56 protein-coding genes (1 of these 56 running past the window's edge) are annotated in these 55,682 nt (G+C 62.4%); 21 read left to right on the top strand and 35 right to left on the bottom strand.

Going from position 1 to position 55,682, the window contains the following annotated elements:
* From AC0L3B_RS30905 to AC0L3B_RS30895, 3 genes are all read right to left on the bottom strand, one after another.
* On the bottom strand, window positions 1–886 hold the 5' portion of the coding sequence (locus AC0L3B_RS30905; protein ID WP_247297019.1) for a TRAP transporter large permease. It extends 407 nt beyond the left edge of the window; 886 of the gene's 1,293 nt are visible here — the first part of the coding sequence; it begins with the start codon at window positions 884–886; the stop codon falls past the left edge of the window.
* A complete protein-coding gene (locus AC0L3B_RS30900) occupies window positions 877–1,425 on the bottom strand; it encodes a TRAP transporter small permease (RefSeq protein WP_026232817.1) in 549 nt (182 codons plus the stop codon). The genes AC0L3B_RS30905 and AC0L3B_RS30900 overlap by 10 nt, the downstream gene beginning before the upstream one ends.
* Before the next feature lie 86 nt (window positions 1,426–1,511).
* The gene (locus tag AC0L3B_RS30895) at window positions 1,512–2,483 is read right to left on the bottom strand and encodes a TRAP transporter substrate-binding protein (protein ID WP_473381592.1); all 972 of its coding nucleotides are present in this window, start codon (window positions 2,481–2,483) and stop codon (window positions 1,512–1,514) included.
* Window positions 2,484–2,806: 323 nt separating this feature from the next.
* Between AC0L3B_RS30895 and AC0L3B_RS30890 the strand changes: the two genes are divergently transcribed.
* Window positions 2,807–3,583, top strand: coding sequence for a cyclase family protein (locus tag AC0L3B_RS30890; RefSeq protein WP_473381591.1), 777 nt, complete (start codon window positions 2,807–2,809; stop codon window positions 3,581–3,583).
* Here AC0L3B_RS30890 and AC0L3B_RS30885 read toward each other — a convergent pair.
* Both AC0L3B_RS30885 and AC0L3B_RS30880 read right to left on the bottom strand, forming a co-directional pair.
* Window positions 3,580–4,308 (bottom strand): Crp/Fnr family transcriptional regulator, encoded by a 729-nt coding sequence (locus AC0L3B_RS30885; RefSeq protein ID WP_018454810.1) that lies wholly within the window; start codon window positions 4,306–4,308, stop codon window positions 3,580–3,582. The genes AC0L3B_RS30890 and AC0L3B_RS30885 overlap by 4 nt on opposite strands.
* 497 nt (window positions 4,309–4,805) lie before the next feature.
* Window positions 4,806–5,516 (bottom strand): helix-turn-helix domain-containing protein, encoded by a 711-nt coding sequence (locus AC0L3B_RS30880; RefSeq protein WP_473381590.1) that lies wholly within the window; start codon window positions 5,514–5,516, stop codon window positions 4,806–4,808.
* A 148-nt stretch (window positions 5,517–5,664) separates the two neighbouring features.
* Between AC0L3B_RS30880 and AC0L3B_RS30875 the strand changes: the two genes are divergently transcribed.
* Complete coding sequence (locus AC0L3B_RS30875; RefSeq protein WP_204513975.1) at window positions 5,665–5,982, top strand: c-type cytochrome; 318 nt, start codon at window positions 5,665–5,667, stop codon at window positions 5,980–5,982.
* 6 nt (window positions 5,983–5,988) lie between these two features.
* Here AC0L3B_RS30875 and AC0L3B_RS30870 read toward each other — a convergent pair whose 3' ends face one another.
* The 5 genes from AC0L3B_RS30870 to AC0L3B_RS30850 form a co-directional block, all read right to left on the bottom strand.
* Window positions 5,989–7,092: an ABC-type transport auxiliary lipoprotein family protein gene (locus AC0L3B_RS30870; RefSeq protein WP_085349492.1), complete on the bottom strand. Its 1,104-nt coding sequence runs from the start codon at window positions 7,090–7,092 to the stop codon at window positions 5,989–5,991.
* Between the two features lie 3 nt (window positions 7,093–7,095).
* On the bottom strand, window positions 7,096–7,863 hold the full coding sequence (locus tag AC0L3B_RS30865; RefSeq protein ID WP_473381589.1) for an ABC transporter ATP-binding protein: 768 nt from the start codon (window positions 7,861–7,863) through the stop codon (window positions 7,096–7,098).
* Between the two features lie 2 nt (window positions 7,864–7,865).
* Complete coding sequence (locus AC0L3B_RS30860; protein ID WP_473351748.1) at window positions 7,866–9,002, bottom strand: ABC transporter permease; 1,137 nt, start codon at window positions 9,000–9,002, stop codon at window positions 7,866–7,868.
* 103 nt (window positions 9,003–9,105) lie between these two features.
* Entirely contained in the window at window positions 9,106–11,799 is a 2,694-nt protein-coding gene (locus AC0L3B_RS30855; protein WP_473381588.1) for a bifunctional acetate--CoA ligase family protein/GNAT family N-acetyltransferase, read from the bottom strand.
* Window positions 11,800–11,869: 70 nt separating this feature from the next.
* Window positions 11,870–12,700, bottom strand: a complete 831-nt coding sequence (locus AC0L3B_RS30850; protein ID WP_085349496.1) for a universal stress protein — start codon at window positions 12,698–12,700, stop codon at window positions 11,870–11,872.
* Window positions 12,701–12,891: 191 nt separating this feature from the next.
* On the opposite strand from AC0L3B_RS30850, the gene AC0L3B_RS30845 reads away from it, so the two are divergent.
* On the top strand, window positions 12,892–14,424 hold the full coding sequence (locus AC0L3B_RS30845) for a bifunctional aminoglycoside phosphotransferase/ATP-binding protein (protein WP_473351746.1): 1,533 nt from the start codon (window positions 12,892–12,894) through the stop codon (window positions 14,422–14,424).
* Between the two features lie 12 nt (window positions 14,425–14,436).
* The gene (locus tag AC0L3B_RS30840; RefSeq protein WP_473381587.1) at window positions 14,437–15,408 is read left to right on the top strand and encodes a CHAD domain-containing protein; all 972 of its coding nucleotides are present in this window, start codon (window positions 14,437–14,439) and stop codon (window positions 15,406–15,408) included.
* 51 nt (window positions 15,409–15,459) lie between these two features.
* Here AC0L3B_RS30840 and AC0L3B_RS30835 read toward each other — a convergent pair whose 3' ends face one another.
* From AC0L3B_RS30835 to AC0L3B_RS30825, 3 genes are all read right to left on the bottom strand, one after another.
* On the bottom strand, window positions 15,460–15,918 hold the full coding sequence (locus tag AC0L3B_RS30835; RefSeq protein WP_473381586.1) for a RidA family protein: 459 nt from the start codon (window positions 15,916–15,918) through the stop codon (window positions 15,460–15,462).
* A gap of 21 nt (window positions 15,919–15,939) precedes the next feature.
* Window positions 15,940–17,631, bottom strand: coding sequence for a benzoate-CoA ligase family protein (locus AC0L3B_RS30830; RefSeq protein WP_473381585.1), 1,692 nt, complete (start codon window positions 17,629–17,631; stop codon window positions 15,940–15,942).
* 146 nt (window positions 17,632–17,777) lie between these two features.
* A complete protein-coding gene (locus AC0L3B_RS30825) occupies window positions 17,778–18,296 on the bottom strand; it encodes a MarR family winged helix-turn-helix transcriptional regulator (protein WP_085384657.1) in 519 nt (172 codons plus the stop codon).
* Window positions 18,297–18,546: 250 nt separating this feature from the next.
* Between AC0L3B_RS30825 and AC0L3B_RS30820 the strand changes: the two genes are divergently transcribed.
* Complete coding sequence (locus AC0L3B_RS30820) at window positions 18,547–19,722, top strand: ABC transporter substrate-binding protein (RefSeq protein ID WP_085349501.1); 1,176 nt, start codon at window positions 18,547–18,549, stop codon at window positions 19,720–19,722.
* Window positions 19,723–19,751: 29 nt separating this feature from the next.
* Window positions 19,752–20,207, top strand: coding sequence for a cupin domain-containing protein (locus AC0L3B_RS30815; RefSeq protein WP_007601580.1), 456 nt, complete (start codon window positions 19,752–19,754; stop codon window positions 20,205–20,207).
* 2 nt (window positions 20,208–20,209) lie between these two features.
* On the opposite strand, the gene AC0L3B_RS30810 is transcribed toward AC0L3B_RS30815, so the two are convergent.
* The 4 genes from AC0L3B_RS30810 to AC0L3B_RS30795 form a co-directional block, all read right to left on the bottom strand.
* Window positions 20,210–21,460 (bottom strand): flavin-dependent oxidoreductase, encoded by a 1,251-nt coding sequence (locus AC0L3B_RS30810; protein WP_085349502.1) that lies wholly within the window; start codon window positions 21,458–21,460, stop codon window positions 20,210–20,212.
* 55 nt (window positions 21,461–21,515) lie between these two features.
* On the bottom strand, window positions 21,516–23,867 hold the full coding sequence (locus tag AC0L3B_RS30805; RefSeq protein ID WP_473381584.1) for a bifunctional salicylyl-CoA 5-hydroxylase/oxidoreductase: 2,352 nt from the start codon (window positions 23,865–23,867) through the stop codon (window positions 21,516–21,518).
* A gap of 94 nt (window positions 23,868–23,961) precedes the next feature.
* Entirely contained in the window at window positions 23,962–24,798 is an 837-nt protein-coding gene (locus tag AC0L3B_RS30800) for an enoyl-CoA hydratase family protein (protein ID WP_354264145.1), read from the bottom strand.
* A 43-nt stretch (window positions 24,799–24,841) separates the two neighbouring features.
* Window positions 24,842–25,603 carry an SDR family NAD(P)-dependent oxidoreductase gene (locus AC0L3B_RS30795; RefSeq protein ID WP_473381583.1) on the bottom strand — a complete coding sequence of 254 codons (762 nt, stop codon included), beginning with the start codon at window positions 25,601–25,603 and terminating at the stop codon, window positions 24,842–24,844.
* A gap of 212 nt (window positions 25,604–25,815) precedes the next feature.
* Between AC0L3B_RS30795 and AC0L3B_RS30790 the strand changes: the two genes are divergently transcribed.
* The 5 genes from AC0L3B_RS30790 to AC0L3B_RS30770 are packed head-to-tail and all read left to right on the top strand — an operon-like array spanning window position 25,816 to window position 31,522.
* Window positions 25,816–26,613 (top strand): alpha/beta fold hydrolase, encoded by a 798-nt coding sequence (locus AC0L3B_RS30790; RefSeq protein WP_473351741.1) that lies wholly within the window; start codon window positions 25,816–25,818, stop codon window positions 26,611–26,613.
* Between the two features lie 12 nt (window positions 26,614–26,625).
* Window positions 26,626–27,915, top strand: coding sequence for an acyl-CoA dehydrogenase family protein (locus AC0L3B_RS30785; RefSeq protein WP_473351740.1), 1,290 nt, complete (start codon window positions 26,626–26,628; stop codon window positions 27,913–27,915).
* Window positions 27,916–27,917: 2 nt separating this feature from the next.
* On the top strand, window positions 27,918–29,441 hold the full coding sequence (locus AC0L3B_RS30780; RefSeq protein ID WP_473381582.1) for a class I adenylate-forming enzyme family protein: 1,524 nt from the start codon (window positions 27,918–27,920) through the stop codon (window positions 29,439–29,441).
* Window positions 29,438–30,526, top strand: a complete 1,089-nt coding sequence (locus AC0L3B_RS30775) for an NAD/NADP-dependent octopine/nopaline dehydrogenase family protein (RefSeq protein ID WP_247404963.1) — start codon at window positions 29,438–29,440, stop codon at window positions 30,524–30,526. The genes AC0L3B_RS30780 and AC0L3B_RS30775 overlap by 4 nt, the downstream gene beginning before the upstream one ends.
* 3 nt (window positions 30,527–30,529) lie before the next feature.
* Window positions 30,530–31,522, top strand: coding sequence for a 3-hydroxybutyryl-CoA dehydrogenase (locus AC0L3B_RS30770; protein ID WP_247404966.1), 993 nt, complete (start codon window positions 30,530–30,532; stop codon window positions 31,520–31,522).
* Here the strand turns inward: AC0L3B_RS30770 and AC0L3B_RS30765 are convergent.
* The 6 genes from AC0L3B_RS30765 to AC0L3B_RS30740 all read right to left on the bottom strand — a co-directional run bounded on the left by AC0L3B_RS30765 (window position 31,519) and on the right by AC0L3B_RS30740 (window position 37,871).
* Window positions 31,519–32,565, bottom strand: coding sequence for a 2,5-dihydroxypyridine 5,6-dioxygenase NicX family protein (locus AC0L3B_RS30765; RefSeq protein ID WP_247485365.1), 1,047 nt, complete (start codon window positions 32,563–32,565; stop codon window positions 31,519–31,521). The genes AC0L3B_RS30770 and AC0L3B_RS30765 overlap by 4 nt on opposite strands.
* Before the next feature lie 36 nt (window positions 32,566–32,601).
* Complete coding sequence (locus tag AC0L3B_RS30760; protein ID WP_085360111.1) at window positions 32,602–33,369, bottom strand: ABC transporter permease; 768 nt, start codon at window positions 33,367–33,369, stop codon at window positions 32,602–32,604.
* On the bottom strand, window positions 33,366–34,151 hold the full coding sequence (locus tag AC0L3B_RS30755; RefSeq protein ID WP_317245949.1) for an ABC transporter permease: 786 nt from the start codon (window positions 34,149–34,151) through the stop codon (window positions 33,366–33,368). Before AC0L3B_RS30755 ends, AC0L3B_RS30760 begins: the two co-directional genes overlap by 4 nt.
* Entirely contained in the window at window positions 34,148–34,993 is an 846-nt protein-coding gene (locus AC0L3B_RS30750; protein ID WP_438286306.1) for an ABC transporter ATP-binding protein, read from the bottom strand. Before AC0L3B_RS30750 ends, AC0L3B_RS30755 begins: the two co-directional genes overlap by 4 nt.
* 121 nt (window positions 34,994–35,114) lie before the next feature.
* Window positions 35,115–36,809 carry a dihydroxy-acid dehydratase gene (gene ilvD / locus AC0L3B_RS30745; RefSeq protein ID WP_473381581.1) on the bottom strand — a complete coding sequence of 565 codons (1,695 nt, stop codon included), beginning with the start codon at window positions 36,807–36,809 and terminating at the stop codon, window positions 35,115–35,117.
* A 78-nt stretch (window positions 36,810–36,887) separates the two neighbouring features.
* Window positions 36,888–37,871 (bottom strand): ABC transporter substrate-binding protein, encoded by a 984-nt coding sequence (locus AC0L3B_RS30740; protein WP_473381580.1) that lies wholly within the window; start codon window positions 37,869–37,871, stop codon window positions 36,888–36,890.
* 121 nt (window positions 37,872–37,992) lie between these two features.
* Between AC0L3B_RS30740 and AC0L3B_RS30735 the strand changes: the two genes are divergently transcribed.
* On the top strand, window positions 37,993–38,964 hold the full coding sequence (locus AC0L3B_RS30735) for an NAD(P)-dependent oxidoreductase (protein ID WP_473381579.1): 972 nt from the start codon (window positions 37,993–37,995) through the stop codon (window positions 38,962–38,964).
* Window positions 38,965–38,979: 15 nt separating this feature from the next.
* Here the strand turns inward: AC0L3B_RS30735 and AC0L3B_RS30730 are convergent, their stop codons facing one another.
* The 6 genes from AC0L3B_RS30730 to AC0L3B_RS30705 form a co-directional block, all read right to left on the bottom strand.
* Window positions 38,980–39,531 carry a flavin reductase family protein gene (locus tag AC0L3B_RS30730; protein WP_085360120.1) on the bottom strand — a complete coding sequence of 184 codons (552 nt, stop codon included), beginning with the start codon at window positions 39,529–39,531 and terminating at the stop codon, window positions 38,980–38,982.
* A gap of 9 nt (window positions 39,532–39,540) precedes the next feature.
* Window positions 39,541–40,770: an acyl-CoA dehydrogenase family protein gene (locus AC0L3B_RS30725; protein WP_473381578.1), complete on the bottom strand. Its 1,230-nt coding sequence runs from the start codon at window positions 40,768–40,770 to the stop codon at window positions 39,541–39,543.
* 107 nt (window positions 40,771–40,877) lie between these two features.
* Window positions 40,878–42,146, bottom strand: coding sequence for a CaiB/BaiF CoA transferase family protein (locus AC0L3B_RS30720; RefSeq protein WP_368507502.1), 1,269 nt, complete (start codon window positions 42,144–42,146; stop codon window positions 40,878–40,880).
* Window positions 42,147–42,380: 234 nt separating this feature from the next.
* Window positions 42,381–42,809: a GNAT family N-acetyltransferase gene (locus AC0L3B_RS30715; RefSeq protein ID WP_085349520.1), complete on the bottom strand. Its 429-nt coding sequence runs from the start codon at window positions 42,807–42,809 to the stop codon at window positions 42,381–42,383.
* Between the two features lie 62 nt (window positions 42,810–42,871).
* Window positions 42,872–43,171 (bottom strand): hypothetical protein, encoded by a 300-nt coding sequence (locus AC0L3B_RS30710; RefSeq protein ID WP_085349521.1) that lies wholly within the window; start codon window positions 43,169–43,171, stop codon window positions 42,872–42,874.
* Complete coding sequence (locus tag AC0L3B_RS30705; RefSeq protein WP_473381577.1) at window positions 43,168–43,341, bottom strand: hypothetical protein; 174 nt, start codon at window positions 43,339–43,341, stop codon at window positions 43,168–43,170. Before AC0L3B_RS30705 ends, AC0L3B_RS30710 begins: the two co-directional genes overlap by 4 nt.
* A gap of 408 nt (window positions 43,342–43,749) precedes the next feature.
* Here AC0L3B_RS30705 and AC0L3B_RS30700 point away from each other — a divergent pair, with 408 nt between their 5' ends.
* The 3 genes from AC0L3B_RS30700 (at window position 43,750) to AC0L3B_RS30690 (ending at window position 46,193) form a co-directional block, all read left to right on the top strand.
* Window positions 43,750–43,947 carry a hypothetical protein gene (locus tag AC0L3B_RS30700; protein WP_085349522.1) on the top strand — a complete coding sequence of 66 codons (198 nt, stop codon included), beginning with the start codon at window positions 43,750–43,752 and terminating at the stop codon, window positions 43,945–43,947.
* A gap of 108 nt (window positions 43,948–44,055) precedes the next feature.
* Window positions 44,056–44,400, top strand: a complete 345-nt coding sequence (locus tag AC0L3B_RS30695) for a response regulator (protein ID WP_085349523.1) — start codon at window positions 44,056–44,058, stop codon at window positions 44,398–44,400.
* Between the two features lie 269 nt (window positions 44,401–44,669).
* Window positions 44,670–46,193: an FAD-dependent monooxygenase gene (locus AC0L3B_RS30690; RefSeq protein WP_473381576.1), complete on the top strand. Its 1,524-nt coding sequence runs from the start codon at window positions 44,670–44,672 to the stop codon at window positions 46,191–46,193.
* A 264-nt stretch (window positions 46,194–46,457) separates the two neighbouring features.
* Here AC0L3B_RS30690 and AC0L3B_RS30685 read toward each other — a convergent pair whose 3' ends face one another.
* Window positions 46,458–46,772, bottom strand: a complete 315-nt coding sequence (locus AC0L3B_RS30685) for a hypothetical protein (protein WP_473381575.1) — start codon at window positions 46,770–46,772, stop codon at window positions 46,458–46,460.
* Window positions 46,773–46,784: 12 nt separating this feature from the next.
* Between AC0L3B_RS30685 and AC0L3B_RS30680 the strand changes: the two genes are divergently transcribed.
* On the top strand, window positions 46,785–47,072 hold the full coding sequence (locus AC0L3B_RS30680; protein WP_473381574.1) for a hypothetical protein: 288 nt from the start codon (window positions 46,785–46,787) through the stop codon (window positions 47,070–47,072).
* Between the two features lie 208 nt (window positions 47,073–47,280).
* On the opposite strand, the gene AC0L3B_RS30675 is transcribed toward AC0L3B_RS30680, so the two are convergent.
* The 3 genes from AC0L3B_RS30675 to AC0L3B_RS30665 form a co-directional block, all read right to left on the bottom strand.
* Window positions 47,281–47,754: a hypothetical protein gene (locus tag AC0L3B_RS30675; protein ID WP_368507499.1), complete on the bottom strand. Its 474-nt coding sequence runs from the start codon at window positions 47,752–47,754 to the stop codon at window positions 47,281–47,283.
* Window positions 47,755–48,066: 312 nt separating this feature from the next.
* Window positions 48,067–48,279 carry a hypothetical protein gene (locus tag AC0L3B_RS30670; protein ID WP_368507498.1) on the bottom strand — a complete coding sequence of 71 codons (213 nt, stop codon included), beginning with the start codon at window positions 48,277–48,279 and terminating at the stop codon, window positions 48,067–48,069.
* 216 nt (window positions 48,280–48,495) lie between these two features.
* On the bottom strand, window positions 48,496–48,828 hold the full coding sequence (locus AC0L3B_RS30665) for a hypothetical protein (RefSeq protein WP_368507497.1): 333 nt from the start codon (window positions 48,826–48,828) through the stop codon (window positions 48,496–48,498).
* Window positions 48,829–49,130: 302 nt separating this feature from the next.
* Between AC0L3B_RS30665 and AC0L3B_RS30660 the strand changes: the two genes are divergently transcribed.
* Window positions 49,131–49,709: a tetratricopeptide repeat protein gene (locus AC0L3B_RS30660; protein ID WP_368507496.1), complete on the top strand. Its 579-nt coding sequence runs from the start codon at window positions 49,131–49,133 to the stop codon at window positions 49,707–49,709.
* Between the two features lie 96 nt (window positions 49,710–49,805).
* Complete coding sequence (locus tag AC0L3B_RS30655; RefSeq protein WP_368507495.1) at window positions 49,806–50,024, top strand: hypothetical protein; 219 nt, start codon at window positions 49,806–49,808, stop codon at window positions 50,022–50,024.
* A 316-nt stretch (window positions 50,025–50,340) separates the two neighbouring features.
* On the opposite strand, the gene AC0L3B_RS30650 is transcribed toward AC0L3B_RS30655, so the two are convergent.
* Both AC0L3B_RS30650 and AC0L3B_RS30645 read right to left on the bottom strand, forming a co-directional pair.
* On the bottom strand, window positions 50,341–50,541 hold the full coding sequence (locus tag AC0L3B_RS30650) for a hypothetical protein (protein ID WP_085349525.1): 201 nt from the start codon (window positions 50,539–50,541) through the stop codon (window positions 50,341–50,343).
* A gap of 9 nt (window positions 50,542–50,550) precedes the next feature.
* Entirely contained in the window at window positions 50,551–50,850 is a 300-nt protein-coding gene (locus AC0L3B_RS30645; protein ID WP_473381573.1) for a hypothetical protein, read from the bottom strand.
* Window positions 50,851–52,088: 1,238 nt separating this feature from the next.
* Here AC0L3B_RS30645 and AC0L3B_RS30640 point away from each other — a divergent pair.
* From AC0L3B_RS30640 to AC0L3B_RS30630, 3 genes are read left to right on the top strand one after another with little or no spacing between them, the layout of a single operon-like run.
* The gene (locus AC0L3B_RS30640; protein WP_473381572.1) at window positions 52,089–53,477 is read left to right on the top strand and encodes a hypothetical protein; all 1,389 of its coding nucleotides are present in this window, start codon (window positions 52,089–52,091) and stop codon (window positions 53,475–53,477) included.
* A gap of 28 nt (window positions 53,478–53,505) precedes the next feature.
* Window positions 53,506–53,670, top strand: a complete 165-nt coding sequence (locus AC0L3B_RS30635) for a hypothetical protein (RefSeq protein WP_240544012.1) — start codon at window positions 53,506–53,508, stop codon at window positions 53,668–53,670.
* Window positions 53,671–53,686: 16 nt separating this feature from the next.
* On the top strand, window positions 53,687–54,715 hold the full coding sequence (locus AC0L3B_RS30630; RefSeq protein ID WP_473381571.1) for a hypothetical protein: 1,029 nt from the start codon (window positions 53,687–53,689) through the stop codon (window positions 54,713–54,715).
* The last annotated feature ends 967 nt before the right edge of the window (window positions 54,716–55,682 follow it).

The following is a 55,682-nucleotide window of genomic DNA, read 5'->3' as shown; positions in this document are numbered from 1 at the left end:
AAAGTCCCATCAGATACTGGAACATGGTGGAGACGCCGATCAGCAGCAGCACCACGCCCGTGGTCTTCACCGCCTTGGCCGCGGCGCGCAGGAAGTTCGGCAACGTCATGGTACGGTAGATGAAGAACGTCAGCAGGATCGTATAGGTGACCGCGACGGCCGCGGATTCGGTGGCCGTGAACACGCCGGACAGGATGCCCGCCAGGATGATGCCGACGATCAGAAGGCCGGGCAGAGCGGCTGCGAGCGAGCGAAAAACCGCGGGCCAGCCCGGGAACTTGCCGGCCGGATAGCCTCGCTTCACCGCGACCGCGTAAGCGGCGACCAGCATGCACACCATCAGCACCAGGGCCGGCAGGAGCCCGGCGGCGATCAGCGCGCCGATCGAGACCTTGCCGCCGGCGGCGAGCGCATAGATGATCATGTTGTGGCTGGTCGGCATCAGCGCTCCGACCAGCGAGGCATGGGTGGTGACGTTGACGGCGTAGTCGGTGTCGAAACCTTCCTTCTTCATCATGGGGATCATCACCGCCCCCATCGCCGACACGTCGGCCACGGGCGAGCCGGACACGCCGCCGAACAGCGTGCAGGCGACCACGTTCGACATGCCAAGCCCGCCGCGGATGTGTCCGACGAGATTCTTGGCGAGCTGCACGATCTTGTCGGCGACGCCGCCATGCAGCATCAGCTCACCGCTGAAGACGAAGAACGGGATGGCGAGGAAGGAGAAGATGTTCATCCCCGACATCATCTGCTGGAAGATGACGGCGACCGGCAGGCCTTCGTAGAGAATGGTGCAAATCGCCGAGAGGCCGATCGCGAACGCGACCGGGACGCCGAGGACCAGGAAGCCGAAGAAAGTGGCGCCGAGGATGATCAGTTCCATGAGGGGACGACCTCTTCGCCGCGCAGGAGAGCGATGATGTGCTCGATTGAAAAGGAGACGATCAGGACGCCGGAGGCGATCAGCGGCACGTAGCGGATGACTTCGGGCAGCCCGAGATTGGGGATCTTCACGGTTCCGACCGACGCTCCGAGGATCCAGCCGTTATAGGCCATCGCGACGCCGAAGCCGGCGACCAGGACGTGGATGACAAGCTCGATCTTCTCCCGCGCGCGATCCGGCAGCATCACCAGCAAACTGTCCATGCCGATATGCCCGGCATCGCGCACGCCGACGGCGGCGCCGATCAACGTGACATACAGGATCAGAACCAACGCAAGGTTCTCCGTCCAGGTCGGGCTGGAATTGAGCACGTAACGTCCGAACACCTGGTAGAAGACGATGGTGACGATGACGAGCAGCCCGGTCACCGACAGGTACATCCCTAGCCGAGCGACCGGAGCATTGATCCGGGACAGCAAGCCGGTGGACGGGCGTCCGGCTACGTCCAGTTCGTGGTCTGCGACGTGAGGGTCTGTCATCCAAGTCTCCTTGCAAGTCTCCTTGCGCGCGTCCAATGCGTCGGTCCGGCGTCGCCAGTCGGCAACGCCGGACCGACGCTATGGCCTTACTTCGTGTCCTGGATACGCTTGACGAGGCTCTTCAGCTTCTCGTCACCCGCGAACTTGTCGTACACCGGCTTCATCGCGTCGACGAATTCCGCCTTGTTGGCGATCGTCACGACCTGAACGCCGGCCGCTTCGACCGTCTTGCGGGAGGCCTGCTCGCGTTCGTCCCAGAGCTTGCGCATGACGGGCACCGATTCCTTGGCCGCCTTGCGGACCATCGCCTGGTCCTCCTTGCTCAGCGTGTCCCAGACCGTCTTGGACATCACGAGAACTTCGGGCGCCAGGGAGTGCTCGGTGACGTTGTAGAACTTGGCGGCCTCGAAGTGGCGCGAGGACTCGTAAGAGGGCCAGTTGTTCTCGGCAGCGTCCACCAGACCGGTCTTGAGAGCGGTATAGACCTCGCCATAGGGCATCGGGGTCGGATTGGCCCCGAGGCTCTGGATCATGCCGACCCACAGGTCAGATTGCTGGACGCGAATCTTCAGACCCTTGACGTCCGCGAGCGACTTGATCGGTACCTTGACGGTGTAAATGGACCGGGCGCCGCTGTCGTAATAGGCAAGGCCGATCAGGCCTGCGGGCGCCATAGCCGCCAGGATCTCGTCGCCGATCGGGCCGTCAAGGACAGTGCGCATGTGCTGCGTGTCCCGGAAGATGAAGGGCAGGCACAACGCGATGGTTTCCGGCACGAAGTTGTTCAAGGGCGATGCGTTGATCCGCATCATATCGAGGGCGCCGATCTTGAGCTGCTCGATGGTGTCCTTCTCGGAGCCCAGCGCACCGTTGGGGAACACCTTCACGCCGAGCTTGCCGCCGCTCGCCGCGGCGAGCTGCTTGCCCATGAACTTGACGGCCTCGACGGTTGGATAATCGGCGGGATGGATGTCGGCGGAACGGAAATCGCGTGCGGTCGCCAAGGGGGCTGAGACCGCCAGCAGAGCGGCTGCGATGACGCCGGTGAGTATCTTCATCTGGGCTTCCTCCTGAGGTGATTATATCGTTGGGCAGATGCTGCGGGCCGCCTTGGGTCGCTCCACTTCCGGTGTGAAGTCAAGCGCCATCGTCGTCCCTAGGGCGCGCGGCATTCTCTGTCCAAGCCAAATCCGGCATCGATCAATGCTAGAGTTGCATCGATGGATGAGACCGGCTTTGGGCAGACAGCCGGCTCCTCGTCCAGTTTTTCCGAAATCATCTGTCGTCTGACGCTGCAAGCGTTCATGCGCGTTGCTTGACGCCGCCGGTGCGGCCCCCTCAAGATGCTGCGAAGCAAAACGGACCATCCCGAGGAATGCCTATGCCGCGGAAGCTGATCGACATCTCCGTGCCGCTCAGAAACGACGTGACGGCGGATCCGCCGGGCAATCACCCGACGATCCAGTACATCGATCACCAGCAGGGCCTGCCGCGGATGCTGCAGTTCTTCGACGGCCTCACGGCACAGGACCTGCCGGACGGCCAGGGCTGGGCCGTCGAGCAGGTCTCGCTGTCGACCCACAACGGCACGCATCTCGACGCGCCCTGGCACTTCCATCCAACCATGAATCGCGGCGAGCGGTCATGGACGATCGACGAGGTCCCGCTGGAATGGTGCTTTCAGCCCGGCGTGAAGCTCGACTTCCGGCATCTGCCCGACGGCTATGTGGCGAGCGCCGACGACGTCGAGAAGGAGTTGAGGCGGATCGGGCATGCGCTGTCGCCGCTGGAGATCGTCGTCGTCAACACCGGTGCCGGCGCCAGGTTCGGCCAAGCCGACTATGTCAGCTCAGGCTGCGGCATGGGCTACGAGGCCACCATGTATCTGCTCGAACGCGGCGTGCGGCTGACCGGCACCGACGGCTGGAGCTGGGACGCACCGTTCGTCCACACCGCGAAGAAATATGCCGAAACGAAAGATGCCGGCCTGATCTGGGAGGGCCACAAGGCGGGGCGGCACATCGGCTATTGCCACCTCGAGAAGCTGCACAATCTCGACCAGCTGCCTTCGACCGGGTTCACCGTCTCGTGCTTTCCGGTGAAGATCGAGCGGGCCTCCGCGGGCTGGACCCGCGCCGTCGCGATCATCAACAGCTAGCTGTCGAGCCCGCTCTCGGCGAGTTCGCGCAAGGCATTAATGTCGAGCACGACGATGGCGCCGTGCTCGAGGCGAACCCAGTTGCGGCCCGCCCAGGCGCGCAATTGCTTGTTGATGCTCTCGCGCGTCATGCCCACCATCTCGCTGATCTCCTGCTGCGTGATGGCGAGCGTGCCACTGCCGGAGTCGAACTTGCGCTCTTCGGTGAGGCCGAGCAGCGCGCTCGCAAGCCGGCCCGGCAGATTTTGCAGGATCACCTGCTCGACCTGCTGACTGGTCCAGCGCAGTCGCGCGCAGAGCAGCTCGATGAATTTCATCGCGAGCGCCGGCTGGCTCTTCACGAACGGCAGGAAGTCCCGGCGATCGATGATGTAGAGCTCGCAATTGGTGTTGGCGGTCGCATCGGCCGACCTGGGGGCGCCGTCGAGCACCGCGATCTCGCCGAAGATCTCTCCGGGACCGATCAGATTGAGAATGGCGTTACGGCCGTCGGGCGACGAAGAGGAAATCTTCACCGTCCCTGTGATCACCGCGAACAGATTGTTGCCGGGATCGCCCTTGGCGGCGATCGTCGCGCCGCGCTTCACCGTGGTGTGCTTGGCGTAACGGCAGAGCTGATCCAGCGCCTCCGGCTCCAGATCCGCAAAGATCGGGTGCTTGCGCAGGACCGATAATTTATTCCCCGCCGCTTGTCGGGGGTCGTCGCCGGTCTTGTCCTGAGGCACGCCATTGGGCTCCTAAGACTGCGAGGCACTGGGGTCCCTGCGTAGTCAGTGTAGCCCAGTTTTTCAACCGGAAAGCATGCGCCCTATCTGAGGCAAACGCGGCGAAAATGCCGCGGTCAGGCCTAAAGCCGGCAGCCGAAGGATGAGCCAATGCGTCCCAGTCGATGCAGAGTTGCAAGTGCCGCACGCCACCTTGCGTTGAGGCGCGGCCAACCGTCCCGAACTCGCACGGCATAGCCCGCCCCGCGGGCGCCGCAAGATGGGACGGTGATCTCAGAAGCTTCGACGCTTGACGTCCGACTCGGGCCGGCCTGCACTGGTTTGCCGGTCTGCCCAGGCCAGAGCCCCGGCGAATGTGACAAAGATTGCCACGACAATGGTGCTCATAAGCAACGCGTCAGCCGGCATGATGCCCTCCGCTGTGGTTTCAGGCATTATCCGGGGCAGGCGGCCGAATGCATTGATCCCGATCAAAATCGAGCAGCGCTGCGTCGGAATCAGGCTGCGGCCAAGGCCTCGACCTTCGCCGGATCGAGCAGGCTGATCCCGCCATGAATGATCTCGATCACGCCGTGGCGCTCCAGCTTGGTGAAGGTGCGGCTGACGGTCTCGATGGTCAGACCGAGGTAGTCGGCGATGTCCTGGCGGCTCATTGGAAGCGGAACCGTGTCCAACGCCCGCTTCAGCGAGACCAGCCGCTCGCGCCAGCCGAGCAGAAAGGGCGCAACCTTTTCGTCCGCCGAACGGCGGCCGAGCAGGACCATGTGGTCCCGAGCCTGGCTCAGCTCGCGAATCGCCAGCTCGTTGATCCGCCTGAGGAGATGCGGCCCATCCTCGATGAAACGGCCGAAGGGTGACTTCGCGAACTGGCATACGGTCACCGCGCCGATCGCATCGGCCGAAAAATTGTGCCTGCCCGAAATATTCATCCCCAGGAAATCGCCGGGCAAGGCAAAGCCCACGATCTGCCGGCGGCCATCGGGCAGCAGCTTATACAGCCGCATGACGCCCTCAAGAAGATTGTAGAACGAGGTCGTGATGTCCTCCTCGGAGAACACAGTCTCGCCTGAGGAAAAATGGACGCGCCGACCGAGATGCTCGAATTCCCGAAGCTCGACCGCATCCAGCGACGAGCAAACCGCTGATGCGCGGACGGCGCAATCGCTGCAGAGCTGCCAGTTCGGCTCAATCGTGCCCACGGGCTTCATCGACCCCTCCAAGCGCCGGCTGCCCATCAGGCCCATTCCGCCGCGCAGCTGCATTTTACTGCAGTGCGCCAAAGCCGGTTGACCCAGATCAATTTTGGAGGGAATCCCCGCCCTATTCTTCTCCCAGGCGTAGATGGGGTCGCTTTACATGCTGCAAGGAATGCTGCGTCACGGCTTGATCGGGTCGCTTCTGATCACGCCTGCCCTGGCGGCCCCGACGGCCGAACAACGCGGCAAGGCCTTTGCGCGAGCCAATTGCGCGCGCTGCCACGCGATCGACCGTGCGTCGAACAGTCCGCTCAAGATCGCACCGCCGCTGCGGACCCTGCACCAGCGCTATCCCATCGAGAGCCTTGGGGAGGCGCTGGCCGAGGGCATCAACACCGGCCACGCCGACATGCCGGCCTTCGAGCTCAGTCCGGACCAGATCCACGATCTCCTGTCCTACCTCAAGACCTTGGAATAGCCGCCCTCACACCGCCTGCACCGTCCAGCCGATCAGCTCCTTCGCGATGCGCGTGAAGGCCACACCGAACGCTGCGACCGCTATGGCGGGCTCGACCTTGTCGAGCTTTTCGCTGGTCTCGAGGAGACGCGAGGCGATCACCTTGCCGTTCTTGTCGACGATCCGCGCCGACAGCCCGATTTCGACCCGCGTCTCCCCCTCGGTGGCAATGCGGAAGCGCCTGATGTCGATCAGCAGCTGATAGTCCGCCTGCCCGAGATCGGCCGTGCGCAACGGCGCGTGGGCGATGTCGTAGTTCTCGAAACTGTCGATCAGACGCGCCTGTATCAGCTTGGGAATGCTGTCGGCCCAGAGGAAGTCCGCAAAGCCCGGATTATCGCCGCCCGGCGCGAACAGCATGCGCTGGGTCTGGAGCATGGCGACCGCTGTCGGCTCGGGGATGGCCAGTGACGCCGAGAGCGTCTTGCCGCCCGGACCGAGGTTCTGCGGCGTGCGCAGATCATAGGTGACTTTCTGCGCCGGCGTTCCGCCGCCGGTCATCTTCTCCAGGCCCGCCAAAATGCCGTCGATCTTGCCGGTGTTGCGCGCAAGCCCGTCGGAGAAGGTCTTGAGATTGGCGATGGTGTCCTTCAGCGGGCCCGAATTGTCCTCCAGCACGGTGTCGACCCGCCGCAGTGCATCGCGCGCGGCCTGCGTCATGCTCTGGCCCGCACCGGCCTCGGCAATCAAGGTCTGGGGCTCGCCGGATTTAGTGACGATGACGCCTCCCTCAAGCGTCACCACCGGCACGCCGGTCAGCCCCTGGAAATCGAGCCCGACCCTGCTGTCGGCACGCACCGGCGTGGTTGAAGCAACCGAGATCGTCGCATTGACAAAGCGTGGATTGTCCGGCGCAAGCCCGAGCTGGGTGACCTCGCCGACGCGGATGCCGTTGAACAGCACGCCGGCGCCGACCAGAAGACCGGGCACCGGGCCCTGGAATTGCACGTGATAGCTGGTGCGCGGCCCGATCCCGCCGGTGTTGTTCAGCCAATAGACGAAGCCGAACACCGCGAGGATCGCCGCCAGGACAAAACTGCCGATCAGCACGTAGGGAGCGCGGGTTTCCATGTCTCATCTCATCTCGTGTTGCAGCATCTGCGAGCGCTTGCCGTGGAAATAGGCGCGCACCCAGGGATGCTCGGATTGCAGCAGTTCGCGCATCGGACCGACCGCCATGATCTTGCCGTCGGCGAGAGCGGCGACCCGATCGCAGACCGTGGTCAGGCTCGCCAGATCATGGGTGACCATGAACACGGTGAGGCCGAGGGTCTTTTGCAGGGTCCCGATCAGCGCATCGAAATCACCCGCCGCGATCGGATCGAGGCCTGAGGTCGGCTCGTCCAGGAACAGGATCGGCGGATCGAGCGCGAGCGCGCGCGCCAGCGCCACGCGCTTGGTCATGCCGCCGGATAGCTCCGCCGGAGATTTATCGGCATCCTGGGGCCGCAGCCCGACCATTTCGAGCTTGGCGATCGCGATCTCGTCCATCAGCTCCTGCGACAGGACGAGATTTTCACGGAGCGGAAACTGGATGTTCTGCCGGACCGTCAGCGAGGAGAACAGCGCGCCCTGCTGGAACAGGATGCCCCAGGTCGTGGCCGCACCTTCGGTGCGGCCGCCGATTGGCCGTCCCGTAACCTCGATGGTCCCGCCTTGGCGCGGGATGAGGCCGATGATGGTTCGCATCAGCACCGACTTGCCGCCACCGGACGCCCCCACGAGCCCGAGGATCTCACCCCGGCGCACGTCGAGCGACAGATGATCGAGCACGGTCTGTCGGCCGAAGCCGACCACGAGGTCGCGGACGCGGATCGCGAACTGCTCTTGCGATTCGCCCATGATCACATTCCGATCGAGGCGAAGAAGATCGCGAACAGGCCGTCGAGCACGATCACCAGGAAGATCGACTTGACCACCGACGTCGTGGTCTGTCGTCCCAGCGATTCGGCGCTACCCTTCACGCGCAAGCCCTCGCTGCAGGCGACTACTCCGATCACCAGCGCCATGAACGGCGCCTTCAGGATGCCCACCTCGAAATGGGTGACCGAGATCGCCTCGTGCAGCCGCGCGATGTAGATCGCCGGCGCCATACCGCCGTAGAACTGCGCGACCAGGCCGCCGCCATAGAGTGCGGCAATCGATCCGATGAAAGCAAGGATCGGCAGCGCAATCACCAGGGCCGCAACCCGCGGCAGAATCAGGACGTGGACGGGATCGAGGCCCATGGTCGAGAGCGCATCGATCTCCTCGCGCATCTTCATCGAGCCGAGCTCGGCAGTGTAGGCGCTTCCCGAGCGGCCGGCGACCATGATGGCGACGATCAACACGCCAAGCTCGCGCAGCACCAGGATGCCGACCATGTCGACAGTGTAGGACTCCGCGCCGAACCTGCGGAAATGGAAGAATCCCTGCTGGGCGATGATGGCGCCGATCAGGAAGGTGATCAACACGACGATGGGGATGGCCTGCCAGCCGATGCGGTAGAGCTGATAGATCAGCGATGTCAGCCGCAGCGAGCGCGGCCGGCGCAGCACGCCGATCACGGCCATGAACAACGCGCCCAGCATTTGGAGAAAGATCGTGATGTCTTCGCGCGCGCCGACCGCGGACTTGCCTAGATCGTTCAGCCTGAGCACAATCGGGTTGGGTGCGGGCGCCGGCAGCGGCGTGTGGCGGTTGACCTGACGCACCTCCTCCATCAGGCCACTGAAATGGTCGGCGACACCGACAAATTCGGCCGGTCGACCGGATGATGAGGCCCTGCGCGATAGCTTTTCCAGGACCCAGGCGCCGAGCGTGTCGAGCGCACTGACGCCCGACAAGTCCAGCGTCACGGCTCTGGATCGATCGACGTCCGCCCCGACCGACCGGGACAACGTCTCCAGCATCGACACGTTCGCGGCAATCCACGGCCCTTCCGGGCACAATTTCAGCTCTTCGCCGGAGGGCCTCGCCAGCAACAGCGGTTCGGAGTTCACGATTCCACCTCATCGGGACAACCGGGGCCCGTTCAGCCGGCAGTTCTAGGCTAGCATGGGGCGGCCGGCTTGACCTGTCTCAAGGCCAGCTGTAGCGGCGCGCTCAGAGCTTCAGCCTGACATCGCAGATATCCGGCTCGGTCGGATCCGGCTTCACATCGAAGCCGAGCTGGCGACACATCTCCAGCATGGTGGTGTTCTCCCTGAGAACATCACCCGAGATCGCTTTGAGGCCCTCCGATCTCGCGTAGTCGATGATCAGCTGCATCAGGGCCCATCCCAGACCCTTGCCCTTGAGGTCGGACCGCAGCAGGATCGCATATTCACCGCTCTCGTAGATCGAGTCCGAATGGAGTCGGACCACGCCGACCATCTCACCGGTCGCCTCGTCGAATGCGATAAAGGCCATCGCCCGCGCGTAGTCGAGCTGGGTCAGGCGCGCGATGAACTCGTGGGTGAACTCCTTCATCGGCGCGAAGAAACGCAGACGAAGGTCGTGCGCCGTGACATGACGCAGGAATGCGTGGATGGTCGGCTCGTCCTCCGGACGCAGGGGCCGCGCGAAGATCCGCCAGCCCTCCTTGAGCTTGAGGCGGCGCTCCCATTGCGACGGATAGGCCCGAACGGCGAAGTTGGCGGCGCCCGAGCCGGCAAACTTCCGTTGCGGCGGCCCGACCGCGACGCGAGCGTCGACCGCGGTCACGCCGGTTTCATCCGCCAGCAGCGGATTGATGTCGAATTCGCGGATCTCGGGAATGTCGGCGGCCATCTGCGCCAGCTTGACCAGGACCATGGCGACGGCGTCGGGCCTCACCGCCGGCACGTCCCGGTAAGCGCGAAGCAGCCGGGACACGCGCGTGCGGTCGATCAGGTCGCGGGCCAGTTGCAGATCGAGCGGCGGAAGCGCAAGCGCCTTGTCGTTGATGATCTCGACCGCGGTCCCGCCGCGGCCGAACACAACGACCGTGCCGAAGGTCGGATCGTCGGCGAGGCCCAGAATCAACTCGCGCGCCTTAGCCTTCACCACCATCGCCTGCACGATGACGCCCTCGATGCGGGCTTCGGGACGCAGCTTTCTCGCCCGACCGAGAATATCAGTAGCGGCGGCGCGCACCGCCTCGACCGTCGTCAGATTGAGCACGACGCCGCCGACATCGGATTTGTGGACGATGTCGCGCGACATGATTTTCAGCACGACGGTGGCGCCTTGCGCAAAGATGTCTTTCGCGTAGGCCACCGCCTGCTCGACATCGCCCGCGGCGTATGTGGGCACCATCGCGATATCGTAGGCTTCGAGCAGGTGCTTGATCTCGACGGGTTCGAGCCATTGGCGGCCGTCTGCGATGGCAGCAGCTACGATCTGTCTTGCGGCACGTGCGTCCGGCACGAACGTGTCGGGCATCGCCGGTGGAACTTGGCTCAGCTCCTCCACGACTTCGCGGTGCCTCACGAGGTACATGAAGCCGCGCACGGCATCATCCTCGGTCGGATAGTTCGGGATGCCGGCGCCGGACAGTGTTTCGATGATGTTCTGGTCTGCTCCGATCCACGAGGCGAGCACGGGCTTGGCCCAATTGCGGTGCTTCTCGCGATATGCCTTGACGCGTTCGGTCACCATCGTTGCGATATCGGCAGCCGAGGCGATCGCGGTCTGCACGTTGAGGACGAGGACCGCATCGTTGTCGGGATCGGCAAGCAACACGTCGAGCGCCGCCGCATAGCGCGACGCATCGGCGTCACCTACGATGTCGACGGGATTTGCGCCGGACCAGGTCGGCGGCAGCACCTCGTCGAGTTTCTTGCGCGCGTCGGCCGAGATGCTCGCCGGAATGCCGCCGAGCTCGACCAATCGATCGATGGCGAGGACACCGATGCCGCCGCCATTGGTCAGGATGGCGAGGCGCTTTCCCGCCGGCGACTCGACGCGGCCCAGCGTCTCGGCGCAATCGAACAGCTCGCGCAGATCGGAGACCCGCAGGACGCCCGCGCGGCGGAACGCCGCGTCATAGACGGCGTCGGCCCCCGCGAGCGCACCGGTATGGGTGGCGGCCGCCTTCGCGCCCTGCGCCATTCGGCCGGACTTCACCACGACGACCGGCTTCACGCGCGCCGCGGCACGCGCGGCCGACATGAACTTGCGCGCGTCCTTGATGGATTCGATGTAGAGCAGAATCGCGCGGGTCTTGTGATCCATCGCGAAATAGTCGAGCAGATCGGCAAGATCGACGTCGATTTGATCGCCGATAGAGACGATGCCGGAGAAGCCGACGCCGCGCTGCGCGGCCCAATCGACCATGCCGGCCGCGATCGCGCCCGATTGCGAGATCAGCGCGAGATTCCCGGGCCCCGGCATGTGCGCGGCAAAACTCGCGTTGAGGCTCACGCCGGGCATCATGATGCCCAGGCAGTTCGGCCCGATCAGCCGCATGCCGTATTTGCGGGCCGCAGTGATGGCGGCCTCGTGCAGGGACCCCGGTCCGTGGCCGAGCCCGGCCGAGACGATCAGGGCACCCGCCGAGCCGCGCCGCCCGGCTTGATCGACAATGCCGGGAACCGCGCGCGCCGGCGCGGTGATGATCACAAGCTCGGGCACGAACGGCAATTGATCGAGGCTGTCCACCGCCGCGACGCCGCCGATCTCGGCATGGCGCGGATTGACGAGGCCGAACTGTCCCGTGAATCCAGCCTTACGGATGTTCTCCAGAACGGCGCGTCCAACGGACACCGGGCGGGCGCTCGCACCGACGAGCGCGACCGAACGCGGCGACAGCAGGTTCTTCAGACGATAGGTTGACATGAAAGCAAATGCGCCCGGTCGGTGGTGGTTCCGATGGTTGACGATCAAGCCCAATAAACTGGCGACCCGCCTAGTACGAGAGCATAACCCAGCACGGTGGCTCGCCAATGACGGTCTTTGTCACACCGCCCCAAACGATCTCGTTCAGGCGCGAATGATGGTAGGCGCCCATCACGATCGCATCGATGGCATGGGAATTCGCCCAGCTTCCGAGCACCTTGCCAATCGAGCTGCCGTTGCCCTTCGCGGTTTCGAACGAGGCGTAGACCCCGTGTTCCCTCAAATGATCGACGAGAGCCGTGCCGGATTGCACGATCGCGTCGGACTTGTCGTCCGCCACGGTCACCACGCGGACCAGGGCTGCTGCCTGAAGGATAGGCAGCGCGTCGCCGACCGCACGCGCCGCACGCGCGGAATGATCCCAGGCGATCATGACGTTCTCCAATTCCGGGCGCAGCTCGTCCACATGCTGCTCCGGGCAGAGCAGCACTGGCCGGCCGGATTCGAACAGCAGCGTCTCGATGATGTGCTCGGTTCGGCTGTCGTGTGGCGTCACGGGGAGCAGCGTGAGATCGCTGAAGCGTCCGTGCTCGGCCAGGACTGACGCGATCTGGTCTGCCGGCACCTTGGCCGACCGGCTTTGAGCGCGAATGCCGGTGCGGGAGGTTGCGCGGGTGAACGCATCCAGGAGATGCTGACTGTCGCCCGCGCCAAGCGCCCGGTTTGCCTCGGTCGCATCGGGGAGCATCACCTTCGGCCGCACGAAGACATCCTCCTCAAGTGCCAGCGCGGTGATCCTGGCGCCGAGGTCGGCGGCAACGGCCACGCATGTCTCGATCGCAGCAAGGGCCGGGCCGCGTGGCTGGCCGACGAGCGGCAGAAAGACGTCCTTGATGGGCATCGGGATCTCCTCAGGCGCCAGAATAGGCCGGCTTTGGTTGGGACGCTTGATCCTCGTCAAGCCCGGGAACTCCGACCGGTCGGAAGGAGACAGGCGTTGACCGAAGTCAAGGACTGGCCGCGATCTGCTTCTATGGATTACCCTGATCGCGGGGTGAGCCGCTTCCGACGCATCTGGACGTACCAGCTGGAATGACAGACGATTCTGCGACCCAGGACCGGATCTTTGCGGCGCTCACCAATTCCGCGGGTCATCCGAACGTGAGGCGGATCGATACGCACGCAGCTTCGGTCTTCCTCGAAGGCAGGCGCGCCCTGAAAATCAAGCGTGCCGTGCAGTTTCCATTCCTCGATTACTCAACGCTCGAGAAGCGCAAGGCGGCGTGTGAGGAGGAGATCAGGATCAACCGGCCGCTGGCGCCGCAGATCTATCACCGCGTCGTGGCGATCACGGAAGAGCCCGATGGATCGGTGAAGGTGGACGGAAGCGGCCGGCCGATCGAGTATGCGGTCGACATGTTGCGCTTCGACGAAAGCCGGACGCTGAATCATCTGGCCAAGGCCGGAGCACTGGATGACACTTTTGCCTTGGCTGTCGCCGACGCGATCGCGGCTTCGCATGCGCAGGCTGTTTGCGCCGACGGCAACGCATGGGTTTCCTCCATCCCCGGCCTGATCGATGGCAACAGCAATGGCCTGCGGACCGGCAATCATTTCGAAACCGAAGAGATCGCAGAACTCGGCAGAGACTCGCACGCAATGTTCCTCCGCCTCCGGCCTTTGCTCGAACAGCGCGGCCGTCAAGGCTTCGTGCGCCGCTGCCATGGCGACCTGCATCTTGCGAACATCGTGTCGATCGACGAGCGGCCGGTGCTGTTCGACGCCATCGAGTTCGACGCCCGGATGGCAACCACCGACGTGGTCTACGATCTCGCATTCGGATTGATGGATCTGTTGCACCACGATCAGCCACGCGCGGCCAATATCGTGCTGAACCGCTATCTCGCCGCGACTCCGGTCGAAAATCTCGACGCGCTCTCCGCACTGCCGCTGTTCATGTCCGTCCGGGCGGCGATCCGCGCTCAGGTCGCGCTGGCACGGCTGAAGCCGCCGCATTCCGGTGATCCGGGCCTTCTCGACGGGGCACGGCGCTATTTTGGCCTCGCCCGCGCGCTGATCCAGCCGCCCGCTCCCCGACTGATTGCAATCGGCGGGCTGTCAGGCACCGGAAAGACGATTTTGGCACGCGCGCTCGCGCCCGACGTTACGCCGCAGCCGGGCGCCGTCGTGCTGCGCAGCGACCTCGTCCGCAAGCAGATGTTCGGGGTGGAGGAAACGGACCGGCTGCCGGCATCCGCATACACACCGGAGGTCACGGCCCGCGTTTACGAGATATTGGCTCAGCACGCCGGGCGGGTGCTGGCGCAAGGCCATTCAGCAATCATCGACGGCGTGTTCGCCCGTGAGGACGAACGAGACGCGGTTGCCCCACTGGCGCGCGAGCGCAACGTGCCGCTGAGCGGCCTGTTTCTGGTTGCAGACCTCGCGATCCGGCAGGCGCGGATCGGAGGCCGCCGGGGCGACGCATCCGACGCCACGCAAGAGGTTGCCGCGCTGCAAGAGCACTATAATATCGGCCATGTCGGTTGGGCGACCATCGATGCATCCGGGACGCAAGAGCAGACGCTCCAGAACTGCCGGGACGCGATCGCCGAGAGCAAGTAAGGCAATCTGCAAATGGCGCGACCCAGCACGAGTTCGACGGCCGCGCGCGTCAAGCCTGCGGCGAGGCGCAATGCCCTGCCCGGCCGCCTCAGCCCCGGCATGGTCTGCGACACGGCGTTCCGGATCATCGCCCGCCGTCACCTCGCCGCCGTTCGCGCCCAGCATGACGGCACCTGCCGTGGCGATCCCGAGGCACTGCACCAGATCCGGATTGCACTGACGCATCTGCGCACCGCCATCCGCTTCTTCTCGCCGATGGTCGATGACGCCCTTCGGCCGGAGGTCTGGACCGAACTGAAATGGCTGAACAGCCAGCTCGGCATGGTGCGGGACCTCGACGTGGCGATCGAGCGGGTCATCGCCGAAAGTGGCGGCGAGTTGACCGTGATTGCCGAGCTCCAGCACTGGGACGAGAAGCGCGCCGAGAGCCATCGCCAGTTGGCGCGCGCGCTGCAATCCGCGCCGTATCGCCATCTCGTCGCGCAGACGTCAGCCTGGATCGAGAGCGGCCCCTGGTCGACCCGGCGCAGCAAGGAAGCTATCAGGCTACGCCGCTGCACGCTCGCCGGCCACGCAACAGCGAAACTCACGGAATGGGAAAAGACGCTGCTGAAGAAAGCACGCAAGCTCCGCAAGCTCGATGTCGAGAAACGGCACAAGCTGCGGCTTCTCAACAAACGGCTGACCTATTCGATCGAGTCGCTCGAGGACCTGTTCGCAGACGAGTCGCTGACAAAACAGCAGTCGATCCTCAAGCAATTGCGCAAGGCGCAAAAGTCCCTCGGGCGATTGAATGACGATGCGCGAGGGCAAACCTTGGCGGCGTCATTGAACGAGGCCGTTCCCGAGGCGGGCATTCGCTTCCTCAACCGCAAGCGCGAAAAGAAACTGTTGCGGACCGCCTCGCGCGCCTACCGGAAACTCGACAAGGCCAAGCCGTTCCGCTCCGCCGATCTTGCGCCGGATGCGGAGCCTGAGGACTAGGTGATCTCGCCAAGGCGAACCTAAAAAAGACGAGCTGGGCCAGCCGTCGGTTCAGCGCGGAATGACGGCGGTGGCTTCGATTTCGACGCGCGCCGCCTTCTCGACGAGTCGGACGACCTGAACCAGCGCCATCGCCGGATAGTGCGCGCCGAAGATGGTGCGGTAGGCCTTGCCGAGCTCTTTCAGGTTCGCCAGGTACTCCTCCATGTCGACGACGTACCAGGTCAGGCGCACCAGATGCTCTGGCTGCGCGCCGGCCTCCGCGAGGATCGCGGCGATGTTGCCTAGGGTTTGGCGCACCTGCGCGACAAAACCCTCCGCGAGACGCTCCTCGGCATCCCAGCCAATGACGCCGCCAGTGACGACTATGCGTCCCTCGGCGGCAATGCCGTTGGCATAGCCTTTCGGCACCGGCCAACCGGACGGCTGGAGCACCTGCGCCCTGGAGCGGGTTTCGTCCTCGGCTGCTGTCGGCAGCGCCGCAAGCTGCGGACCTTTCGGCGTCATCACGGACAATTCTTTATCCTTCTCTCATCCCGCCACGACGCCGGAGGACGTCACCGCAGTCTGCGCCAGTTGCCGCAGGGCAAAGCGCTTTAGTTTGCCGGTCTCGGTCTTCGGTAGCTGCGTCACGAACTCGATCGCGCGCGGATATTTGTATGGCGCGATCTCGCGTTTGACATGCTCCTGCAACGCAGCCACGAGCTCGGCATCCGGCGTTACGCCCGGCGCGGCAACGACATAGGCCTTCACGATCATGCCGCGCGCCTCGTCTGGCGCGCCGACGACCCCGCATTCGACGACGGAGGGATGCGTGAGCAGCGCCGCCTCGACGTCCGTGCCTGCGATGTTGTAGCCGGCCGATACGATCATGTCGTCCGAGCGCGACTGATACCAGAAATAGCCGTCGCTATCCATCAGATAGGTGTCGCCCGTGATGTTCCAGCCGTTCTGGACGTATTTGCGCTGCCGCTCGTCGGCGAGATAGCGGCATCCGGTCGGCCCGCGGACCGCGAGCCGTCCCATCGTGCCCGGCGGCAAATCATTGCCGGAATCGTCGACGATCTTCGCTTCATACCCCGGCACCGGCTTGCCCGTCGCACCGGGGCGGATCTCGTCCTCGGTCGCGCTGATGAAGATGTGCAGCAGCTCGGTCGAGCCGATGCCGTCCATCAGCTTGATGCCGGTCGCCTTCAGCCAGGCATCGAATGTCGGCTTGGGCAGCGTCTCGCCGGCGGACACGCATTTGCGAAGCGAGGAAATATCGCGGCCCGGAAGCTTGCCGATCATCGCCCGGTACGCAGTCGGCGCGGTGAAACAGACCGTGGTCTTGTACTGCTCGATCGCATTCAGAATGTCGTCGGGCGCCGTCTTCTCCAGAACGACAAAGGAGGCGCCGATGTGCATCGGAAACAGCACGCCGCCGAAGCCGAACGTGAAGGCGAGCGGTGCCGAGCCGACGAAGCGATCCGTCTGCTCCGCCCGCAGGATGTTGCGCGCATAACCATCGCAGACCGCCAGCATGTCACGGTGGAAATGCATGGTGCCCTTGGGATCGCCGGTCGTGCCCGACGTGAAAGCGATCAGACAGACGTCGTCGGATGCAGTATCGACAGCTTTGAACTCCGGACTTGCATCCCCCATCAGCGCCTCGAGCGAGTCGCCACTGCCGGTGCCCCAATAGACCACGCGCTTGAGGCTGGGGGCTGCGGCTTTCGCTTTCTCCATTTCCTCGGCGAGCTTGCCATCGCAGAGCGCGAGTGTGATCTCCGCCTTCTGGATCGGATAGGACAGCTCCTTGGCGCGCAACAGCGGCATCGTCGCCACCACAATGCCTCCGGCCTTGATCACCGCCAGATAGGTCGCGACCATCATCGGATTGTTGGCCGAGCGAAGCAGCACGCGCCCGCCGGTGACGAGACCAAGCTTGCCGACCAGCACATTGGCGATGCGGTTCACGAGCGTCTGCAGCTCACGATAGGTGTAGCTGACGGCGGGGCTGATCACGCAGGCAGCGTCGCCATGTCCCTGCTCGACCCAGCGGTCTAGGAAATAGCTGACGCAGTTCAGGCGGGGCGGATATTGCAGTTCCGGTCGTGTGAAGATGAATTCCGGCCAGAGCTCGCGTGGCGGAAGATGCTGCCGCGCGAACGCATCGACATGGGCTGTCGCGGCATTGTCGTCATGCGAGCCCGAGATTTGAACCTTGGCGGCGTTGGCCATCGCACGCTCCTTTCAGCATGGAAAGCACCCGGCAGCACTCACTCGGAAACATTTTAGGCTTAAAGCAATTTCGCGCAATAGCGGATTTTGGGCATCCCGTGCTTTTTCCGGCGGCAACGGTATTGGCGGGTGCCTCAGCCGCGGACCTAAGCCCGGCGGCGAGCGGCTGATTTCTGCGCCGATGCCTTGGTCTTGGCGAGCAGCCGCATCAATTCGCGCACATCCTTCGGCGTCAGATCGGCGAAGAGATCGGCGATCCAAGTTTCGTGTTCCGCGGCCATTCTGCGAAACTCGCCGCGACCGAGTTTAGTCAGCCGGATCACCTGGACGCGGCGGTCGGTCTCCGACGTGCGGCGGTCGAGATGACCGGATTCCACGAGGCGCTCGACCAGACCGGTGACGTTGCCGTTCGAGACCATCATGCGCTTGGAGACGTCGGACAGCGTCATGCCGTCGGGTGCCTTGTCGAGCTGCGCCATCAGGTCGAAACGGGGCAATGTGACGTCGAAGCGCTGTCGCAACCGGCCACGAACCTCGCCCTCGATCAGGGTCGTGCAGGTCAAGAGGCGCAGCCACAGCCGAAGCTCTTCGGCGTGATCCTCCGGAGTTTCGACGGCCTTGGTCTCGGAATCGAGCATGTTGATGCAGTCACTCACGGCCGGCATTGGCGCCCGGCACGGATCCCCCACGTTTTGAGCTTCAAATAAATCGACGCCGGCTGCAAGCGTAAAGCCGCAACAATCAACCGCATGCCGATTTCTTTAGGCTTCAAATAATTGGCGCGCCACTTGCATGCACCGCTGCCCGCCGGATGACGACGCTTTGAGCTCGCTTGCCGCGGCAGCAATCATCGGCATAAACTTGGATTGGAGTAGCGGCTTGCAGCGCAAGTCCTGTTGTCACGGGGGACAGATCATGAAGACGCAAATGACGTTGGCCGCAGCCGCCTTGCTGCTTGGCACCGCGGTGAGTCCTTCCCTCGCCCAGGAGAAGATCAAGCTGGGGGTGATCGTGACCCTGTCGGGACCCGCCGCTGCACTCGGCCAACAGGTTCGCGACGGCTTTGCGCTCGGGGTCAAGGATCTCGGCGGCAAGATGGGGGGCCGCGAAGTCGAGGTCGTAGTGGTCGACGACGAATTGAAGCCGGACGCAGCGGTCACCAAGGTCAAGGGGCTTCTGGAGCGCGACAAGGTCGACTTCGTGGTCGGCCCGATCTTCTCCAACATCCTTCAGGCGATCCACCGGCCGGTGACGGAATCGAAAACCTTCCTGATCAGCCCCAATGCCGGCCCATCCACTTTTGCCGGCAAGGACTGCAACCCGTTCTTCTATGTGACCTCGTATCAGAACGATCAGGTGCACGAAATCCTCGGCAAGGTCGCGCAGGATCGTGGCTACAAGCGCATGTATCTGATGGTGCCGAATTATCAGGCTGGCAAGGACTCGGTCGCCGGCTTCAAGCTCGACTACAAGGGTGAGATCGTCGAGGAATCCTACATGCCGCTCAACACGCTGGACTTCCAGCCGGAGCTTTCCAAGATTTCATCGCAGAAACCGGATGCGCTCTTCACGTTCATGCCCGGCGGCCTCGGGGTCAATCTCGTCAAGCAATACAAGCAGGCCGGCCTCGCCGACAGCATTCCGGTGCTCTCCGCTTTCACGGTGGATGAATCGACCTTGCCGGCGCAACAGGACGCGGCGGTCGGCATGTTCGGCGGCGCGAACTGGGCGCCCAATCTCGACAATCCCCAGAACAAGAAGTTCGTCGCCGCCTACGAGGCCGCCTTTAACGGCGTGCCCGGCACCTACGCCTTCCAGGCGTATGATGCCGCGATGCTGATCGACAGCGCCGTCAAGGCCGTGAAGGGCGATCTCTCGAACAAAGATGCGGTCGCGGCCGCTCTGAAAAAGGCCGACTTCACCTCGCTGCGCGGCGCCTTCAAGTTCAACACCAATGGTTATCCGATCCAGGATTTCTATCTGACCAAGGTCGCCAAGCGCGCGGACGGCAAGTTCCAGACCGAGATCGTTCAGAAAGTCTTTGAGAATTACGGCGACCGCTACGCCAAGGACTGCAAGGCGGCGAACTAAGCCGCACGTCGCGTTGAGGGAGGATCACAATGAAGAGCGAAATCACCGGCATCACACGGGCCAATGAGGGGATTCAGGGCATCTCCTGGAACATTCTTGGCCAGACCTATGTGCCGAAGAGCAACACGGAGCACAGCTTCTCCTGGCATGCGACGCTGCCACCGGGCACGTTCGTGCCGCCGCACATCCATCCCGACCAGGATGAATATCTCTACATGCTGGAGGGCAAGCTCGATTTCATGCTCGGCAACTCCGAGTCGCAGGCGACCGCGGGCGACCTGATCCGGCTCGGCATGGGTGTGCCGCACGGCATCTTCAACAAGTCGGAGCAGACCGCGAAGGTGCTGTTCTGGGTGTCACCGACCCGCAAGCTGTTCGACCTGTTCTGGGGCCTCCACAACATGAAGGAACAGAAGCCGGAGGACGTGGTGGCGATGGCCGCCGAGTTCAACATCCACTTCCTGCCGCCGCCTCCCGGCGGCTAGATTCAAGCCCGCACCGCCGCAAGTCCCGGCACTGCGGCGAAGCCGGCCTTGGTCGCATAGCCGCGCACGATCGCCTCGCGCTGGGAATAGCTCAGCACGTTGTCGACATTGTCGAAACCATCAGGCGCGAGCTGCTCGACTGCGTCGATGACGCCCTCGGGACCGCCACGCCTGTTGGAGCGGACGATGTCCGCGGTCATGGGCAGGCGCTTCTTCTCGTATTCAAGCAATGCCTGGCGCGGATGTTCGGCGCGCACCAGCGCGTCAGCGAGACAGCGCGCATCGAGGATCGCCTGCGAGGCGCCATTGGAGCCGACCGGATACATCGGATGCGCGGCATCGCCGAGCAGCGTGACTCTGCCCGATGACCAATAGGGCAACGGATCGCGGTCGCAGGTCGGGTATTCGTAGAACTCGGGCGTGGCCGAAATCAGGCTCTTCACGTCAACGTAGGGCACCGAAAAGCGCGCCACATGCGGCATCAGTTCCTCGCGCCGGCCCGGCCGCGACCAGTCCTCCTTTCGTGGCGGCGGGACATTGCCCTCGCCGACCTTCACCAGCACCGCCCAGTTGGTGAGACGGCTCGCCGGGCTCGATCCCTCCGCGATTGGATAGATCACAACCTTAGCGCTGAGCCCGCCGGCCACAATCATCGATTTGCCGGTGAGGAACAGCGGCCAATCCCGCGCACCGCGCCACAGCATCAGGCCGTTCCAGCATGGCGGCCCCTCGCTCGGGAACAGCGTGTCACGGACCCGCGAATGGATGCCGTCGGCACCAATCAGGATGTCGCCGCGCGCGGTATGGATGTGCGCGCCTGAGCGGTCGAAGAAGTAAGCGGTGACGCCGCTCTCGTCCTGCGTGAAGGCACCGAGGCGGCAGCCAGTGTGGATGGCCTCCGGCCCGAGCCGCTCCTCGACAGCACGATGGATGACGCCCTGAAGTCGACCGCGGTGGATCGAGAATTGCGGCACGTCATGGCCGGCGTCGATGCCGCGAGCCTCGCGCCAGACTTCCTGGCCGTGACGGTTGAGGTAATAGAGCTGGTCGGTGCGGATCGCGACATCGTCAAGCTGCTGGAGCAAACCGAGGCCTGCCAGCTCGCGCATGGCATGCGGCAGCGTGTTGATGCCGACGCCAAGCTCGCGGATGGTGTCAGACTGCTCGAAAATCTCGGAAGCGAGGCCCCGCGAGCGCAGCATCAATGCGGTGGTGAGACCACCGATACCGCCACCGACGATAATCGCCTTCATCGCCCTCACTCCACTCGGTACACACCAGGCAACGCGGCCAAATTCGCACGGGCGGTCACTCCGCCGCAAGCGGCTTTGTCGCCTCCGCCTTGAGCTCGGCCCGGGTCTTGGGCTTAGCCTTAATTCTCAGCTCCTCGAGATCCTGCCGGTCGCGCACGCTGTTGCGGAAAATCTGATCTTTTCCGGGAAGATATTGCGGCGGGCAGAACGCGTCGTCCGCCCCGTACCAAGCCGCCGCCCGCATGGTGAAGAAGGGATCGACTAGATGCGGCCGCCCGAGCGCAACGAGGTCCGCCCGGCCCGCAGCCAGGATGGTGTTGGCCTGGTCCGCCGTCGTGATATTGCCGACGCACATCGTGGCCACGCGCGCCTCATTGCGGACCTGGTCGGAGAACGGGGTCTGGAACATGCGGCCATAGATCGGCTGCGCATCGCGCACGGTCTGCCCGGTCGAGACGTCGACGAGATCGACGCCGGCCTCGGCAAAGGCGCGCGCGATCGCCACCGCATCGTCGCCGCCGATGCCACCCTCGGCCCAGTCGGTCGCGGAAATGCGCACCGACATTGGCTTGTGCGACGGCCACACGGCCCGCAGCGCCACGAAGACTTCGAGCGGAAAGCGCAGGCGATTGGCCAGCGAGCCGCCATACTCATCCGTGCGGGTGTTCGTCAGCGGCGAGATGAAGCTCGCAAGCAGATAGCCATGGGCGCAATGCAGCTCGAGCATGTCGAAGCCGCCGCGTTCGCCGCGCTCGGCCGCCGCCACGAAAGCGTCCCTTATTGCGTTCATGCCGGCGCGATCGAGCTCGCGCGGAACCTGACTGTCGGGGAAATAAGGCAGCGGCGATGCCGAGAACACCTCCCAGCCGCCCTCCTCGAGCGGACGATCCATGCCGTCCCACATCAGCTTCGTCGCACCCTTGCGCCCGGCGTGGCCCAGTTGCAGGCAGATTTTTGCGGCTGAATTGGCATGGACGAAATCAACGATGCGCCGCCAGGACGCCTCCTGCTCGTCATTCCACAGTCCTGCGCAGCCCGGCGTGATGCGGGCGTCGCGGGCAACGCAGGTCATCTCGGTGAAAATCAGGCCGGCGCCGCCGATCGCGCGCGATCCATAATGCACCAGGTGGAAATCGGTCGGCATGCCCTCCTTCGCCGAATACATGCACATCGGCGACACCACGGCGCGATTGGCGATCTCCATCTCGCGCAGCCGGAATGGCTGGAACAGCGGCACCATCGGCTTCTCGGTGTCGACGTCGAAACCGCTGTCACGAACACGCTTGGCAAACGATCTTTCGACCTCCGCCACGAAGTCGGGAGCCCGGAGTTTCAGATTGTCATAGGTGATCGCCTTCGAGCGCGTCATCACGCCGAAGGCGAACTGCACCGGATCGAAATCCCAGAAGCGGTCGACATGCTCGAACCAGACCAGCGAAACGTCGGCGGCGTGCTGCGTCTTCTCGACCTCTTCGCGGCGGCCGTGCTCATAGACATCCAGCGCGGCCTTGATGCTGGGTGCCTTCTCCATCGCCTCTGCCAGCGCGATCGCGTCCTCCATCGCGAGCTTGGTGCCCGAGCCGATCGAGAAATGCGCGCTCGCCTTGGCGTCGCCGAGCAGAACCATGTTGTCCTTGACCCACCGCTTGCTGCGGATCATGGGGAAGTTGCGCCACGTCGAGCGGTTGGTGAGCAGTTGGTGCCCGTCGAGGAACCAGCCGAAGATCTCGGCCATTCGCGCAGCAGACTGGGTCTCGTTCAGCCCTGTCAACCCGGCGCGTTCGAACGTCTCCGGATCGGTCTCGAAAATCCAGGTCGAATGTCCGGCTTCATACTGATAGGCATGGGCAATGAACGGTCCCCACTCCGTCTCCTGGAAGATGAAGGTGAAGGCATCCAGCGGCCTGGTCGAGCCCATCCAGGCGAACTTGTTGGTACGGAGGTCGACTTCCGGCGCGAAATGATCGACGTATTTGTCACGGAAGCGGCTGTTGATGCCGTCCGCGACCAGGATGAGATCGGCGTCGGCGAAGCGGGATTCGTCTTCGACGTCTGCTTCGAAATTCAGGACGACCCCCAGTTCGCGCGCGCGCGCCTGCAGGATCAGGAGCAGCTTCTGCCGCGAGCAGCCACAAAAGCCGTTGCCGCCGACCCGATGGACCGTTCCGCGGAAGTGCACTGCGATGTCGTCCCAGTAGGCGAATTCCTGGGTGATGCGGCGATAGCTCGGAAGGTCGTGCTTCTCGAAATTATCGAGCGTGGCGTCCGAGAACACCACGCCGAAGCCGAAGGTGTCGTCGGCGCGGTTGCGCTCGTATACCGCGATCTCGGCGCTCGGTCGCTGCTTCTTCAGCAGGATTGCAGCGTAGAGACCCGCAGGTCCGCCACCGATGATCGCGACTTTCATGGGAGCCTCGCCAATTCAACCCGCCGAAACTATTTTAAGCCTAAACTAATTGCGCGCAAGTCCCCATTGCGGCAGGCTGCCGGCAAAGCCCGGCCTAGTCGCCCCTGAAGACGGGCTTGACCTTGTTGGCAAAGGCCTCGAAGGCCCGTTCGAAATCGGCCGTCGTCATGCACAGCGCCTGAGCAATAGCCTCCGCCTCGATCGCCTCCTCCACCGACATCGCCCATTCCATGGCCAGCATCCGCTTGGTCATGGTGTTGGCAAAGGTCGGGCCCTCCGCGATTTGCTTGGCGAGCAGTTGAGCCTGCGGCAGCACCTGCTCCGGGGTGACGAGGCGGCTGAAGAAGCCCCAGCGCTCGCCCTCCTCCGCGGTCATGAACCGGCCGGTGTAGAGCAACTCGGAAGCGCGGGACTGTCCGATGATCCGCGGCAGGATCGCGCAGGCGCCCATGTCACAACCGGCAAGGCCCACTTTGTTAAAGAGGAATGCGACCTTGGCTCCGCTCGCCGCAAGCCGCATGTCCGACGCCATGGCGATGATCGCGCCCGCCCCGGCGCAAATGCCTTCAACCGCAGCAACGATCGGCTGCGGACAGGCCCGCATCGCCTTGACGAGGTCGCCGGTCATCCGCGTAAACGCCGTCAGCCCCTTGGTGTCCATCTTCACGAGCGGCCCGATGATCTCGAACACATCGCCGCCGGACGAGAAATTGGCACCAGCGCCAGTCATGACGATGGACTTGACCGCATCGTCGAAGGCGCAGGCGCGAAAGAAATCGGTGAGTTCGCGATAGCTCTCGAAGGTCAACGGATTCTTCCGTTCCGGGCGATTGAGCGTCACGGTTGCAACACCATCGACGACGGCCAGCAGGAAGTGCTGCGGCGAATAGTCCGCAAGCGGTAAGGTCACAGGATTGGCTGGTCTGCTCATACGATCTCCTTGGCTTCCTTGTTCCGCGCCTTTGCCATGCGCGCTAAATCTCACCACCGGCAACAGCGATCGCCTGCCCGGTGATTGCGCCGGCGCCCTCCCCGCACAGCCAGAGCACGGTATCCGCGACCTGCTGAGGAGAGATCAGTCGTCCCTGTGGATTATGCTTTGCGAGCTCGGCAATGGCCTGCTCGCGGCTACGCCCCGTCTTTTTCATGATGTTCTCGATGCTGCCGGCGACCAGATCGGTGTCGGTGAAACCGGGACACACCGCGTTGACGGTCACGTTGCTGCCGGCCGTTTCAATGGCGAGGGAACGCACGAGACCGACCACAGCGTGCTTGGCCGCGGTGTAAGCACTGACATAGGCGTATCCCTTGAGCCCCGCCGTGGACGCGATCGCGACGATACGACCATAGGGACGGTCCTTCATCCCGGGCAGCACCGCGCTGACAGCATGGACCACGCCCATGAAATTGACATCCAACATGCGCGCGAACAGGGCGCTGTCGGATTTGGAGAACGGCGCGGACTCGGCGCTTCCCGCGTTGGCGATCAGGATATCGATCGGCTTCCGCGCGCTCGCTTCAGAAATGGCGACTTTCATTGAGGTTTCGTCCGAGACGTCGGCGACGGCCGCAAAATGCGCTGCCCCTGCGCTGACAGCCTCTTCAAGCGTCGCAGCGTTCCGCCCAAGGACAGTCACCGTGGCACCGGCCTCGACGAGCGCTGCTGCGATGGCGCGACCGATGCCGCGACCGCCACCGGTCACCAGCGCGTGCGGCGAATGCGGTAATCCGGACATGCGCTGGCTTCCTTGCATTCTGCTGATCGCTCTCTCGATATATTTTAACCTTCAAATTTTTGCAAACAAAGCTCGACTCGGCCGCAACAGCCGCACGCCGGACCCCGGCCCGAAAATTGCTTTAAGTATAAAATTATCTCTTCCCATCCCTCACAGGCCTGTTAGCATCGAAGAGCCGAGCAAAAGGATGTCGCGTGTCGCAGCCTGCGCCAATGATAACAAAGGACGGCCGCTTCGCCTATGAAGCAGCGGGCGATCCGGGCGGGACACCTCTGATTTTCCTGCATGGCATCGGCGGTGCGGCACGGGCCTGGCGGCAGCAGCTTGCCACATTCGGTGACCGCTTCCACGCGATTGCATGGGACATGCCTGGCTATGGTGGGTCGGCATCGCTCCCCAGCGTCAGCATCGCTGCCCTGGCGGATGCGCTTCAGCGATTCATCGAGCAGCTTGGTGCTAGAAAGCCAATTCTGGTCGGGCATTCCATCGGCGGCATGATCGTCCAGAAATGGCTGGTGCACTCCCCAAACCTGGCGCGCGCGATCGTGCTGGCGCAGACCAGCCCGGCCTTCGGCAAGGCCGACGGCGATTGGCAGAAATCATTTATCGCCGCACGGCTCGGGCCGCTCGATCGCGGCGAAACGATGAAGTCGCTGGCGCCCTCGCTGGTGAAGGAACTCGTGGGCGACGATCCTGATCCCAGGGGAATGGAGCTTGCACGCGAGTGCATGGCAAGCGTGCCCGAGGCGAGCTATCGCGCCATGATGCTGGCGTTGATTGGCTTCGACCAACGCAGCACCCTCAAGGACATTTCCATCCCGACGCTGCTGCTGTCCGGCTCCAAGGACAACAACGCACCAGCCCCAATGATGGCGAAGACGGCGACCTACATTCCATCTGCCGAGTATGTCGAGTTGGCCGGTGTCGGCCATCTTGCAAACCTTGAGCGCCCCGATGCCTTTGGCGAGGCTCTCGGCCGGTTCCTGAACTCCGTTGCGATCAACACGTAGGATGACTGCGCAATGACCATGCAAGTCAGCAAGACCATCGGCGCGAGTGACAAGGTCGCGCTGGATGCACCGATCTTCGATCCCGTCGCATTCCGACTGAGCGACGAGCAGGCCGGCATCATCGCCCGGGCCCGCGAGATCGGCCAGAGCGTGTTCGCCGACCGCGCCGCGACTTACGATCGCGAGGCGATTTTCCCGTCCGAGAATTATCGCGACCTGCATCGCGTCGGCCTGCTCGGTATTGCCGTGCCCAAGAAGCATGGCGGGCTCGGAGCGAATTATCAAACCTACGCCCTCGCGGCAGCCGAAATCGGCCGCTATTGCGGCGCGACTGCGCTCACCTGGAACATGCATGTCTGCTCGACGCTGTGGTCGGGCCCGCTCGCCGACGATCTCGACATGGATGCAGAGACTCGCGCCGAGCACGAGCAGCGGCGCGCAGTCCACTACAAGCGCATCGTCGAGGATGGCGCGATCTATTCGCAGCCCTTCTCGGAGGGCGGTGCGGCAGCGGCAGGCGGCGTCGCTTTCGGCACGGAAGCACGGCCGATCGAGGGCGGCTGGATCGTCAACGGCAAGAAGATCTTTGCATCGCTCTCCGGCCATGCGGACTATTACGGCGTTCTCTGCACCGAGATCGAGGAAGGCGAGAAGGCTTCCCGCCGCAATACGCTTTACCTCGCCATTCCTGCAAAATCGGAAGGCGTTTCGGTCGTCGGCGACTGGGATCCGCTCGGCATGCGCGGAACAGTCTCGCGCACGCTGCTGTTCAAGGACGTGTTCGTGCCGGCAGATTCGGCGCTGATGCCGCGGGGCGTCTATTTCCAGGCCGCGATGCGCTGGCCGCATATGTTCCTGACGCTGTCGCCGACCTATATGGGCCTTGCGCAAGCCGCCTATGACTTCACCGTGCGATATTTGCGCGGCGAAGTACCAGGCATGCCGCCGGTCAAGCGCAGGATGTATCCGACCAAGCAGATTGCGGTCGCGCAGATGCAGATCAAGCTCGAGCAGATCAAGGCGATCTGGTTCCAGGCGGTCACCGAGGCGCGCGCCAATCCGAGCAAGGAGCAGGTGCTTCGCGCCTATGCCGCGCAATATTCGGTGATGGAGGGCGCCAATGAGCTCGCCGCGCTCGCGATCCGCACCTGTGGCGGTCAGGCCATGCTCCGCTCGCTGCCGCTCGAGCGGATCTATCGCGACAGCCGCTGCGGCTCGCTGATGCTGCCCTGGACAGCCGAGCTCTGCCTCGACCGGATCGGGCGCGAGGCGCTGTACGAGGCCGGCGAAACGGACGACTGACGGTGGATCTCTGCAGTCTGATCGATCGCAACGCGGCGTTCGCGCCAGACAAGACGGCCATTGCCTTCGAAGGCGAACGGTTGAGCTATGCAGCGTTCGCGGCACGCATCGAGCGGACGGCGGCGACATTGAAGCAGGAGCTCGGCGTAGGTTGGGGCGACCGCGTTGCGATCCTCAGCCTGAACCGGCCGGATTATCTGGTTCTGCTCTATGCCTGCGCGCGGCTCGGCGCGATGCTGGTGCCGCTGAACTGGCGGCTGGCTATAGCCGAGCAGCTTTTCATCCTTACCGATGCCGGCGCCAAGGTCCTGGTGCTCGAGCAGGCCTTTGAGGGAATTCTTGCCGAGCTCGAGGGCACTGCAATTGTCGGGCTCGATTTCGAGCCGCCTCGCGGTACGACGTTCGAAAACCTGTTGGCCCGAAGCCGGGGCACCGGCCGCAACCCGCACACCGATCTCTCCTGCCCGCTCCTCATTGTCTACACATCGGGAACGACCGGACGACCGAAAGGCGCGGTGCTGCGCCAGGAAGCGTTGTTCTGGAACGGCGTCATGAGCCAGCACATGCACAACATGACGTCCAATGACCATGTGCTGACGCTGCTGCCGTTCTTCCACGTCGGTGGCCTCAACATCCAGACCACGGCGGCGCTCCAGCTGGGTGCGATGGTCACGGTTCACGCGCGCTTCACGCCGGACACCGCGCTTGCAGCCATCGAACGGGAACGGCCGACCTTGACCGTGATGGTGCCGGCGATCATCCAGGCCGTAAGCGAGCATCCCGCCTGGACCACGACCGACCTTTCGTCACTCAAAGCCGTCGCGACCGGCTCGACTATCGTGCCGCCGCATCTGATCGACCGTTTCGTTGCTCGTGGCGTCCCGGTGCTCCAGGTCTACGGCTCGACGGAAACATGCCCCATTGCAGTCTACACCCGGCTTGGTGGCGATCTCTCGCGCGCGGGATCGACCGGACTTGCCGGCCTGTGCTGCGAAGCGAAAGTGATTGATCAGGCCGGCAACGAGGTGCCGGCGGGCGCACCGGGCGAGATCGCGGTGCGCGGCCCGAACGTGTTCTTCGAATATTGGGGCAATGCGGATGCCACGCGCGATGCGCTGCACGACGGCTGGTATCGTACCGGCGATATCGGCCTGTGCGACGCGGACGGCTATTTCTGGGTGCGCGACCGCAAGAAGAACATGATCATTTCCGGCGGTGAGAACGTCTATCCGGCGGAGGTCGAACGCGTCCTGCTCGAACATCCCGATGTCAGCGAATGCGCCGTGATCGGCCGGCCCGATCCACGCTGGGACGAGGTCCCCATCGCCTATGTGATCCCGCGATCCGGCTGTCGGCTCGAAGCAGACGCGTTGAAAGCGCATCTTCAGACACAACTCGCCCGCTACAAGGTTCCGCGCGACATCGTTTTCGTCACGGACCTGCCGCGCACAGCGCTCGGCAAGGTCCAGCATTTCCTGCTGAAGCAGCTTGATGCGCAATCGCGCGCGCAAGGAGAAGCATCTTGAAGATTGCGGTTCTGGGTGGGGGAAACGGCTCTTTCGCGGCCGCGGGCGATTTTGCGCTGTCAGGACATGAGGTCCGGCTCTGGCGCCGCGACGCGGATCAGGTCGCAGCACATCGCGCCGCCGGCTCGCGCATCCTGGTGAAGGATCATAACGGCCGTCACGACGTGAAATTGGCGCTGGTGACGACCGGCATCGCCGAGGCCGTCAAGGGCGTAGAGCTGATCCTGTGCCCCGCCCCCGCCTTCGCGCAGACTGATATCGCGCGCCTGCTTGCTCCACATCTGCGGGATGGACAGGTCGTGTTTCTGCCGCCGGCCACGTTCGGCTCGATGATCTTCGCCCAGGCTGCGCGGGATGCCGGCAACCACGCCAAGGCGTGCTTTGCCGAAACCGGGACCTTGCCCTGGCTGACCCGCAAGCACGGACCATTCGAGGTGGCGATCACCATCCGCGCCAAGCGACTGCCGGTCGGCGTTCTCCCGCTCGATCAGGCGCCGCGCGCACTTGAGGTGATCGGACAGGCTTTCCCCGGCGCGGTCGAGCCGTGCGGAGATGCTCTCTCCGGTGCGCTGATGAATGCAGGCCCGATTATCCATCCGCCGCTGATCGTGATGAATGCTGGCCCGATCGAGCATTTCGAGAAGTGGGACATCCACAAGGAAGGAACGCAAGCCGCGATTCGCCGTGTCACCGACGCGCTCGATGCCGAACGGATGGCCGTGCGTGAGGCGCTCGGGTATGGCGCACCGCATTTTCCGCTCGCCCATCACTATGCCAAGGAAGGCGAGATCTGGATGTATGGCCGCGGCTCGCACGACCGGCTGACCGATTCCGGCGACTGGCGCGAGCGGATCGTGCTGACTGAGCACCGCTACATGAGAGAGGATTTGCGGCTTGGGCTATCGCTGCTGGTCTCTGTCGCCGGCCTGGCGGGCGTGGCTACGCCGCTGGCCAAGGGATTTCTGGCCATCGGTGGCGCAATCTGCGGTGAGGATTTTACGCAAGGCGGCCGAACCCTCGAGACGCTGGGCCTCGGCAATCTCGACAAGGCCGCTTTGCAGACGCTTCTTCGCAAGGGATTTTGACCGATGACCAACCGAGCCACAATCGCCTGTCTCGGGGCCGGCCGCATGGGCCGCGGCATCGCCGTCGCGTTTGCTTATGCCGGGCATATGGTCACGATGATCGACATCAAGGCCCGTTCAGCCGAAGATTTCGCCAGGCTGGAGGCAGATGCGCTCGGCGAAGTCAGCAAGACCTTTGCCAACCTGGCGAAGCTGGGGCTACTGACCGAGGCGGATGTCGATCCGCTGATCGCGCGGGTCTCGGTGGTGCCGGCCAGCCAGAGCGATGCGGCACTGTCCGATGCCGGAATAGTCTTCGAAGGCGTCCCCGAGATCGTCGAGCTGAAGCGGGACGTGCTGGGGGCGGCCTCAAAACAAGTCGGCCCCGATACGATCATCGCATCGACGACGTCGACCATCCTCGTCGACGATCTCTCGGGCGCGATTGTGAATCCTCGCCGCTTCCTTAATGTGCACTGGCTCAATCCGGCCTATCTGATCCCGCTGGTCGAGGTTTCGCCAGGCAAAGCCACCGATCCAGGCATCATCGAGGCGGTCAAGGCGCTACTCGAAGGCATCGGCAAGGTCCCGGTGGTCTGCGCAGCGACTCCCGGCTTCATCGTCCCGCGCATCCAGGCGCTGGCAATGAACGAGGCTGCGCGCATGGTCGAAGAAGGCGTCGCCAGCGCAGAAGACATCGACAAGGCGATCCGCTACGGTTTCGGCTTCCGCTACGCCGTGCTTGGGCTGCTCGAATTCATCGACTGGGGTGGCGGCGACATTTTGTACTACGCCAGCCGCTATCTCGAGGGCGCACTCGGCAGCGACCGCTATCGTGCACCGGAGGTCATTTCGCGGAACATGCGCGACGGCCGGATCGGCCTGCGAACGGGCGCAGGCTTTCTGGATTATTCAGGTATGGACATCGACGCCTATCGGGCAAAACGGCTTCAGGCCATGGTCGACCTGCTCCGTCACTTTGACCTGGCTCGCCCGCCGGTGCTCGATCGGAACTAGCCGAAGACGTCCTGCAGCACCCCTTCACGCACCACGGCGGCCCCATCGAGCTCGATCGTCGTCCCCATCATCGGCAGATCGAAATGGCCCGCCGTGTAACGGCCGGCGAATTCGTTGGCACCGGTCGAGAACAGGAAGTTGCCGGAGACGGCACGGATTTCCGTGCCGTTGGTGTCGCGCTGGTCATACATCGACAGCGCCTCGTAGCGCGCGCCGGGATTCATGCCGAAGCCGACATGCGACACCGCATAGGCTTCCCGATCGCCCCAGGCGGCAAGATAGGCACGCATCATTGCGGCATCCGTGCCCTCGCCTTCCAGCTCGACAACATAATCGTCCTTCAGTGTCATCTTCACCGGCGAGGTCAGGTAACGCTTGAAGGTCAGGTTGATGTCGCCGGGCGCCATCACCAGCGTGCCGTTGATCGTTCCGCTCTTGGGGAAGCTGACGACGATGCCCCCGGGCCAATGCGCCAGCGTACCGGGCTTGTCCGTCCAGCCCCAAACGCCGACCGTGGACGCGCCGACCATATCGACGTCGAGCGCCGTGCCGGCTTTTGACGTCACCCGCATCCGCTTGGTCCCGCGCAGCATCTTCGCCGCCGCGCGAACGCGCTTCTCGAGCGCGGAATCCGGCACCATCCGCTCCAGCGCTTCGGGATGCTCGTTGGAGATCACCAGGATGCGCGCGCCGGCTTTGAGGATCTCGGGTGTCTCCACCGCATGCATCAGGCCCTCGATGGTGCAATCCACCACAAAGCCGGCCTGTTGAAGCGCGGTGATGACCGGGCCGAGCCGCTGGATCGCCTCGCTCGCCCCTGTCGAGCGAACCGGAACGATATTCCGGTTACGCGGGGTCGGCATGACCACGTGAAACGGTCGCGCGCCCAGGCGCAGCAGCGCGAGCTCCGCCAGGTGAACATTCAACGCACGTGACTGGGTTTCCGAGAGGATCGCCGCGGTATCACCCGCCTTCACCGCGCATCGCTCAAAAATCTCGCAAAATGCGTCGATCCATTTTGCTTCGATGCGATCAGCCAGCATGGTCTACTCCGGTCTTCTGGTTTCTTCTTCGTCACTTCATGCTTCGGGGAAACCCCGCAGCAGGTACGCGCGCACGGCCCCGAGCAGGCCATTCAGGATCAGGCCCAGCAGCGAGATCGTGATCAGCGGCACGAACATATCGACGGCCTGAAAGGTCCGGGCCGCCGTGACGAGCACATGTCCGAGCCCGTCACTCGACGTGATCATCTCGGCCAGAAACACCACGATGCAGGAAATGACAAGGCCGATCCGGCAACCGGTCAGGATCGACGGCATCGCCGCCGGCAGCACCACCTTAAACAGGATCTGATAGCGCGGCGTTCCCGCCGCCATGGCCGACCAGATCAGCTTCTGCTCCACCGTTGACGCGCCATAATAGGTAGACAACAAAATGGGAAAAAGTGCATCCGCCGCCACCAGGGTGATCTTCGATCCATGACCGAAGCCGAGCAGCAGCAGCAATGCTGGATAGAGCGCGACCTTGGGCAACGGCGCCAGCACGCGCACGATCGGCCGGACCACGGCGTTGATAGCCGGACTGGCGGCGGCGGCGATGCCGATGCTGACGCCGAGCACGACCGCAATCGCGAAGCCGGCAAACAACCGGATCAGGGTCGCCGCGATCTCCTGCTGAAACGTCCATGTCACGAGTTGCTGGAACAGCCTGCCGAAGACGTATCCCGGCGGCGGCAGCAAAACCGCAGGCGCGAAGCCAAATGATACGAGGCCCTGCCACAGCGCGATCACCAGCACGATCGGCGCGAGCCCAAGGATGATGCTGGTGGAGCGAAGCTGCGGCATCATGAGAAGCTCAAGGGCAAGTCGAACTGCGGTTCGGACCAGCGCACCAGCCTTGCGCGGACCCGCTCGAAGATTGCATCCAGGCAGATTCCCATCGCGCCGACGATGATGATCATCGCAAAGACGGTGTCGTATTGGCCCATGTCGAGTGCATTGAACAGGATGTTGCCGGCGCCGGACTGACGCGCGATCATCTCGCTGGTGATCATCGTGATCAGCGCCAGCACGAGTCCGGTGCGGCAACCGGTCAGAATTTCCGGCAGCGCCGCCGGCAATACGATCCGGACCAGCCGTTGCGCAGGCGAAAGCCCCATCGCCGCGCCCGACCATAGCATCTTCTCTTCCACCGCCCTGGCGCCCTCGAAGCTGTGATAGATCACGGGCAGGCTGACGCCGAGGAAGATCACCAGCGTCTTCGTGATGTCACCGACGCCGAGCCACAGCATGATGATCGGCATCAAGGCGGCCTTCGGCACCGGGTAGATCACCATCAGGAGCGGATTGAAGAAGGCCGCGACGGCCCGGCTGCGGCCCATCAACAGGCCGAGTGGGATCGAAACCGATACCGCTATGCCAAATCCGACCGCCATGCGGCGGAGCGAGGCCAGGATGTTGATCAGAGATTCCCTGTCACCAAGAATGTCCGGAATCGCCCGAATTGCTTCGATCGCCGTCGGAAAGCTGTCATTCTTCAACGCGAGGGACGCCGCCTGCCAGATCGCGAGCAATCCGATGCAGGCAAGCACCGGGGCAGCCCGTCTCGCCAAGGCGGAGGGCGATATCATGAGGGAGACCCGACAGGGTCGGTCTCGTCGAACATCCGCTCGATATCGACGACGTATTTCTGGTAGCGAGGGTCCAGCAGCAGCTCGCTGCGGCGGCGCGGCCGCGGCAGATCGATGTCGATCACCTCGCGGATGCGGCCGGGCGATTTCGACATCATCACGACCTTGTCCGAGAGGAAAACTGCTTCGTCGACCGAATGCGTGACGAACAGCACCGTCTTGCGATCACGCTCCCAGATGTTCAACAGGTCGTTCTGCAGCCGCGTTCGCGTGTGAGCATCGAGCGCGCCGAACGGCTCGTCCATCAAAAGAACCTCAGGATGGTAAGCAAGCGTTCGAGCCAATGCCACGCGCTGCTTCATGCCGCCGGACAGTTCCTTGGGATAGAAGTTCTCATAGCCCTTGAGCCCGACCATTTCGATCAAAGCCCGGCTCTGTGCTTCCGCCTCGGTGGTGCGCACGCCCTGCTGGCGAGGGCCGTACATCACGTTGCCCAGCACGGTCTTCCACGGAAACAACGCGAACTCCTGGAACACCGGACCGCGATCCGGCCCTGGTCCCGTGATCGTCCGTCCCCTGATCTTTGCTGAGCCGCTGGTCGGGCTGACGAAGCCGCCGACGACGTAAAGCAATGTCGACTTGCCGCAGCCGGACGGACCAAGGATGGAGACGAAGGCTCCCTCCTCGATCGCCAGCGAGATGTCCGATAGCGCCACATGGTCCTTGCGCGCCGAGGTCTGAAATACCTGCGAGACGCTCTCGATCTCGATGATTGCAGAAGCCGGTTTTTGCGGCGTCACCGGTCTCATCCATTCGCTCGATCTCGAAGGCACTACCTTCATCCCGTCTCACTTCATTCGCGCGAACCCTGCGCAACAGGCTTGCTGAACATGCTCCGTCAGCGACGCGAGCTTAGCAAGAAACTTGCCAGACCACGGGCTTTTTGGGGCCAGCTTCGCCGCGTCATCCGAACCAGGGCCATTCTGCCGGGCCCTCATGCGTGACGGCTCCGCCCGGTGCCTGGCCAACCAATCGCGCATATTTGGCGAGGGCACCGGCACGGTGACGAGGCGGACGCGGCTTCCAATCGTGTCGGCGAGCAGCGAGTTCCTGCTCGTCGATCAGCATGTCCATCCGCCGGTTCGCGGCATCAATCCGAATCCTGTCGCCATCGCGTACCAGCGCCAGCGGACCGCCGACGAAGGCCTCGGGAGACACATAGCCGATGCACATTCCTCGCGTGGCGCCGGAGAACCGTCCATCCGTGATCAGGGCCACCTTCTCGCCCATGCCCTGGCCATAGATCAGCGCGGTGACGCCGAGCATTTCGCGCATGCCGGGGCCACCCACCGGCCCTTCATTGCGGATCACAAGCACATCGCCCGCCTTGTAGCTGCGGTCGCGAACCGCTGCGACACAAGCTTCTTCGTCTTCGAAGATGCGCGCCACGCCTTCGAACAACTGGCTCTTCAGCCCCGCAACCTTGATTACCGCACCATCAGGGCAGAGGTTTCCCTTCAGCACTGCCACACCGCCATCTGGCATGATCGGCGCGCGAGCCGCGTAAACGACCTCTCCGTCAGGAGGGTTGGCGGCGCCATACTCTTCGGCAAGTGTACGGCCCGTGATCGACAGGCAACTGCCATCAATATGCCCGCTCTGGATCAGTTCCCGGATCACCACGGCAGCGCCGCCGACGTCGTAGACATCCTTCGCCGTATATTTGCCTCCAGGCCGCAGGTTTCCGATCAGCGGCGTCCTGGCAAAAACCTCGCCGACATCGTCGATCGTGAATGCGATCCCGGCCTCGTTCGCAATCGCCGGCAGATGCAGCGCAGCATTGGTCGAACCGCCCGTGGCAGCCACGATCGCCGCACCGTTTTCCAGGGATTTCCGCGTCACGACGTCGCGCGGCAACGGCCCGCCGCGCTCCAGCATCTCCATGATGAGGCGGCCGGCCCGCTTGGATATCTGCGCGCGCTCGGCATAGACACCCGGCACCATCGACACATTGGGAATGGTGAGGCCCATCGCCTCCGACACCATCCCCATGGTGTTGGCAGTGAATTGGCCGGCGCACGCGCCGATGGTCGGCAGGCAGGCCCGCTCGATCCGCTCGAGCGTGGCGCCGTCGATCTCTCCAGTCATGAAGCTGCCGACAGCCTCGTAGGAGTCGAGCACGGTGAGGGTCTGCCCGTCCATGCGGCCCGGCAGCGCGCTGCCGCCATAGATGAAAATGGACGGGACGTTGCAACGGACCATGCCCATCATCACGCCGGGAAGCGTCTTGTCGCATCCACCGTATCCGATCAGTGCATCGTAGGCGAGACCATGGACCACGGCTTCGATCGAGTCGGCGATCAGCTCCCGCGAAAAAAGGGAGAACTTCATCCCTTCGTGATTCATGCTGATACCGTCGGAAACCGACACGGTCGAAAACTCGCGCGGCGTGCCGCCGGCCTCTTCGATACCGATCTTGGCCGCTGCGACCTGAAAGTCGTGCGTCATGTTGCAGGGCGTCTGCTCGCCCTTCATGCTGACGACGCCGACCATCGGCTTGGCAATCGCAGCGTCGTCGAGCCCCATGGCGCGCATGAACGCGCGGTGCGGAGCCCGGTCGAGGCCATCCGTCGTGATCCGAGATCGGAGCTTCTTCATACGTGCATCTTCTTCATGCAACGTCCCGGATCATCCTGGACGCGGCGACGTTCTCGCTCGGTTCATTCGCCCGATCGCCTATTGCAGCGGAGCGACAATCGTCGAATGCTTGAATTGCTTGACATCCAATTTTGGCAGCATCCCTGTCTCCGCGTAGATGTCCAGCATCTTCTGGATCGCGGGGAAATTCGGTGCCGCGCCCGGATCGCGGCCGAAATCGTTGTCCTTAAGCAGATAGGTCTCGAGAACCGGAATAGGTGCCTTCAGAACTTCGTTGACGACCTTCAACGTCTCTTCGCGGTTCGCCAGCGCTTTCTTCATGCCGGAGGTAATGTCACGCACATAAGCCTTGACCAGTTCCGGGTTCTTGTCGACGAAATCGGCACGGCAGGCTTCCAGAATGTGCACGATGTTCGGCATCGCCTGCGACAGCGAGAACAGTTTGCGCGTGCCGCCCTTTGCCTCCGCGCGCGCGGCAAATGGCTGGTTCATGTTGACCGCATCGACGCGGCCCTGCCGCAACGCATCTTCGGAGACGGCAAAGCCGACCTCGACCAGCTTGATGTCCTTGGCCGGATCGATGCCATTCTGCTTCAGCAACAGATTGAACGGGCCTTGGGTGCCGCCGCCGATCACGGAGATTCCGACCGTCTTGCCTTTGAGATCGGCGATCGTCTTGATCGGGGAGTCGTCCATGACAGCCCAGTAGACCGAGAAACCACCGGCCTTCTCGAAGACATGCTGCGCCACGATGTAGGCCTTGAGGTTGCCGCCAACCACGCCGTTGGCGAGCGACAGCGGCGCCTGGGTCGCGCAATCCAGCGCGCCCGCCGCCAACGCCTGCGTCATCGGAGCGGTGCCCTGAAACTGGGTCCATTCGATGTTGTAGGCCTTGCCGATGTTGGGAAACTCAGCCGGGCGGCGCATCATCCAGTATTTGGATTCCTCGGCCGGAATCGTCCAGCCGACGCGAATTGTCTGCTGTGCCCATGACGAGCCTGCGCTCGCGCTCACGGCCGCTGCCGCCCCCAAAGCCAGGATCCACTTCGAAACGGTTCGCATCGTGCCCACTCCGCTGCCCGGGCGCCGACCGGCGCCATCCAACCCGACCGCGGCAAATGTTTCATGGTTCAAACAATCAAGCAAGCCATGCAGGCGGGGCGGTTTCGTCGTGAGTTACGCCATGTATGGTAGTGCAGCGTCGCGCGGCGGCAGATGGAGGCAACCTATGGCTGAAGCGAGCAAGACAAACCCGCAAGGCGTCGAGCGGCTCGGCTATCTCGGCCTTGGACTGATGGGGACACCGATGAGCCGGCGCCTGCTCAACGCCGGCCATCAGATCACTGTCTGGAACCGGTCGGAAGGGAAGATGGCCGCGCTCGTCGAAGCCGGTGCCAGGCGCGCAGCCACGCCCCGTGACTTGATGGAGAGCTCGGACATCGTCTTCATGTGCGTGACGGATGCGGCTGCCGTGGAAGAGGTGATCTTCGGGCCCGAGAGCATCTCAACTGCGCCCGGCGCGGGCAAGCTCGTGGTCGACTTCTCGTCGATCCATCCTGACGCCGCACGAGACCTTGCAACGCGATTGTTAGCTGCGAACGGCGCGGGCTGGATCGATGCGCCCGTGTCCGGTGGCACCAAGGGCGCCGAGGAAGGCACGCTTGCCATCATGGCCGGCGGAAAAGCAGGCGATATCGAGCGGGTCCGCCCCTACGTGCTCGCCATGGCACGCAGGTTCACCCACATGGGCCCGACCGGCGCGGGGCAGACCACAAAGCTGTGCAACCAGGTGATCGTCGGATGCGCGATGGCCGTTCTTGCCGAGGCAACACGCCTTGCCGTGAACGCCGGAATCGATGCCAACCGGTTGCCCGAAGCACTCGCCGGCGGCTTCGCGGACTCCATTCCGCTGCAGCTGTTCGTGCCGCGGATGGTCCAGGGCATTCACTCACCGCCGCTTGGTCATATCGCCACGATGCTCAAGGACCTCGATACGGTCGCCGATGTCGCGCGGACGACGTCGACGCCGGTGCCCATGGCCTCGCTTGCCGGACAACTTTTCAGGCTCGCCAAGGCCGCGCGAGGCGCGGATGCGGACGCGCTCGAAATCTACAAGCTTTCGGCGGGGAGCGCTGAACCGTTCACCGCGAGCTGAGCACGCTTGGAGTGACTACTTGCGCTCGTCGGCAAGAAATCGGCCAAACGCACCTCGCGCGAAGAGCAGCGGCTCCTTCGCATCGTAAGTATAGGCCTCGACCGCGCCGAGAAAGATCACGTGGTCGCCGCCGTAATAGCGATTGACCGAGCGGCATTGAAAATTGGCGACGCTCTCGGCGAGCACCGGCGCGTTGCCGAGGCCCGGCGTCCACTCGACCCCGGTGAACTTGTCATCAGACGACTTGGCGAATTTGCTCGCAAGCGCCTGTTGCGAAACGCCAAGAACGTTGACCGTGAAATGACTGGCGTTCTGGAAGATGGTCAGACTAGAGGAATAGACGACGAGGCTCCAAAGAACCAGCGGCGGATTCAGCGAGACCGAGGCGAACGAATTGCACGTCAGGCCATAGGGCTTGCCGTCGGGAGCCGCGGCCGTGATGATCGTCACGCCCGTGGCGTAGGTGCCGAGCGCGCTGCGAAAATCGCGGGGATCGATCGGCGAGCTGTCGCTCGCGAGTTCGTTGGCCGGATCGGGAACGGCCGGCTGCTTCGGCAGATCATTCATCGGCCGGCCTCACAGCGTGAGATTCTCGGACGGCAGGCCCAACGCCACGCGTCCATAATTGGTCCCGGCCGCATCGAAATTGAACGCGAGATGCGAGTTGATCGCGTGCGCATCGCGGAACTGCCGCTGCAACGCGCCCGTCGTGAACAGGCCCCGTGCTCCGCTCGCGGCAAACAGCATCGACACCGCATCCGTGCAGAAGTTCACTGAAAAGGCGCCGTCGCGCCGATATCGGGTCTTGGTCGCCATATCGGGGATATGACCCCGCCTTGCATCCTCCATGGCATTCAGACAGGCCGAGCGCATGATCAGGCGTGCAGCGTCGATCTTCGCCGACGCCTCCGCGATCTTGATCTGGGTGCTTTGAAAGTCGCTCAGCCTGGCGTGGTTGTAGGTGGAAATGCGATGACGGACGACCTCCGCATAATCGTCGAGACACGCCTGCGCGTTCCCCAGCGCGACGCCGGAGAGAACGTAGGGAAACAGCGAGAACACCGGGAGCGCATACAGCGGGTTGGGATTGAGCTTGCTTCCCGGAGTCGGACCGCCGTCAAGATCGCCGACCGCGACTGTCATGTCGTCGGGCACGAAAGCGTCCCTGACCTCCACGTCGCAGGACCCTGTCCCGCGCAGCCCCGCGACATTCCATGTGTCGAGGACCTTGTAGTCGGCTTTCGGCAGCAGAAATATCCGATACTCGATGCCGTCTGCCTCATCGTCGGAGTAGACCACGCTTGCAAGCATGTTCCACGCGCAGGAGGCAACGCCCGAGGAGAACGGCCAGCTGCCGTGGAGCCGGTATCCGCCCTCAACTCGCGTGGCACGTCCGGCCGGAAAAATGAACGAGGACGCGATCAGCGTGTCCGGATCACGACTCCAGACCAGATCCTGCGCCGTCGGCTCGAACATGCCGAGCATCCAATGATGGCTCGCCAGATTGGCCAGATTCCATGCCACCGAGGCGTCCGCTTGTCCGAGCAGGTCCGCGCAATCGATCAAGGCGACATAATCGAGTTCTGCGCCGCCAATGCGCTTGGGCTGAAGCATCCGGAACAGGCCCGCGTCGTGCAGATCCTTCTCGGTTTCCGGCGGCAGATGCCGCAACTCCTCCGTCCGCGCCGCCCGCTCCCGCAGCCGTGGGACGAGCGCCCGGGCCTTCGCGATCATTGCCGCATAGGCAGGTTCATCGGATTGCACCGCCGCGGGCCGGCCCACGCTCGGCTCTTGACCAGGCGCCATTCGTATCCCTCGCTTTCATGCATTTATGCGGCGAGACCCTTGCCAAATCAAGCGGATGCAGCGCTAAGGCGCGATTTGCACGTCCCAAGGGAACGACCGCTTGGTGCTCAAACCTGCACCGATGACTTGCCCGATCCAAAAGCCCCCTTTTGGTTGAACTCCAAGATCCGACGCTCGTCGTAACCGAGCGTATCACTCAAGACCTGCTCCGTGTGCTCGCCCAGCAATGGAGCAGCCACAGGATCAATCGAGCCGGTCAAGCTCATGGTAATCGGCGGCTCGATGTTCGGGACCCACTCTGCCGTACGATGTGGAATCCGGTTCAAGCGATGGCGCTCTCGCGCCTCCGGTGCATTGAACCCCTCCTCGACCGTCCGGAGATAGCCGACCGGGATATTGGCCAGCTTCATCTTCGCCATCCAGTTCTCGAGGGTATCGCTTGCAAAGACCTCCGCGATGGCTGCTCGCAGAAGTTCCTTGTGCTCGGAGCGGGCTTTGCGCGTTGCAAACTGCGGATCGGTGATGAGATCGGGCCGGTTCAGCACCTCAACAACGAGCCGGCGATAGAGCCGGTCGTTCGCGCAGGCCATGTAAAGCGGTCCATCGGAGGCCTCGTACACGCCGACGGTAGGAGAGCCACTCGGCGAATTACCAAACCGGCCGGGGTTTTCGCCGTTGATCAGATAGGCCATGCCATAGAAACCGGTCATGCCCATCGCGACGTCGAACAGGGCGACCTCGACATGCTGGCCGTGACCGAGTCGATCCCGCGCCAACAGCGCCATCAGGATGGCGTTGCAGGCAGACATCCCCGTCGCCATGTCCACGATCGGAGGGCCGGTGCGAACCGCCGGGCCATCGGCAAATCCGTTGAGCGACATGAAGCCGCTTTCCGCCTGCGTGATCGGATCAAAGCCGGGACGCGAGGCAAACGGCCCGGTGCGCCCGTAGGCGGAGATCGAGCAATAGACCAGCCGCGGATTGAGCGGCGCAACAGCTTCATAGTCCAGGCCAAATTTCTTCATGACCCCGCTGGAGAAGTTCTCGACGACCACGTCGGCCTTGCGAATCAAGTCCAGCGCGATCTCACGAGCCTCGGGCACGGTAAGGTCGAGCGTGATGCCACGCTTGTTGCGATTGAGGCTCAGATAGGCAGCACTCTCTCCACCGATCTCGGCGTGTTCATACGCACGCGTGTCATCGCCTCCGTCTGGATTCTCGATCTTGATGACGTGCGCGCCGAAATCAGCAAGCGTCTGCGTACAGGCCGGGCCGGCAACCACACGCGTGAAATCGACGACCAGCAGACCATCGAGCGCGGTAGGCGCGCCCGTCGCCCGCGACGAACGTTCCGGCAATTGAGGCTTGGTGGGCATCGACGGCGCTCCCTTACATCGGCTTATGGTTGCCGAATTTCCCGCAGGAGCAAACTTAAAGCCCGGCACCGCTGAATTCGCAAGTGCTCCGCCCGCATCGCTTCAATACGCAAAAAGGGCCCGGCAGCTGTCAAGCTGCCGGGCCCTTGAACGTTCCGTGTGCGCTTCATCCCGCGAGCCATTTTCCGTTGCGGGAATCGCGTTCCGCATCACGGGAAACATGGCCCCATTCGCTCAGCGAAGCCGCTTTCGCCAGTAAAGCGTATGCGGCCACGCCCAGGGCACATGGGGTTCGAAGAGCCGATAGCCCGCCCGGATGAAATTATTGGCAGACACCGGATTGTCCGTCGTATCCGAGACGATGCTGTCCCATCCAATACGCCGTGCCCTTGCCTCCATCACCCGCATCAGCCTGCACTGGAGGTCACGTCCCCGGTGCCGCTGCAACACACCGACTCTGGAGAAATAACCGCCATTTCGAATGTGCGTTGACGGCACGATACCGGCGAAGGCTACTGGCTCAGCGCCGTGATAGGCAAGCCACCACGCTCCTGGCTCGAATTGCGGCAAGGGAGCCGCATCGAAGAACGTCAACTGATGCAGATCGGCCAATGTATCGACGATGTCGTCATCGGATGCATCGACGATGCGAATTCTGTACATGAGACGGTCCGTTGGGTAAGGACGACGTGAGTGGAATGCAGCAATGTCGTCGTGGCTGAGGCTCACTTGCCGAGCACGACCTTGACGCTTAGCCCAACCACACCCATCAGACCGGTGGCGATCACCGTAATCACGGCCTTGAGCGTGTAGCTCTGCGCCTGCTCGACGCTCGTTCGCCATCGGCGCAGATGCTGAAAATCCGCCCTTAGCTCCTTTCGATCGTCATTATCAATTCCGAAAGACGCCAGCACCGATGCCACCGTCCGCAATACGATGGCATCAATGTTCGCCTGCTGAAGCCTATGTTGCTCAGCCAGCATCTCGGCAACGATCGCCCTGATTTCGTCATCCGCCATCTTCACCGCTTGATGATCCTTTCAAAGTTCTCGAAGCCGCGCTTGGTGAAGTAGAAGGAGACAACCAGATTGGCCGTGATCGCCGCAAAGCCCGCGAGGGCGTCGGTGGAACCAAAGCCGAGGACCTTATCCCAGACCAGGAGTTTCGCGAAGTAAAGCGCGACGCAATAGCCCATCAATTTGTCCGGCTCCCGCCAATGCCCGATTTCCGCGACCGGAGACCGGGCCGGCACGTTCGCGCGTGCGCGGCCAGCAATGGTACGGACGGCGGCACGCCGATCGGCGCTCCCTCAACGCGTTTCAAGCGAGTGCGTGGCCGTGATGCGTGGCCCGCCGTCCGATTCCGAAAATGGGATACGAAAAAGCCCGCGGCGGATTTTGTCCCGCACGGGCATTGCGAACTCTTCGATGATGCCACTATGCCAGTGTTTTGCCCGACGGGTCAAGCTCTATTTCGATTTTTGCGAATTAAAGCCGACGGAGACCTTCGGAAAGTCAATTCCAATCGGGCTGCCGGCGTTTCGCCTGACGTGTCAACGAACGAACCGTCCCTGCCCGCGTTAGCCGGTCAGGAGGATCGACCAATGACATTGAACATGACACCGAAAACATCGCGGGACTGGCCGGGCCAGAAGCCGCGCATCGACGGGGAGCCCGACACGCGAGAGGCCATCATCCCGGACGCTGACGAAACCGAGGACCAGAACCGTGATCTCGTTCACGGCGAAGGCGGAGCCATCGATCTTCCCACCAGGCCCGGCGATCTCTCGAAGGATGATTAGGCCTTGTGCTTTGCACGAGGAGTCCAACATCGCTCGTTCGACCACGCCGTACCGGAACTTACGCCAAGGCGGGCGCGTTTATTCCTTCATCAGGAGGAACGTTGTGCGATGAGCCATACTGTACTGGTTGTTGACGACGATCCCGGCGTGCTCGACGTCATCGTCGGCATGCTGGAAGATCTCGGTTGCGACGTCATCAGCTCCCGGAGCGGCCCGGATGCGCTCGACCAGCTCGCGCACAACCAGGACATCTCCATCCTCATCACGGACATCAACATGCCCGGCATGGACGGTCATGAACTGGCCGAGCTGGCCAGGCGAGACCGCCCGGAGCTGAAGATCCTGCAATTGTCGGGGCGTGAGCCCCGGCGTGACGGCCTTCCCATGATCAGAAAGCCGTTCTCGTTCGAGGAACTCGCCAGCACCATGCGGCGCACCGTCGGCATCTGCTGAAGCTCGCAAGACCGAAACATCGCAAGCCAAAAAGTCTGAAAGCCAAAAGCCCAAAACAAAACCCGCGGCGGATCGCATCCGCGCGGGTTGAACCAAACTCATTTTCGATGATGGCATTATGCCGGTGTTTTGCCCGACGTGTCAACGCGGCGAACGCGGACAAGGAATTCCCTCTCCCCACTTAGATATGTGGTGTGCAACGGGCTTGCTTCAAGCCCCCGACCCTGCCGTAGAACCCTCGACCCGAACACCATCCCGAGGGGTCTCACATGCCTGTACTGCTTCCGACATCCCGGACGCGCGGCCACGCCAAACGCGCCGGCGCCCGCCACGAAGACCACGCCGTCGTGATCGCCGGCGGCGGCCCGACCGGCCTGATGCTGGCCGCCGAGCTCGCGCTGGCGGATATCGACGTCGCCGTGGTCGAACGGCGCGCCGATCAGGAACTGGTCGGCACGCGCGCCGGCGGCTTGCACGCGCGCAGCATCGAGATCCTCGACCAGCGCGGCGTCGCGGATCGTTTCCTGCGCGAAGGACAGATCACCCAGCTCGCGGGCTTCGCCTGGACCAGGCTCGACATTAGCGACCTCCCCACCCGGCACGCTTACGGGCTGGCACTGCGGCAGAGCCACATCGAGCGCATCCTGGCCGACTGGGTCAGCGAGCTCGCGGTGCCGATCTATCGCAATCGCGAGGTGACGGATTTTGCGCAGGACGAGACCGGCATCGACGTGACGCTGTCCGGCGGCGAGGCCTTGCGCGCGAATTATCTGGTCGGCTGCGACGGCGGCCGCAGCCTGGTGCGCAAGGCCGCCGGCATCGACTTCGCAGGCTCCGAGCCGACGCTGAGCAACCTCATGGCCGAAGTCGAGATGCGGGACGAGCCGGCATGGGGCCTGCGCCACGATGCGCTCGGCTTTCACGGCCTCAGCAAAACCGAGAGCGGGCGCGTGCTGGTGGTCGTGACGGAAGCAACGCTCGATCGCACCGGCGCGCCCGGCCCCCGCGATCTCAGCGAAGCCCTCGTCGCCGTCTACGGTACCGACTTCGGACTCCACAACCCGTCCTGGATCTCCCGTTTCACCGATGCGGCACGGCAGGCGGTGTCTTACCGCAAGGGCCGCGTGCTGCTCGCCGGCGATGCCGCGCATATCCATCATTCCGTCGGCGGCCAAGGCCTCAACATCGGCGTGCAGGACGCCGTCAATCTCGGCTGGAAGCTCGCGCAAGTGGTCAAGGGCCTGTCGCCGAACAGCCTGCTCGACAGCTACCACGCCGAGCGCCACCCCGTCGGTGCGCGGACCTTGCGCAACACCATGGCGCAGATCGCCCTGCTCCGCCGCGGAGAAGCCGGCCTCAAGGCCGCGCGCGAGGTCGTCGCCGAACTGCTCGGCATGGACGCGCCGCGCCAGCGTTTTGGCGCGATGATGAGCGGGCTCGACGTGCACTATGATCTCGGCCAAGGCCACGCGCTGCTCGGGCGCCGCATGCCCGATCTCGATTTGACGGTGGACGGGCGGCCGTTGCGACTGTTCACGCTGCTGCACGGCGCGCGCGGCGTCCTCCTCGATTTCGGCAAGGACGGGGGCATCGGCGTCCGCCCCTGGGCTGATCGCATCAGCCTCATCGCCGCCGATTACGAGGGACGGTGGGAGGTTCCGGTCATCGGACAGGTCGCAGCGCCAGGTGCCGTGCTGGTGCGGCCCGACGGTCATGTGGCGTGGGTGGGAGACGAGAGCCAACACGGACTTGCGGACGCAATGACGAAGTGGTTCGGACCGCCTGCGGCATGAGGCATGTACGTCCGACGCTCCGTCGAGACAAAGAAGCCCGCGGTATGCCGCGGGCTTTCTTCGAACATCAAGGGTTGGGGACTCGGCGCAATACCCGAACGTCGCGTCGCTCGTCCTTGTCCAATGAGACCGAACTGGGTGGCGACTCCACCACCGTAGCGGGGGTTTCTGGGTTGTACGCGAGCGCGTCGGAGAGCCAACGCGGCCATTCGGCTTCTGGCCGTGGCTCAACACGTGGTTGGCGCAGATTCTGGAAGCTTTCGCTCATGCCTGCTCCTGCGAACGTAGCCAAAGCTCTTCATAATGCGCCTCGGAATCGCACGTCGCGCCGAGGCTTCCGAGAACGCTGATTGGTACTCTCTGCACGCTCTCCTCGATATGTGCCTCCATCGTCGTGTTATCTCCGGGGTGCACGATGACCCGCTCGATGCGGTGAATGAATTCCAAGGGCTTGCCGTCTTCAGTCTCAATCGGCTGCACCGGCTTGCCCCAACCGCGATCGAGGATAGCATTGGCCGCTGCGACACGAGCATGCGCGGGAGCTTCCTTGTCGCGCATGATCTGGACCAGAGTTTTCATGGCGACCGCCGTGTGCGTCCGCGCCAAGGATTTGATTTCAGTCAAAGTGCGCTGCTTGATAAGCGCGTCTCGCGGCAGCTCTCGCAAGAGCGTTTTGGGAAAGAAGGTTGTTCTTCACTGGTTCAATCATCTGAAAATCTGCTTTTTGAAAAGAAACCCAAGTTAGTGACGTTGTTGGAGACGCAAAAAACCCGCGGCGGAAAGCTCCGGCGCGGGCGAAAACAAACACATCTCAATGATGCTATTCTGCCAGTGTTTTGCCCGACGTGTCAAATTCCATTGGCTCAAAGCGTCCAATAGCCTGCTCGCGGAACATCGTTTCACAGGTCCGCAAAGGGTCCACAAGCGGTCCTCGACCTGCTGCGTGCGGCAGGTCGGCTATGGGTCAAAATGCGAAGAACTCAACCTGAGCAAATCTGGTCCGCCATGCCTCGGTGAGCGGACGTCGCGGAGGGCTGCCGCCGTTTCCGCGATGGGCCACGACCGGACGTACGTTCGGGATGCCCCGTCACTGACTGGTCTCGTTCTGTCTTCGGATCAGGGACACGTCCGAGACGCGGGCAGTGATCGGCAATCCATGCTGTCTGAGAACACTCCATCCGGCCCATAGCCCGACGAGGCCGAAAAGACTGGCCGCAGGAAGAACCCAGGTCATTCGTCTGGCGCCCAACGTTGCGGCCATCGTCGTGCAAAATACAGCGACCAACACGGCAGGAAGGACATATGGCCAGTTTCCGATAACTCCGTCCAACCCCCTTCGGCCGATGAGCAATACCGCAATCACCCCGAAGCAACTCATGGCTAAAAGGAGGACATTCCCGGCGATGTCGAGCACAACGTTTATCCCGTGCTGTGGCATGGAGAGGGTCCCCAGCACGTGTTCGTAAAGACGAACGCTCGAAGCATAGGACATAAGAAGACAGAACAACCCGAATACCAAGCCGATTGTCTTGAAGAGAGGCCTTGCCGCTTGTACTTCCATGCCGGGCACCCTTTTACCTCTGCTCGAAGCTCCTTGAGGCGTTCAACCAGACCTGGGGTAGAGCGCACTGGTGAATCTACCGCTCATGTCCTTGGTTAAGCTGCGGTTGCCGCAATCGCTCAAAGGTGTTGGAGAACGACGGCCTATAGTATCGGCCGCAGATCACACCAATAATCACCTCACTTCTGCAATGGGTCATGAGCACCCTTCGGAGTGGCCGCCGGTTGCTTCCGGTCTACCCCCATGAGCCGACGACCGGGGACGCCGCTTAGACTTCGCAGTCGGGCCAATAGGTAACGTCGCGCGTCACCTTCACTTTCCCAGTGTGGCGACAAACTGGCGGTGTCGCTCAAGCCACTCCGGCTTTTGCAAACCGATGACCTGCACACATAGCTCAACGCATTCATTGCAAATAGCACTGGCCGTTTGCTGGCCTTTTGCGTTCACGGATACCGCGTTGACGACGGAAACAACTTCTTCCGGCTCCTTCCCGCAAAAGGCGCAAATTAAGTCCGAGTTCGTCATCCTCTGATCCTTCCGCCAGCCGAATTCGGCGAACCCGGTGGTTCGCAGTTAGATGATCTTATGCAACCATGCCGATGTCGGCGATGGGTCATTCGCGTCGGTTTGGCCGGATCATGCTGACTTCTGGTCTTGCGCGGTGAACGGACATCCTCAGGATAGGTGGGCATGCCTCAAACGGGCCACAAGCGGAAGTGAATGCAAAGGAGGCGCCCCTGATCACGCCCTGTGTTCCGGGGACCAGCTCTGATTGGTCATCCAAGAACAGAGCGCCATCGAGACACCTCCAGCAGCGGCAATCAAAAGCAGATGGCTTTGGGAAGAGAAGCCCGCGAGAGACGATCCAACAACGCCGGACGCTGTAACGAGAGCGAGCTGCCAGCGCCGCCCTTCCAGAGAGTAATCGACAAGCGCACTTGGAAACGCAACCAAAACACTCAAGAACGGAAGCCCAACCAACCAACCAAGAGCACTCGTCGACCCAAACAGAAAGTCGAGCACGCCGCCCATAAGCAGCGGCCCGACTATGAGAAACGTAAAAATGCGCTTCATTGGGTCAATGCCTCGCAAGAAAGGCGATCCGTTCGGAGCGTGGTGGCTCGTATAACCAGGTTGTGTTAACGCGGCACGAAGCCGAATCCGACAAACGTCTGCTACAGGTCAAAATGCGAAGAGCTCAACGTGAGCAAACCGGTCCGCTATACGTCAGTGACCGGACCTCAACGAAGCGGGGCACTACTTCGCTGATGGGCCACAAGCGGACGAACGTCGCTTCCAATTGACAGTCGCAGAGTGATGTTTCTTTAATGTCGTATGAGAGACACTCCGCACGGACAAGAGGCATTGGTTAGACGATGCGACTAGCACTACCGAGCCGCGCTGATGATCGCACCAAACGCCGCAGCAAAATTCCTGAATGGATTGCCGCTGCATCATGCGGCGACGTTGACGCTCAGTTGGCTCTCGCTTGGGAGTATGCCCGAGGCGATGCCGTTGACGCGGATTTCGTGACCGCATGGAAGTGGTTTGATCGTGCCGCCTCGTCCGGTCAAGAAAACGCTGTTTTGCATCGAGCCCGCTTCCTTCAGCTTCGCGGCGTCCCAGAAGGAATACGTGAACTTCGTAAGCTCGCTGCGAAAGGTAACTGGAGAGCGCAGTTTTGGCTTGGAACGCACTATCAATCACAACATGGACGCTTGAGCCAGCTGAGAGCCGCTGCGTGGTACGGTCGATCCCATAAATGTGGGTTCCTTGGCGGCAAGCTCGCGAAGTTAGCGCAACTGCGAAGAATAGCGCATCAACCCTTCAGAACGTTGTTTGCCGCTAAGGTCACTCTTGGGTTCGTTTCGACCTTCATGCAGCTGTTTCGCCGAGATGAGGCGCTCGAAACCCATGAAATGTTGATGTATCGCTTGAAAAGCAGAAGCCCGTGAAAGCAGCTAGTCAAGCCGTTGAAGTCAGCTTCGGGTCAGAAGCAGAAGTGCATTCACATCATGGGCTGGTTGGGAGCGACAAAGCACACCAGGTATATGATCGAGAACAGCGTGCCGAATCCTAAACACTGCAAGGCAATCGCAAGCCAGAAGAGCAACGGGCTCTCATCCCTCAGCAGCACGGCGCCAAAGCCTAATGGTATCTGCATCGTTCGGAGGCTGTTGAACAACTTAAATCCGACCAACGCGAACGCGACCATCACGACCAAAAGCATCGATATCACTGGCATCGGCGGCTCGCTGCAATTGCGCTGATCTTAGCATTCACGCGTCAATCATGGATCAGGCCAAATGCTAAAATTTGAATGTTAGGTCGGCTTTGGGTCAGAAGCGGTCCTCGACCGGCTGGGTGCCGCAGGTCAGCAACGGGCCATGAGCGGCCGTGAGCGAGTGTTTCAGGCTCCGAACCAAACGCGTCCAATGCAGCATGTCGATGCCTGACTGACCGCAGGTGCAAAATGCGTTGTTCCGCGAAGTTAGGGGCCGCACCTATATGAGAAAGGCACCTACTGAAGCGGAGCTTCGCACTCCTTTAGGGTGCGGTGGATGGCGGTCGCAGCCTCGCTCCCGGTCATCCGGCGCCCGGTTGTCCAGGTGGGCGGTCAAATCCCTGGAAGCCGACGAAGAGCAGTCCGAACATGATCGCCACAATGAGGCCGGAGCCGAGCACGACGAGCAGCGCAGCCTTCCAGCCGGCCAAGCCCCGTTTTTGGAGCCGAACGGCGCACAGGACTAGAACTATGAAGAGGATGGGGCCAACCAGGATGAGCACGCTTGACCCTCAACAAGCCACGCATCTTCGACAGAGCCGAACGATGGCCTTCATGATCCAGACGACCAGAGCGGTCGTAAACAGGGGCCATAGAATGGTGGAAGCGGCACTCACCAGCACGATGTCGTCTTTGGATTCGAGAACAGGAATCAAGATGGAAATATCTCCGGTCAGCTTGGAGTAGAATGGCGGCACAAGTAATGCAGTGCTTCCCAAGATGACGAGATAGTCGCGCACGCTACCCGAAGCAAAGCGCACCATCGCGATGGCCGCTGCGGCAAAAGCCAAAATGAGAGCAGCTCCGGTCATCCTGTCTTGATTCCCTGTTGGTGAACCTTTCGGAGATTAGCCCTTTGTCGCGGCTTCCTGAGGATTCGTTCAAGTATCGGTCACACGGAGGTCTCCAGGTCCTAAGGCGTCGCGTAAAGGGGGAGGAGGATTACCAGGAGGGCCAGCGACAAGATAAATGTCAGAAACACCGCCAATGCAACTGGATGTGCGACGCGCGGCTTCGCCGGTTTCGACATTGAAAACGATCTCTATGTGCAATGATGCAGTGTTATTTGGTGGTCCGATAGCTCGGTGTGGTTCAAAAGTGTCGGTTGCCGCAGTGAGGCCAGCACGGGGAACAGCTGACCGCCGGTCTGCACTCCTTCAAAGTCGGCCATGGATCACTGGACTAAACCGCTCGCGCGGTAGAACGCCGCGGCTGGCGACACGGCGAAGCAATAGGCGACAGCTCATCGTGACGAGCGGGGCAATTGGTGCGTAGCTGGCGACGATCCGATGATCGAGGACGTGCTGATCTGGAAGTTCGTGGCGGAGCACCAACCATTGCACAAGAGCCAACTCGAATCCTCGATCGCGATTGGTGTTTAACGTCGCGCTAGTTGGACCCCGTCCAGGCATCTCGACGTAAGCAGACTTACAAATGCGGTGATGCTCTTGACGAGCAGCTCGAAACAGTTCGGCTCTGATAGCTCCGGGGGCTTTCCAGCCGCCAGAGATCAGTTTGCCTCATGGCCTTCAATATCGAGGAGCTCACGTTTAGATTGTGTGGTGTGGTATTTTTGCTATAGCCAAGCCATTGAAAGTACAGGTGCCGCCAAACATTAAATCCCCATAGGCGATCGTCCTGATCGTCTGAAGGTTGTTTGACGCGACTAGCTCGATCACGCGGCATCGTCCTACGTCCCCCCAGCGCGGTTTCCTCCTTTGGAGGCTTTCGGACGCCGGCCCCCGTGCGCGCGGCAACACCGTCATGGGGCCGGCATCCGAAACCCTTCACAAACGCTGACGTTCGGCCGACAACGTGACAAGGTCGGCTCCTGGCCCATCAGCGGACAGTCGTTCGACGAATTCCGGTCTACCCCGATAGGCAGACATAACTCATTCGTGAACCGCCACAGGGCGACCGCTGTCCTTGCGAGTGAACACAAGGGACGGCAAGGGCGACCAACCCTACAGCGGGAAGACTTGCCACGGCGCCTGCCTCCGGCTGCATGTCAGGACGTTAGAGGCAGCATTCCCGTTCCGGGAGGCGCGATATGCTGCAGTTGAAAGACAAGGTCGGACGGTTCGCGACGACAGGGCGCAGCTGCCAGAACTGGAAAAAGGATCAGGAACTGGTTATTTCGCTGCTCAACAAGATCGCCATTTCCGACGGCGGCGCCGAGAACACGCTCAAACCACAGATGGTCGTGACCGGTTATGCCAGCGACGGCCTTTACAACTCGATTCTGTACTTCCAGAAGAAGAACTTTCCCGGCACGCCTGACGGCTATGTTCGGCCTGCCGGTCCGACATTCAATCGGCTCGTTGAACTGTCGACGAAGGCGGCCGCCAAGCCCGCCCCGCCAAAGGGCCAATGGGACGCAATCGCGACTCCTTCCGTCGATGCTGCACTTCGCAAAGGTCTCATCGACGATTCAAAGCTGGACTACGCAGAGGTCGTTGACATCATCCGGGCTACCGTCGCAGACGGGATGGTCACCGCATTCGAGCTGGACGACCTGACCACCATTGCGAACACCTCCAGAACGCTCTCCCCCACCTCGAAAAAGCTCATCACGCTCTTCGTCGGAGAAGAATACAAGGAGAAGCGCGGGATCGGACCGTATGATCTCAATTCCGATCAGAAAAAACTAGCCGCGGAAATGGTCTGCGATTTCCTGAAAAATACGAGGACGACGTTCTTTCCGAAGCTCGACCCACACCGCGTCGGCATAGGTATTCTCAGGCGCATTGCGAAACCGAGCCTCATCAATCAAGAACAGGGAAGTCTGTGCGGGCCATCCGCCCTGATGTTCGGCTACGCGTCGGACAAGCCAGGGTCTTACGCGCGCTTCGCGATCGATCTCTATCAGAAGGGGCAGGCGAATCTTGGCCGCCTGCTGATCAAGCCGGGAAAGGATGTGAGGAACTTCACGCCACCCTGGTCGCTGGACCACGTCGACTGGCTGACATGCGCCTCCATACGCGATTCGGAGAACTGGTTCCTGGATTTCGACGACACAGGCAAGATCAGCGATCTTGCGGGTGTCACCCTGCCGAGCGAAATGGAGCAATGGTTTCGCAAGGCAGGATACCGGGACGTGCGCGAGAATACCAACATTTCACGATTCAACAAAGACATCGACGATGTAACCGAAGCCAACCGGCTGCTCGACAGCGGATATCGCGTATGTCTTTTCATAAGCGCCAATATGATCGACTATGACGACCAGTCCGATAAAGGCTCCGCGCTTACGATGCACTGGGTCGTGCTGCGCGAGAAGATACAAGTGATGAACGGGTTCGTGAAGGCGAAGGTCTTCTCATATGGCGATGGAGACTATTTGATACCGCATCCGCAGGAAAAAACCCATGCCGTCAAGCCCCTCGCCGTTCGGGACTTTCTTATGAATTTCTATGGATACGTTGCTGCCAAGGGGTGACCGGGGCCAGAAGCACCAAGGCAAGACGATGCTGGTCACGCACGAGATGGCCTTCTCAGCCGATGTCTCCACCCGCGTCGGCTTCATGAATGCCGGCATCATGGCCGAGGATCGGCACGCCCGAGGAAACCATCCGCCAGCCGCGCAGCGAACGGCCGAAGGTTCAAAATTTCGCGTTGACGGTCCGAACTAGAACAGGAGAACCGGACATGGCCGCTTTCCAAGAGGTTTTCCGCCGCTCCGGCATCGATGAGGGCCGCAGCCCGCCAGGCATGGTGGTGCCGTTCGGCGGCTCCAACATCGTGGCGCTGATCGATCCCGGAAGAAAGCTCAAAGTCGATCCTAACCCCCATGCCCTCGGGATCAAGGAGATCGATGGCGCCGATACTCTTAGACGCGTCATGCAGACCAAAGACACCTTCTCCGCACCCGACATCGATCCGCAGCTCAGGGCGGCGTCACTTCCCGCCACCTTCAATGGCGATGCACGGTTTTTCGAAATCAATGGCCGGATCAAGCCGATTCCCTTTCCCGGTCTGGAGGTGGTGGCCCGGTCGGCCGGCCGGAAGATCGAAGCCAAGCTCTATGTCGTCGTGCTGCCGGAAATCAAGATCAAGGTGGCGTTCCGCAACGTCATGATTCCGGGCAGCGGCGGCGCTCCGGCTTTTCACGCCAAGAAGCCCTGCAGTGAGCAAGATGAATTGCTGACGATGAACAATATATGGAGGCCACAAGCCAACATCCGCTTCGAGCGGGTGCCAACCGACTGGCTGGTCATCGACGACTCGCAGGCTGCCGTCAAACAGGAGCTCGCCAATGCGACTGGCATGAAGGATGCGAGCCTTGCGGTCCTTCCCGATGTGATCGATGTCGAAAAACTGAAGAGCTTCTTCCCCAAACACAAAGTTCAAGGCGCCCATCTCACCATTTTCTGTGTCGACAAGCTTCGGTCCAAGGGCTCCTTTCCCAATGGCTCGTTTGCTCGATCGCTGGACCTTGCGTTCATCAGCTCGCAACGCGGGCCTAACACGTCTGCCCATGAAGCCGGGCATTTTCTCGGCTCCTACTCGAAGAGCGCGACCAAGCCCTGGGACAGCAACGGCCACACATTGGAGACCGATCCGAAAACCGGAAAAGAAAACAGGGCGGAAGACATCAAGATGCTGATGCGCGACGGAGGCGCCGGGTGGAAGATTCCGTTTAATCTCGTCAAGGAGTTCCGCGACTTCCCCGGCTAGCATCCAAAGCTCAGACGGCAGCTGGAAATCACTCCTGACGTCGAATGTCGCCTTTGGGCCACTTTCAGAATCATGCAAGGCAGCAAATGGAATCAGCCTGTCGGGACGCTAGTGGAATCAAAATCGCAGGTACAGATACCGTTGTTGTGCGGGCCGCTTCGTCATGTAGACCGAGCGGGGGGTAATCCAAATTCTCCAATTGCGGGTTTGGTGGACTGGCCGTCTAATCGCGAGGCGAGCAAAGCTGGCGTGAGCCTGCTTTGATCCAGCCCTCGGAAGCGGGCCACCTACTTCGGAAGCACAGGCGGGTGGCCCGCTGGGCGGTTAAGCGATTTAGGGCACGCCATCGGACTGGCAACGCCAGTGACTTCGCGGACCATTGCGGTGCTGTGCGAGTGGACTGAATCCGGGCAACAGTTCCTCCCTGACCGATTTGATAGCCAACGATTTGGAATAAGTCGATGTTCCGTAATCTGTTCGCGGTCGCGCTGATGGTATCGACCAGCGCCGTGCTCGCGCACGATCACAATCGGCTTGATCTGTCGAAGTGGTTTGCGGAGCTTTATGACCGAAAGGGAGATCTGTGCTGCGATGGTAGCGAAGCGATGAATTTGTCAGAGGTAGATGGGAGATCACCGGCAACCATCCATTACCGTGTCCGCGTGCCGACAACGCCTGGGGGCTTCGGGCGCGATGGCTGGCGCCACCAACGTGGAAACCGAGTGGGTTTAGGTACCCGACGACGCCGTCATCGACGAGCCGAACAGGGCTAAAGCGACGCTGGTCTGGCCGCTCTATGGCCCGATGGGTGTGAGCATTCGCTGCTTCATACCCGGGACGATGAAGCGCCTCCGATTTTAATCGGCGCAAGGCGGAGTTCGGCTTAGGGTCGATTTTGTTGCAAAAGTCGGTTGAGACAAGTCACGAACCGTGATTCCGTTGTGTTGACGCGAATCTCGGCGAGGTC

The organism is Bradyrhizobium sp. Kon56 (assembly GCF_055807635.1).
This window is presented reverse-complemented; position numbering and strand designations above follow the sequence as displayed.

Bases quoted from the DNA above. Each gene is read 5' to 3' on its own strand.
- AC0L3B_RS30815 (WP_007601580.1), top strand. From the start codon at position 19,752: ATGAAGAGCGAAATCACCGGCATCACACGGGCCAATGAGGGGATTCAG.
- AC0L3B_RS30760 (WP_085360111.1), bottom strand. From the start codon at position 33,369: ATGATGCCGCAGCTTCGCTCCACCAGCATCATCCTTGGGCTCGCGCCG.
- AC0L3B_RS30635 (WP_240544012.1), top strand. From the start codon at position 53,506: ATGCTGGTCACGCACGAGATGGCCTTCTCAGCCGATGTCTCCACCCGC.
- AC0L3B_RS30720 (WP_368507502.1), bottom strand. From the start codon at position 42,146: ATGCCCACCAAGCCTCAATTGCCGGAACGTTCGTCGCGGGCGACGGGC.
- AC0L3B_RS30840 (WP_473381587.1), top strand. From the start codon at position 14,437: ATGGCGCGACCCAGCACGAGTTCGACGGCCGCGCGCGTCAAGCCTGCG.
- AC0L3B_RS30750 (WP_438286306.1), bottom strand. From the start codon at position 34,993: ATGAAGGTAGTGCCTTCGAGATCGAGCGAATGGATGAGACCGGTGACG.
- AC0L3B_RS30845 (WP_473351746.1), top strand. From the start codon at position 12,892: ATGACAGACGATTCTGCGACCCAGGACCGGATCTTTGCGGCGCTCACC.
- AC0L3B_RS30670 (WP_368507498.1), bottom strand. From the start codon at position 48,279: ATGACGAACTCGGACTTAATTTGCGCCTTTTGCGGGAAGGAGCCGGAA.
- AC0L3B_RS30855 (WP_473381588.1), bottom strand. From the start codon at position 11,799: ATGTCAACCTATCGTCTGAAGAACCTGCTGTCGCCGCGTTCGGTCGCG.
- AC0L3B_RS30735 (WP_473381579.1), top strand. From the start codon at position 37,993: ATGTATGGTAGTGCAGCGTCGCGCGGCGGCAGATGGAGGCAACCTATG.
- AC0L3B_RS30705 (WP_473381577.1), bottom strand. From the start codon at position 43,341: ATGGGCTATTGCGTCGCGCTTTACTTCGCGAAACTCCTGGTCTGGGAT.
- AC0L3B_RS30630 (WP_473381571.1), top strand. From the start codon at position 53,687: ATGGCCGCTTTCCAAGAGGTTTTCCGCCGCTCCGGCATCGATGAGGGC.
- AC0L3B_RS30795 (WP_473381583.1), bottom strand. From the start codon at position 25,603: ATGTCCGGATTACCGCATTCGCCGCACGCGCTGGTGACCGGTGGCGGT.
- AC0L3B_RS30875 (WP_204513975.1), top strand. From the start codon at position 5,665: ATGCTGCAAGGAATGCTGCGTCACGGCTTGATCGGGTCGCTTCTGATC.
- ilvD (WP_473381581.1), bottom strand. From the start codon at position 36,809: ATGAAGAAGCTCCGATCTCGGATCACGACGGATGGCCTCGACCGGGCT.
- AC0L3B_RS30685 (WP_473381575.1), bottom strand. From the start codon at position 46,772: ATGAAAACTCTGGTCCAGATCATGCGCGACAAGGAAGCTCCCGCGCAT.
- AC0L3B_RS30820 (WP_085349501.1), top strand. From the start codon at position 18,547: ATGAAGACGCAAATGACGTTGGCCGCAGCCGCCTTGCTGCTTGGCACC.
- AC0L3B_RS30640 (WP_473381572.1), top strand. From the start codon at position 52,089: ATGCTGCAGTTGAAAGACAAGGTCGGACGGTTCGCGACGACAGGGCGC.
- AC0L3B_RS30865 (WP_473381589.1), bottom strand. From the start codon at position 7,863: ATGGGCGAATCGCAAGAGCAGTTCGCGATCCGCGTCCGCGACCTCGTG.
- AC0L3B_RS30900 (WP_026232817.1), bottom strand. From the start codon at position 1,425: ATGACAGACCCTCACGTCGCAGACCACGAACTGGACGTAGCCGGACGC.
- AC0L3B_RS30715 (WP_085349520.1), bottom strand. From the start codon at position 42,809: ATGTACAGAATTCGCATCGTCGATGCATCCGATGACGACATCGTCGAT.
- AC0L3B_RS30740 (WP_473381580.1), bottom strand. From the start codon at position 37,871: ATGCGAACCGTTTCGAAGTGGATCCTGGCTTTGGGGGCGGCAGCGGCC.
- AC0L3B_RS30695 (WP_085349523.1), top strand. From the start codon at position 44,056: ATGAGCCATACTGTACTGGTTGTTGACGACGATCCCGGCGTGCTCGAC.
- AC0L3B_RS30655 (WP_368507495.1), top strand. From the start codon at position 49,806: ATGATCGAGAACAGCGTGCCGAATCCTAAACACTGCAAGGCAATCGCA.
- AC0L3B_RS30770 (WP_247404966.1), top strand. From the start codon at position 30,530: ATGACCAACCGAGCCACAATCGCCTGTCTCGGGGCCGGCCGCATGGGC.
- AC0L3B_RS30690 (WP_473381576.1), top strand. From the start codon at position 44,670: ATGCCTGTACTGCTTCCGACATCCCGGACGCGCGGCCACGCCAAACGC.
- AC0L3B_RS30880 (WP_473381590.1), bottom strand. From the start codon at position 5,516: ATGAAGCCCGTGGGCACGATTGAGCCGAACTGGCAGCTCTGCAGCGAT.
- AC0L3B_RS30725 (WP_473381578.1), bottom strand. From the start codon at position 40,770: ATGGCGCCTGGTCAAGAGCCGAGCGTGGGCCGGCCCGCGGCGGTGCAA.
- AC0L3B_RS30850 (WP_085349496.1), bottom strand. From the start codon at position 12,700: ATGCCCATCAAGGACGTCTTTCTGCCGCTCGTCGGCCAGCCACGCGGC.
- AC0L3B_RS30830 (WP_473381585.1), bottom strand. From the start codon at position 17,631: ATGGCCAACGCCGCCAAGGTTCAAATCTCGGGCTCGCATGACGACAAT.
- AC0L3B_RS30700 (WP_085349522.1), top strand. From the start codon at position 43,750: ATGACATTGAACATGACACCGAAAACATCGCGGGACTGGCCGGGCCAG.
- AC0L3B_RS30825 (WP_085384657.1), bottom strand. From the start codon at position 18,296: ATGCCGGCCGTGAGTGACTGCATCAACATGCTCGATTCCGAGACCAAG.
- AC0L3B_RS30645 (WP_473381573.1), bottom strand. From the start codon at position 50,850: ATGACCGGAGCTGCTCTCATTTTGGCTTTTGCCGCAGCGGCCATCGCG.
- AC0L3B_RS30675 (WP_368507499.1), bottom strand. From the start codon at position 47,754: ATGGAAGTACAAGCGGCAAGGCCTCTCTTCAAGACAATCGGCTTGGTA.
- AC0L3B_RS30810 (WP_085349502.1), bottom strand. From the start codon at position 21,460: ATGAAGGCGATTATCGTCGGTGGCGGTATCGGTGGTCTCACCACCGCA.
- AC0L3B_RS30755 (WP_317245949.1), bottom strand. From the start codon at position 34,151: ATGATATCGCCCTCCGCCTTGGCGAGACGGGCTGCCCCGGTGCTTGCC.
- AC0L3B_RS30765 (WP_247485365.1), bottom strand. From the start codon at position 32,565: ATGCTGGCTGATCGCATCGAAGCAAAATGGATCGACGCATTTTGCGAG.
- AC0L3B_RS30895 (WP_473381592.1), bottom strand. From the start codon at position 2,483: ATGAAGATACTCACCGGCGTCATCGCAGCCGCTCTGCTGGCGGTCTCA.
- AC0L3B_RS30730 (WP_085360120.1), bottom strand. From the start codon at position 39,531: ATGAATGATCTGCCGAAGCAGCCGGCCGTTCCCGATCCGGCCAACGAA.
- AC0L3B_RS30890 (WP_473381591.1), top strand. From the start codon at position 2,807: ATGCCGCGGAAGCTGATCGACATCTCCGTGCCGCTCAGAAACGACGTG.
- AC0L3B_RS30800 (WP_354264145.1), bottom strand. From the start codon at position 24,798: ATGAGCAGACCAGCCAATCCTGTGACCTTACCGCTTGCGGACTATTCG.
- AC0L3B_RS30805 (WP_473381584.1), bottom strand. From the start codon at position 23,867: ATGAAAGTCGCGATCATCGGTGGCGGACCTGCGGGTCTCTACGCTGCA.
- AC0L3B_RS30790 (WP_473351741.1), top strand. From the start codon at position 25,816: ATGATAACAAAGGACGGCCGCTTCGCCTATGAAGCAGCGGGCGATCCG.
- AC0L3B_RS30785 (WP_473351740.1), top strand. From the start codon at position 26,626: ATGACCATGCAAGTCAGCAAGACCATCGGCGCGAGTGACAAGGTCGCG.
- AC0L3B_RS30665 (WP_368507497.1), bottom strand. From the start codon at position 48,828: ATGAAGCGCATTTTTACGTTTCTCATAGTCGGGCCGCTGCTTATGGGC.
- AC0L3B_RS30660 (WP_368507496.1), top strand. From the start codon at position 49,131: ATGCGACTAGCACTACCGAGCCGCGCTGATGATCGCACCAAACGCCGC.
- AC0L3B_RS30870 (WP_085349492.1), bottom strand. From the start codon at position 7,092: ATGGAAACCCGCGCTCCCTACGTGCTGATCGGCAGTTTTGTCCTGGCG.